The organism is Stenotrophomonas sp. G106K1 (assembly GCF_037969685.1).
GTDB classification, from domain to species: Bacteria; Pseudomonadota; Gammaproteobacteria; order Xanthomonadales; family Xanthomonadaceae; genus Stenotrophomonas; species Stenotrophomonas lactitubi.
In genome coordinates, this window is the sequence record NZ_JBBPFR010000014.1 from 57672 (window position 1) to 115302 (window position 57631).

Here is a 57631-nt window from a genome sequence, read left to right on the forward strand (position 1 = left end):
CCCTGCTGCACGGCCTGCGTCGTCGCCAGCAGAAGTACGGCATGGTGACGATGTGCATCGGCACCGGCATGGGCGCAGCGGGTATTTTCGAGGCGCTGTAAGGTTCAAAGCGCTGCCGGCTGATTGCTGGCTGTGGGGCCCGGGTGGGTGAGGCTGCCCGGGACACGCCGTACAACCCATCCATGGGGGCTTGGCAGCGGCATCCATGCCGCTGACAGTCCCGGTCAGCCTCACCCACCCGGACCACCCAACATTCCGCGCGGCGGAGGGGTGAGCAAAGGCAGTAGTTCCACGCCATGCGTGGATGCTCCGGAAACGAAAAAGGCAGCCATCGGCTGCCTTTTTCGTTTCTGCCCTGCTCTTGATTCCGCCCTTCCCGTCCGCGCCACCAGCCAACTGTCGAGAGGCGGGGGCGGGCCGCTGCAGGACCGCAGGCGCCATGGATGGGTTCACGGCGTGTCCTGCAGCGGCCCGCCCCCGCCTCCCCACCTATGCCGGGAGGCGCTGCACGGAGCGCTTGATAAAACCCTTATTCCGCCAGCATCGCCGCCAGCTTCTCCCGCGCCGGGCCGGCCAGCTTCGGGTTGTCCAGCGCAAAACGAATCGTCGCCTCGACCAGCCCCAGATGGGTGCCGCAGTCGAACCGGGTACCCTCGAAACGATAGGCATCGACCTCGTCGGTCTTCAGCAGCTCGGCGATCGCATCGGTCAGCTGGATCTCACCGCCGGCACCGGTCCGGGTCTGCTCAAGCAGCTCGAAAATTTTCGGGCTCAGCACGTAGCGCCCCACCACCGCCAGATCACTCGGCGCATCTTCCGGCTTCGGCTTCTCCACGATCTGCGAGATACGTCCCTTGCGGCCATCGAACGCCTCGGTGGCGACGATGCCGTAACTGGCCGTCTTGTCGTGTGGCACGTCTTCCACGGCGATGACGCTGGCGCCACTGGCCTCGTTGAGGTCGGCCATCTGCTTCAGTGCACCCGCGCCGCGGTTCCAGATCAGATCATCTGGCAACAGCACAGCGAACGGCTCGTCACCGATGACCGCCTTGGCGCACAGCACCGCATGGCCCAGGCCCAGCGCCTCGGCCTGGGTAACGAAGATCGCGCGCACGCCTTCCGGCAGCACATGGCGGATCAATTCGAGCTGCTCGTGCTTGCCCGCGCGCTCGAGCTTCTGCTCCAGCTCGTAGGCCTTGTCGAAATAGTCGGCGACAGCGTGCTTGTAGCGATTGGTGATGAACACCAGGGTGTCACAGCCCGCTTCGATCGCCTCATCCACGGCGTACTGGATCAGCGGCCGATCGATGATCGGCAGCATCTCCTTCGGCACCGTCTTGGTCGCCGGAAGAAAACGCGTGCCCAGACCTGCTACTGGAAATACCGCCTTACGAATGCGCTTGCTCATTGGTGCCTGCTGGCCTCACGTGCCGGAAAGGGCACAACCTTAGCGGAAGAAATGTAAGCATCCTGTTCGATTGGCGAGAATTCCGGCATGGTCGCGAACAGGATTTCCTGGATCGTATCGATGTCGTACCTGGTAATCGCCTCGCGCAGCTTCGGCACGTTGCCCAGCACGATGTCACGCGAGAACGCACGTACGCCGGCTTCCAGGATCTTCGGATGCGCGGTCGGCCGGTAGTCCTCGTCGGAATAGAACAGCGTCTCGTGCAGCTTCTCGCCCGGGCGCATGCCGGTGTAGATGATCGGGATGTCCTTGTAGGGTTGCTTGCCGGCCAGACGGATCATCTGTTCGGCCAGCACCCGGATCGGCACGGGCTCGCCCATGTCCAACGTATAGATCGCCCCGTGCGACGCCGACGCGGCCGCCTGCAGGATCAGCTGGCACGCCTCGGGAATGGTCATGAAATAGCGGCTGACCTCCGGGTCGGTCACCGTGACCGGTCCGCCCTTGAGGATCTGCTCGCGGAACAACGGCACCACGCTGCCGGCCGACGCCAGCACGTTGCCGAAGCGCACGGTCACGAAACGGGTGTGCGTGGACTTCTGATCCAGGCTCTGGCAGATCATCTCCGCATAGCGCTTGCTGGCGCCCAGCGCATTGACCGGATCCACCGCCTTGTCGGTCGAAATGAACACAAAGTGTTCGACGCGGGCTTCCAGGCAGGCGCGGGCCACATTCTCGGTGGCCAAGATGTTGTTGCGCACGGCTTCGCGCAGCTGACGCTCCAGCACCGGCACATGCTTGTAGGCGGCCGCATGGAAGGCGGTGTCAACCGGGTGCAGCGACAGCGCATGACGGATCACAGCAGGATCGCCACAGTCACCGAGCACCGCTTCGATCTCGACATCGGGGAAGCTGCGGCGCAGCTCGCCCTCGATGGTCAACAGCAGCAGTTCACTGATCTCCAGCAGCACGATACGACCGGCCCCATGGCGCGCACACTGGCGGCACAACTCGGACCCGATCGAGCCACCGGCACCGGTCACCATCACCGTGCGCCCGCCCAACCAGCCACGGATGAGGTTCCAGTCCGGCATGATCGGCTTGCGGCCGAGCAGATCTTCGATCGCCACTTCCTTCAACTGGCCCGGCAGCGACTGCCCCTGCAGGATGTCGCTGAGCTTGGGCACCGTGCGGAACGGAATGCCGGTGCTCTCGCAGATGGCCACCACCCGTTGCATGCCCACCGCATCCAGCGAGGGCATGGCGATCACCAGCAGCTTGGCTGCGGTCTCGCGGGCCACCGCCGGCGCGTCGTCCAGCGTCCCCAGGATCGGCAGGCTCTGCAGCTTGGCGCCACGCAGGTGCGGTGCATCATCGAGCAGGCCGACCGGCTCGAAGTTGCCGGACCGGCGCAGGTCGCGCACCAGGGTCTCGGCGGCCTGGCCGGCGCCGAGAATCAGCACGCGGCGCGCGGTCGAGTCGGACTGCAGCGACTGATAGTCTTTCCACGCCCGGTACAGCAGGCGCGGCGCGCCCAGCAGTGCCGACAGCGCGAACGGATAGATCACCAGCACCGACATCGGCACGCCGTCGAAGCGCTTCCAGGCCAGCACCAGAACAATGGCGATCAGGCCGATGAAGCTGGCCTTGAAGATGTTCAGCAGGTCGCTGACGCTGGCAAAGCGCCACAGCCCGCGATAGAGGCCGATACGCCAGAACACCAGCCCCTGCAGCGCCAGCACCAGCGTGGTGTCCACGTTCCACAGCGGCAATGCGGGAGCGTCGGTAAGGATCGAGTAACGACCTGCATGCAGCAGCTGCCAACAGGCCCATACCATGAACAAGTCGTGGCAGACGATGGCCGTACGCGGCATCAGGCCGAGGATTCTGTCCCGCCAGGGTGAAGACATAGATCGAGTAATTCCTTATCGGTGGCGCAATCCATTGCGCAGGAGGAGCCACAGCAGGGTCAGCGCGGCAAACCACGCGACCGCTACGGCAGCCTCCCACCTCGGCTGCAAATTGGTGCAGATATTGAACACTGTAATACTGAACAGGCCCAAAACAAAGTACATCCCTGTCACCAGAGCATGACTGGCTCCTGCCTGCACCGCGCGCTGGTAGACATGCTGGGTGTGGGGTTCCATCCAGCGTTGGCCTGAAAGCATGCGCGCCAACAGCGTGAAGCCCGCGTCCACAAGAAATGCAGACAACGGCAGCAACAGCAGGATCCAGTTGATGTCGGTGTGCAGTGCGGCGACGGCCAGCACGACGGCCACGGCATAACCCAGCGCGCCACTGCCGACATCACCCATGAAGATCCGCGCCTGCGGGAAATTGAATGGCAGAAAACCCACGCACGCCAAGCCAAGAACAACCGCTACCAACGAATAGGGCCAGGGCAGCACGGTCGCAAAGCCGAGCGCAACGATGATGGCCTGGCTGCTGGCAATCCCGTTGATGCCATCCATGAAGTTCCAGATGTTGATCAGCGAGGCGGTTAAGAACAGCACCAGCAGGGTCAGCAGCCAGCTGCCCCCGTGCATCTTCACCAGTCCCGCCAGCAAGGCGGCGGCGAGGAAGTGCACCAGCAACCGGCGCATGGCCGGCAGCGGCCGATGGTCATCCCACCAGCCAATGCCAGCCACCAGCAGCAGGCCAAGGCTGGCGACGGCCAGCTTGGGCGCGGCGTCCGGCCAGAAAAAAGCGGCCACGGCCGCAGCAACCAGCAGACTGATCACGATGGCGATGCCACCACCGCGAGGGGTTGCGACACTATGGCTGCGGCGCTCGCCGGGCTGGTCCAGCAGCTGCCTGCGCAGCGCATACACGCGCGCCGCCCAGGTCAACGCTGCGCTGAGCAGGGCCAGGCCCAGCAGCGCGGCCATCACAAGCCACGGCATGGTTCAGAGCACCGCGTAATTCAACAGCGGCTTGACCGTGCCCCACTCCTTGCAGCTGGGGCATTGCCAGTGGTGGGTACGCGCGCCGAATCCGCAGCGGGTGCAGCGGTAGGCGGGATTGCGCACCAGCAACTGGTCGGTGATGTGCTTGAGGTCGTGCAGGGTCGCGGTGGAATCTGCGCCCTCGGCCAGGGTGAGGTCGATCAGTGCCGATTCGCCACGCACCGACGGGCGATCCTTGAGCTGGCGGCCAAGATAGGCGCGGGCGGGTGCGACACCCTCCTGCTCTTCCATCAGGCGGGTCAGTGCCAGCACCGGGGCGATGCCGCGGTAATGCTCGGTCATCTCGGACAGGAAGGCGCGCGCGCCGCCCAGGTCACCGACCTTGCGGTAGTTTTCCATCAGCGCCGGCAGCACTTCCGGCAGGTACTCCGGATCGTTGCGGGCAGCACGCTCGAAGGCGCGCACGGCGGCCTCGGCGTTGCCTGCATCGGTTTCCAGGCGGCCCTCGATGATGCCGGCACGGACCGACATGGCATCGGCCTGGTAGGCGCGGGCGATGGCCGCCCTCGCCTCTTCCAGCTTGCCAGCGCCACGGAAGCGCTCAGCAAGCTCGCATTCGAACTGCCCGATCAGCTTGCCCATCGGCTCGCCGGTGACATCTTCGAAGCGGGTAGCGTTGTCGATCGCCTTTTCCCAGTCGCGCTCGGCCTGGTAGATGCCGATCAGGTGCTTGAGCGCCTGCGGTGCGCGCTGGTCCAACTGCGCCAGTTCGGTGAACACCGTTTCGGCACGGTCCAGCAGACCAGACTTCATGTAGTCCTCGCCCAATGCCAGCAGGGCCTGCACGCGCTGCGCGTCGCTCAGGTCCTGGCGGTTGACCAGGCCCTGGTGCAGGCGGATGGCGCGGTCCACTTCACCACGGCGGCGGAACAGATGACCCAACGCGACCTGGGTCTCGAAGGTTTCCTTGTCCAGCTCGGCGATGTGCAGGAACAGCTCGATGGCCTTGTCCGGCTGCTCGTTGAGCAGGTAGTTCAGGCCACGGAAATAGGTGCTGGACAGGTGGCTGACCTGGTTGTCACCGTGGCGTTGACCGCCGCGGCGTCCGATCACCCAGCCGGCCAGGGCTGCCAACGGAAGACAGAGGAAGAACCAGAACCACTCGGAAACGAATTCCATCTTCGATCAACGTCCATCAAACGATTGGGAGGGGGCGACCGGCGCCGACGGTGCAGCCGCCAACTTGTTGGCACGGCGCAGCTGGCTGTAGAGCGGAATGACCACGCTTACCAGCACCAGGCCGGCACCGACTACGACACCGATCAGCAGGGCGGCAATCAGCGCCACGCCGACGGACGTGTTCAATTGGGTAAACAGCAGGTTGATCGACATGGCCGTCATGTTGACCGCACCGATGATCAGACCAACGATCAGAACCGCCAGCAGGACCAGCAGACGAAAAACTTTCATGCGACAGCTCCATTGGCAGGAGGCCGTAGCTTATCCGACTCGTGGTGGGATTCGCACGAAGTCGCGCGACGGACGGCTCAGGCCGGATCTGCGTCCAGCGGCAGCACACTGCTGACCCGCTCGCGCAATTCCTTGCCTGGCTTGAAATGAGGGACATGCTTGCCCGGCAGGGCAACCGATTCGCCGGTCTTCGGGTTGCGACCCAGGCGCGGCGGACGGTAGTGCAGCGAAAAGCTGCCAAAGCCGCGGATCTCGATGCGATCGCCGGCCGACAGTGAGCCCCCCATCATTTCCAGCAATGACTTGACCGCCAGATCGACATCATCGGCCTTCAGGTGCGCCTGCCGGCGCGCGAGGATTTCGATCAGTTCGGATTTGGTCATTACCGGCTCACATCAGGGGCATCTCAGCCTGAAACGGCCCGGGCAGTGCCCGGGCCGTCCAGGAAACAACGAACAGCGTAAGGCCGATATTACTCGGACTTGTTACCGTTCAGCTGTGCACGCAGCAGCGCGCCCAGCTGGGTGGTGCCGCTGGAAGCCGAAGAGGACTGGTATTCCTCCAGCACTTCGCGCATTTCCGCGTCGTCCTTGGCCTTGATCGACAGCTGCAGGGTACGACCCTTGCGATCCATGCCCACGAACTTGGCTTCAACCTTGTCGCCGACCTTCAGGTGCTGGGTCGCGTCGTCGACACGCTCGTTGGCGATGTCGCGAGCTGCAACATAGCCTTCGATGCCGTCGGACAGCTCGATGATCGCGCCCTTGGCGTCGACTTCCTTCACCACGCCTTCGACCTTGGAGCCCTTGGGATTGGTCGCCATGTACTGGCCGAACGGATCCTGCTCCAGCTGCTTGACGCCCAGCGAGATGCGCTCGCGCTCCGGATCGACGGCCAGGACGACTGCGTCCAGGTTGTCGCCCTTCTTGAAGTTGCGAACGATGTCTTCGCCAGTGGTCGCCCAGCTGATGTCGGACAGGTGAACCAGGCCGTCGATGCCGCCGTCCAGGCCGATGAAGATGCCGAAGTCGGTGATCGACTTGATCTGGCCCGACACCTTGTCACCCTTCTTGTGGGTGGCAGCGAAGGTTTCCCACGGATTGGCGGCAACCTGCTTCATGCCCAGCGAGATGCGGCGACGCTCCTCGTCGACGTCCAGGACCATGACTTCAACTTCGTCACCGACCTGCACAACCTTGGACGGGTTGACGTTCTTGTTGGTCCAATCCATCTCGGAAACGTGCACCAGACCTTCGACGCCCGGCTCGATTTCGACGAATGCGCCGTAATCGGTGACGTTGGAGACCTTGCCGAACACGCGGCTGTTGGCCGGGTAACGACGGGCGATGTTATCCCACGGATCTTCGCCCAGCTGCTTCAGGCCCAGCGAAACGCGGTTGCGCTCGCGGTCGAACTTCAGCACGCGGACGTCCAGCTCGTCGCCGACGTTCACGACTTCGGACGGATGGCGCACGCGCTTCCATGCCATGTCGGTGATGTGCAGCAGGCCGTCGATACCGCCCAGGTCCACGAATGCGCCGTAATCGGTCAGGTTCTTGACGACACCCTTCAGGATCGCGCCTTCCTGCAGCTTGTCCATCAGCTGCTCGCGCTCTTCCGAGTGCTCGCTTTCGACGACAGCGCGGCGCGAGACCACGACGTTGTTGCGCTTGCGGTCAAGCTTGATGAGCTTGAATTCCAGCTCCTTGCCTTCCAGGTAGGCCGGATCGCGCACGGGGCGCACATCGACCAGGGAACCCGGCAGGAAGGCGCGGACATCCTTGATGTCCACGGTGAAACCACCCTTGACCTTGCCGCTGATGCGGCCGGTGATGGTTTCGTTCTTTTCCAACGCTTCTTCCAGCTCGTCCCACACCATCGCGCGCTTGGCCTTCTCGCGCGACAGGACGGTTTCACCGAAGCCGTTCTCGATCGAGTCGAGGGCGACCTTGACGATGTCGCCTTCGGCAACATCGATTTCGCCAGCGTCGTTACGGAACTGTTCGATCGGCACGATGCCTTCCGACTTCAGCCCGGCGTTGATCACCACGACGTCGCCGCGGACTTCAACAACGGTGCCGCTGACGATGGCGCCCGGCTTCAGCTTGGCCAGGTTGGCCTGGCTGGCTTCAAACAGTTCGGCAAATGATTCGGTCATTAGATTTACTCTGTTGGACACATGGGTCGGTTGGCTCCCCTTCAGGGAATGGCTACCGCCCGCCTGTTGGTCGACCCCGGAAATGCAGGTCGTGTGTGGAAGTAGGAAAACCGCCACGCATCATTGCGCGACGGAGCTTTTACAGCACTGCAGATGCGCGACCTCCACCGATGATGCTGGCAGAGCTCCCGCGCGAACGGATCAGGCAGCCGGAACCGGAAGCAGATCCATCACTCTGGCAACGACATCTTCGATGCCGATGCCTGTGGTGTCGATGAGGACAGCATCGTCTGCCGGCTTCAGGGGCGCCACGGTACGCTGAGCATCACGGGCGTCGCGGGCCATGATCTCGCGCAGGAGGTCTTCAAAGTTAACAGAAACCCCCTTGTCTTTCAACTGCTTATGCCGGCGCTCGGCGCGCTCCTCGGCACTGGCGGTCAGGAAGACCTTGTAGGGGGCGTCCGGGAAGATGACGGTGCCCATGTCGCGGCCGTCGGCGACCAGCCCCGGCTCCATCCTGAATGCGCGCTGGCGCTCCTTCAGGGCGGCCCGGACCTCGGGAATGGCGGCAATCGCCGACGCCAGCGCTCCGGTGGTCTCCAGCCGCAGTTCGTCGGTGGCGTCGGTGCCATTGACCAGGACCCGCATGGCATCGCCCTGCTCGACGAACTGGACATGGGTATCAAAGGTGCAGCGCACCAGCGCGGAGGCATCGGAGGTGTCGATGTCGGCCCAGCTGGCCGCCACGCCGACGGCGCGGTACAGAGCGCCCGAATCCAGATAGTGCCAGCCCAACCGGCGCGCCACGATACGGCTGATGGTACCCTTGCCGGCCCCTGACGGGCCGTCGATGGTCAGGACGGGAACGAGTGGATTCATGGGGGTCCTTGCGCGTGTGAAGGGGGCATTCTAGCCCCTGCCAGACACCCCGCAACGGGCCATTTGTGCAACCACTTGAAACCATGGGGAAAAGCCCGGTAGAATGGCGGGCTTGAACGAGCGTCAACTGCCGATTGTCTTTCGCATATCGCGGCCACGCTCCACCCGAACAACTACTGTTTACGCCGAGGTATGCCATGAAAGTTCTGTCCTCCCTGAAGTCGGCGAAGGCCCGTCACCGTGACTGCAAGGTCGTGCGTCGTCGTGGCAAGATCTTCGTCATCTGCAAGTCGAACCCGCGTTTCAAGGCGCGTCAGCGCTAAGCCCAACGGTCCATGTGACCGCGGCTGGCCCCACGCGGGGCCGACCCGATGCAAAAAGCCGCCTTCGGGCGGTTTTTTGTTTATGCGGTTTTTTCCTGCCGTTTTTGCTGTAATCGCTGTTCTTGACCACTGGGGAGTAGATCGAGATGACGCGTTACCTGTGCACCCTGGCCGTACTGGCCACCCTGGCTGCCGCCACTCCGGCGCTGGCCGATACCCTGCTTGTCGACCGCGCCCGCGAAAAGCCGGCCGGCGCCCTGCCCGTCCGTGGCCAGAGCATGCAGCAGGTGCAGTCCCAGTTCGGCGCGCCGGCAGAGCAGTTGCAGCCGCGCGGCGGGCAGAAACGGCAATGGCCGACCATCCACCGCTGGGTGTACCCGCAGTTCACCGTCTACTTCGAGAAGCAGAAGGTGATCGACGTGGTGGCAAACCAGGCGGATCCGAACGAAATCGGCCCCAAGCCGCCGATCCGTTGACCCCCATGCCCGCCACCGGCGGGCGCGTGTAGCGAGACCATGAACCAGACCCTTCGTTTTCCTGCCGAGTGGGAAGCCCAGAGCGGCGTCCTGATTGCCTGGCCCACCGCCGACACCGACTGGGCCGACCGCCTGGGCCAGGTGGAAGAGACCTACATCGCCCTGGTTGCGGCGATCACCCGCTTCCAGCCGGTGCTGATCTGCGTGGCCGACGATGACGTGGAGACCTATGCCGAGATGCGGCTGCGCTCCAACCGCATCGACATGGACAAGGTCCACTTCACCACCGCCGCCTACGACGATACCTGGCTGCGTGATTCGGGCCCGATTACCCTGCGCCGCGCCGACGGCAGCTTCCAGCTGCTGGACTTCCGCTTCACCGGCTGGGGCGGCAAGTTCGATGCCACCCTCGATGACCAGCTGGTCGGCGTGCTCGACCAGGCCGGCGTGTTCAACGACGCGTCGGTGCGCAGCATTCCGTTCGCGCTGGAAGGCGGTGGCATCGAGACCGATGGCCAAGGCACCCTGCTGACCACCTGGAAGTGCCTGCACGAGCGCCATCCCGACCGTGACCGCGACAGCCTGAGCGCCGACCTGGCGAACTGGCTGCAGCAGGAGCGCGTGCTGTGGCTGGATCATGGCTATCTGGAAGGCGACGACACCGACGCCCATATCGACACCCTCGCCCGCTTCGCCTCGGCCGACAGCATCGTCTACCAGGCCTGCGACGACGCCAGCGATTCGCACTACGCCGAACTGCAGGCGATGGGTGCCGAGCTGGCCGCACTGCGCACGCGTGACGGCCAGCCGTACCGCCTGTTCCCGTTGCCGTGGGCAAAGCCGGTGATCGACGAAGGCCGCCGCCTGGCTGCGTCGTACGCCAATTACCTGATCGTCAACGGCGCGGTGCTGATGCCGGCCTATGGCGACCCGGCCGACGACCTGGCCCGCGATGTGCTGGCACAGGCCCACCCCGGCCGCGAGATCGTGCAGGTGCCCTGCCGCTCGCTGATCTGGCAGAACGGCAGCCTGCACTGCATCACCATGCAGCTGCCGGCAGGGCTGTTGAAGGCGTAATCCACGCGGTAGCGCCGGGCCATGCCCGGCGAGCGCAGCGGCATCTGCAGAATCCGCCGGGCATGGCCCGGCGCTACCGGTTGCGTACACCATTCAGCAGCCAACACGCTGTCGTGCCGCATCCGCGTTAACATGCCGGTTTTCCCCCGCAGGATCGCCCCGCATGAACTCGCGCAGCCCTCTTACCGTCGCCCTGATCCAGGAGCGCAACCACGGTGATGCCGCCGCCAACCTGGCGGTGATCGAAGCGCGTGTTGCCGACGCCGCGGCACAGGGCGCGAAGCTGGTGCTGCTGCAGGAACTGCACAACGGCCCCTACTTCTGCCAGCACGAATCGGTCGATGAATTCGACCTGGCCGAGCCGATTCCGGGCCCGAGCACCGAGCGCCTGGGCGCGCTGGCGAAGAAGCATGGCGTGGTGCTGGTCGGCTCGCTGTTCGAGCGCCGCGCTGCCGGCCTGTACCACAACACCGCCGTGGTCTTCGAGAAGGACGGCACGCTGCTGGGCAAGTACCGCAAGATGCACATTCCCGATGACCCGGGCTTCTACGAAAAGTTCTACTTCACCCCAGGCGACATCGGCTTCAAGCCGATCGACACCTCGGTCGGCCGCCTTGGCGTGCTGGTGTGCTGGGACCAGTGGTACCCGGAAGCGGCGCGCCTGATGGCGCTGGCCGGCGCTGAGCTGCTGCTCTACCCCACCGCGATCGGCTGGGACCCGGATGATGTGCAGGACGAGAAGACCCGCCAGCGCGACGCCTGGGTGCTGAGCCACCGCGGCCATGCCGTGGCCAACGGCGTGCCGGTGCTCAGCTGCAACCGCGTGGGCCATGAAGCGTCGCCGCTGGGCGCCTCGGGCATCCAGTTCTGGGGCAACAGCCACGTGCTGGGCCCGCAGGGCGAATTCCTGGCCGAGGCCGGCACAGACGCGACGATCCTGATGTGCGAGGTCGACCTGCAGCGCAGCGAACACGTGCGCCGCATCTGGCCGTTCCTGCGTGATCGTCGCATCGACGCCTACGGCGACCTGCTCAAGCGCTACATCGACTGACCCGGAGCCCGCGCATGGCCGTACTCATCCGTGATGCCGGCCCTGCCGACATCGCTGCGATCACCGCGATCTACGCGGTGGAAGTGACCGACTTCGTCAACACCTACGAGTACGAGATTCCCGACCAGGCCGAGATGCTGCGCCGCATGCGCGACATCATCGACCGCGGCTTCCCCTACCTGGTGGCCGAGGTCGACGGCCAGGTTGCCGGCTACGCGTATGCCAACACCTACCGCACGCGCATCGCCTACCAGTGGACCGTTGAGAACTCGGTCTATGTCGATGCACGCTTCCAGGGCCGGGGCGTCGGCACCAGCCTGCTGCAGGCACTGATCGATGCCTGCACCGCGCGCGGCCATCGACAGATGGTGGCGGTGATCGGCGAGCCGACCAACACGGCCTCCATCAAGCTGCACGAACGCTTCGGTTTCCAACTGGTAGGCGTGTTCCGTGGCCTCGGCCGCAAGCATGGCCGCTGGCTGGACACCGTGCAGATGCAGCGCGCGCTCGGCGATGGCGCCGATTCCGCTCCTTCCAATGAATGATTCCATGACCGAAACCCTTCCCGAAACCGGCGACGATCTGTTCGCCGGCCAGCCCGTACGCGTGGTCGAACGCGATGGCGTGCGCTACACCCTGCTGGGCACCGCCCACGTCTCCCATGCCAGCGTCGAAGCGGTGGAAAAAGCCATCGACAGCGGCCGTTTCGATGCAGTGGCGGTCGAGCTGGACCCGCAGCGCCTGCAGGCACTGAGCGACCCGGACACGCTGGCCAAGCTGGACCTGGTGGAAGTGATCCGCAAGGGCCGCGTCGCGTTGTTCGCGGCCAACCTTGCGCTGTCTGCCTACCAGCGCCGACTGGCCGAACAGCTCGGCATCGAACCGGGCGCGGAACTGAAGCGCGCAGTGGAACTGGCGCGCGCGCGCAACCTGCCGGTGCACCTGATCGACCGCGAAGTCGGCCTGACGTTCCGCCGTGCTTCGCAGCGGCTGGGCTTCTTCGGCAAGCTGAAGCTGGTGGCCGGGCTCGGCGCCGGCCTGTTCTCGTCCGAGGATGTCGGCGAAGACGAGATCGAGAAGCTGAAGCAGGGTGACATGCTGGAATCGAGCTTCGGCGAGTTCGCCAGCGAGAACCCGGCCCTGTACGAAACGATCATCGGCGAGCGCGACCGCTACATGGCGACGCGTCTGCGCGAAGCGCATGATCCGCAGCAGCGCGAAGTGCTGGCGGTGGTCGGTGCCGGTCACCTGGCCGGCCTGGCGCGTTACCTGGAAACCGATACCGAGGCGCCCGCGCCGTTGCGCGAGCAGCTGGAAGCGGTGCCGAAGAAGCGCAACATCCCGTGGTTCACCCTGGCGATCCTCGCCATCGTGGCCACCGGCATCGGTGTCGGCTTCTATCGGGGTGGACTGGGCGTGGGCACCGAACTGCTGGCGACCTGGGCGATGTATACCGGCGGTCTGGCCGGCCTGGGTTGCCTGGTGGCCGGCAGCCATCCGCTGAGCATCCTCACCGCGATCGTGGTGGCGCCGTTCAAGCCGTTCCGCCTGAGCATCCCCACCGGCGCATTCGCGGCACTGGTGGAGGCGCGCCTGCGCAAGCCGACCTACGAGGATTTCCTCAAGCTGCGTGATGACGCGCAGTCGTTGAAGGGCTGGTACCGCAACCGCGTCACCCGCGTGGTGCTGACCTTCATGCTGACCAACCTGGGCAGCATGCTGGGCCTGTGGCTGACTGCCGGCAAGGTGTGGAGCAAGGTGGCGAGCTGATTGCGCTGCCCCGCCGGGCATGGCCCGGCGCTACCGGCAGGTACCAACCTCGGTTGGCACGACATTTACACGATACGGCAATGAGAAAAAGGGGGAGACCGCCCCACTACGACCGGTCTCCCCCCACCACAAACACGTTGTGTTGTGCGTTACAGCCGGGCAGCGCCCGGCTCTACCCTCTCCAGCCCGCGAGCGCGCTGGATCAGGCGCACCACCGCATTGCGCAGGTCATCGAGCACCGCGTAGATCGTCGGCAGGAACAGCAGGCTGACCACGGTCGAGAACGCCAGGCCACCGGCAATCGCACGCGCCATCGGCGAGTACTCCGGCCCGTTGCCGAACATCTGCGTATCGGTCAGCGAGATCGGCACCATCGCCAGGATCGCCGTGCCCATGGTCATCATGATCGGGCGCAGACGCTCGCGCGAGCCTTCGACCAGCGCCTGGGTACGGCCCATCCCGCCCCGGCGTAGATTGTTGATGTGCTCGATCATCACGATGCCGTTGTTCACCACCACGCCCATCAGCACCAGGATGCCGATGAAGGACATGATCCCGAACGAGGTGCCGGTGATCCAGAACAGCCAGAACACGCCGAAGATCGAGAACAGCACGCCACTCATGATCGCGGCCGGGAACAGCAGCGATTCGAACACCGCGGCCATCACCACGTAGATCATCACCAGCGCGATCAGCAGATTGAACACCATCTGCTGCATTGCCTCGTTGTCATCGCCGTAGTCGCCGCCGTCGAAGGTGAAGCCGTAGCCGGCCGGGAAGTTCATCGGCTTGAGCACTGCTTCCATGGCCTTGCGGCCGTCCGGCGCGGTGATCTTCTCGGCCAGGTTGGCCTTGATGGTCAACGTGGTCTGGCGGTTGGTGCGGCCGATCTGGGTCGCCGAGGAACCTACGTCGACGCTGACCAGGCTCAGCAGCGGTACGCTGCGGCCATCGCCGGTGCGCACGCTGAAACCGGCCAGGTCTTCAGGGCTGCTCTGTTCGGCACCGGCGAAGCGCACCCACACCGGCACTTCGTTGTCACCACGGCGGAACTCGCGCATCGGCGCACCACGCAGCGCCAGGCCAACGAAACTGGCAACCTGTTCGGCATTGAATCCGAACGCCGCTGCACGCTCGCGGTCGACGTGCACTTTCAGCTCGCCGCCCTTCTCGCCGTTGTCGATGCGCACATCACGCAGCTCCGCGCGCTGTGCCAGCAACGGCAGCACTTCCTGGCCGATCTCCTGCAGCATCGCGCTGGAGTCGCCGACCAGCTGCACCTGCACGCCCTGGTTACCGCCACCGCCACCATCTCCGCCCTGGTTGCCGACGAAGTAGTCGGTACGCGCAGACTTCGGCAGGCCCTTGCGCAGCTCCTCCTGCAGCGCCTTGATGTCCTTGGCGTACTTCTCGTCCAGGGTGACCACGGTCGAACTGCCTTCCTGTTCGCTATACCAGGAATAGACCTGCTGCACGTGCAGGCGCTCGCGGTTCTGCTCGATCCAGCCTTCGACACGGGCCACTTCCTCGGACATCTGCCGGTAGGTGTAGGCGCCCTTCCACATGTAGCCGATGAAGATGTCCTTGCCACCATCGCCACCGAACATGTCGATCTTGGTCAGCTTCATCGGCACCAGGCTGACCAGCACCACCAGCAGGATGCCCAGCAGGCTCCAGCCGCGATGGCGCAGTGACCAGTCCAGCAGCTGCGCGTAGCGGCGCTGCAGGCGCGCGATCACGCCGGTCTGCGAATGCACCAGCTTCGGCGTGGCCATGCGTGCGGACAGCATCGGGATCAGGCTGACCGCCACCAGCCACGAGGCCAGCAGCGAGACCGAGATGGTGATCGCGATCTGCGCCATGAAGATGCTGATGTTGTTGGTTTCGCCGAACAGATTGGGCACGAACACAATGCAGTGGCACAAGGTGCCGGCGCTGAGCGCGATGGCCACGTTGCGGGTGCCGATGATCGAGGCCAGGCGTGGCTGGTCCGGCAGCCGCTCACGTTCCTGGTAGATGCTCTCGACCACCACCACGGCATTGTCGACCAGCATGCCCACGGCCAGCAGCAGGCCCATCATGGTCAGGATGTTGAGCGTGACGCCGGCGAAGTACATGAAGCCCAGGGTGATGGTGAAGCAGATCGGAATGGCCAGGGTCACCATCAGCGTGGACGGCCAGTGGCGCAGGAAGAAGAACAGCACCGTCACCGACAGGATCAGGCCGACACCGCCTGCCTCGGCCAGTTCCAGCAGGGACGAGGTCACCGCCTTGCCCTGGTTGTCGATCACCTTGATCTGCACATCGCGCATCGAGTCCTGCGCGCGGATCGCTTCAACCTCGGCAAGCGCGCCGCGTGAGACGTCCACCAGATTGGCGCTGCGTTCCTTGTAGATGTCCAGGCCGACGGCAGGATTGCCATCCAGGCGGCGGCCGTAGCTCATCCGCGCCGGCTTCAGCCGCACATCGGCAATATCACCCAGGCGAAGGCCCTTGGCATTGATGACCAGGTCGCGCATTTCCTGCAGGTCGGTGATCTCGCCCACCGGCTGCACGCGCACGCGCTGGCCGTTGTCATCGATCTGCCCGGCCGAGATCGAGAAATTCAGCGTACGCAGGCGATCGCTCAGCTCATTGATGCTCAGGCCGTGGGCGTTCAGGCGGTTCGGATCGATCGCGATCTCCACCTCGTTCGGCGGCGCGCCGGTGATCTCGACCCGGGCCACGCCCGGAATCCGCTCGATACGCCGCTTGAATTCGCGGTCGAGCATGTCATAGGCAGTGGTCAGGTCGGTGGTGCTGGCCAGCCGCACCTTCAGCACCGGCTGGTCGCTGCTGGACCACTTGAACACGTTGTAGCGCTGCATGTCGTCAGGCAGGTCGCTGCGGATCGCGTCGATGCGCTCGCGCGCATCTGAAGCGGCGATGGCGATGTCACGGTCCCAGTCGCTGAACTCGATGAAGATCGACGCGGCTTCGGAGGTCGCCGACGACCGCATGCGCTTGATGCCGGTCATCGTCGCCAGCGACTCCTCCACCGGCCGGATGATGGTCCGCTCGACTTCTTCCGGCGTGGACCCGGTGTACGGAATCTGCACGAACAGGAACGGTGCGGAGATATCCGGCAGCGCTTCCAGTGGCAGCCGGAACGAGGCAATCAGTCCGACCACCACCAGCGACACGAAACACATGATGGTGGTGACCGGCCGACGGATGGAGAACTCGGCAATGCTCATGCCGGTTCCTCCCCACCCGCGCTGCTGCCCTGAGCGGCATGCAAGCCTTCACCGGCGTGCTTGCGACCACGTTCGCGGTAATAGGCATCACCGCGGCGGTCCATCAGGTCGTACACCACCGGAATCACCAGCAGGGTCAACAGCGTCGACACCAGCAGGCCACCGATCACGGTGATCGCCATCGGTGCGCGCACCTCGGCGCCCTCGCCCATCGCCACCGCCAGCGGCAGGAAGCCGAACAGCGTGCACAGCGTGGTCATGATGATCGGCCGCAGGCGCGAGCGGGCGCCTTCCACCAGCGCCTCGTGCTTGGCCACGCCGGCCTCGCGCAGCTGGTTGACCTTGTCGATCAGGATGATCGCGTTCTTGGTGACCAGACCGACCAGCAGGATCAGGCCGATGAACACCACCACCGAGATCGGCTTGCCGGTCAGCATCAGTGCCAGGATCGCGCCCACCAGCGCCAGCGGGATGGTGAACAGGATAACGAACGGATGCAGCAGCGATTCGAACTGCGAGGCCATCACCAGGTAGACGAGGAAGATCGCCAGGCCGAAGGCGAAGATCAGCGACTTCGCTGCCTGTGCCAGTTCCTCACCCTGGCCACCGATGTGCAGGCCCACGCCGGCGCCCAACGGCTGTTCGGACACCATCTGCTGCACTTCGCGCATGGCCGCGCCAAGGTCGATGTCGCGCAGGTTGGCCGAGACCACGGCAACCCGGGTCTGGTCGGCGCGATGGATCTCGCTCGGGCCGGTGGTGGCGACCACATCAGCCACTGCGTCCAGGGTGACCGGACGGGTGCTGCCCGGATTGACGATCAACCGGCGGATGCTCTCCACACTGGCACGGTCGGTTTCCTGTGCGCGTACCAGCACGTCGATCTTGCGGTCACGGAAGCTGTAGCGGGTGGCCACATCGCCGCGCACCTTCTTCACCACCACGTCGGCGATCTGCCGCGTGGTCAGGCCCAGCGCACCGGCACGCTCCTGGTCGAAGCGGATCTGGATTTCCGGGAAGCCCTCTTCCACGGTCGACTTGACGTCAGCGTAGTGCGCGTTGCCACGCAGCAGCGCCGCCAGGCGCTGGCCCGCCACTTCCAGGGTGGCCATGTCCTGGCCGCGCAGTTCGATCTCCAGCGGCGTGGAGAAGCTGAACAATGCCGGCCGCGCGAAGTCCACCTGCGCACCCGGGTGCTGACCCATGGTGTCGCGCAGGCGCTCGGTGATCTCCGCTTCGGTCTGCGGATTGCCGCCGCCTTCCATCACTATGGTCAGCTTGCCGATGTTCTCTCCACTTTCGGTCGGGCTGGCATCCAGGCGGGTACCGCTGCCGCTGACGCCGTACAGCGATGCCACGCCTTCACCCTTGCCGTGTGCCAACTGAAGCTCGCGCACCAGCGCATCGGTCTGCTTCAGCGGCGTGCCCGCCGGCAGCTTCACCGTCATTTCGAAACGGTCCTGCGCCAGCTGCGGGATCAGGTCGGCACCGAGTATCGGCACCAGCGCCATCGTGCCGACAAACGCCAGCGCAGCCAGGCCCAGCACCTTGCCGGGGTGGGCCAACGCACCCGGCAGCAACCGCAGGTAGCCGCGCTCGGCACCGGCGTATGGCCTCATGGCGATGTCGCTGGCCTTGCGCATCACCGGGCCGACCACAGCAGCCACGCCACGGCAGAGGCGCACCACCAGCCATGCCAGCGCGTAGAAGCTCCAGCGCATCGTCGCCACCACACCACGACGACCGAGTGCGACCGGCTTCTGCCAGCGGCTCTGCGGCTGCCACGGCTCGGCCGCGGCTTCCTCCGGGAAGGCCAGCGGCGGCCGGCCCTTCAGCGAGCTCAGCATCGGGATCAGGGTCATCGACACCAGCAGCGAGATCGCGATGGCGATCGCCACGGTCAGCGCCTGGTCGCGGAACAGCTGGCCGGCGATGCCGTCGACGAACACCAACGGCAGGAACACCGCGATGGTGGTCAGGGTCGAAGCGACCACTGCCATGCTCACTTCGCGGGTACCGGCGATGGCGGCCTGCAGGATGCCCAAGCCGCGTTCGCGCGCCTTGGCGATGCTCTCCAGCACCACGATCGAGTCATCCACCACCAGGCCCGTGGCCAGTGCCAGGCCGCCCAGCGACATCACGTTCAAGCTCAGGCCGAGCTGGCCCATGAAGAAGAACGTGGCGATGATCGAGACCGGCAACGACAGGCTGATCACGAACGTGCTCCAGCCATCGCGCAGGAACAGGAAGATGATCAGGATCGCCAGCAGGCCGCCGATCACCGCGTCCTTCTTGACGTCGGCGATGGCGTGCTCGATGAAGCGCGACTGGTCTTCGATGGTGGTCAGTTCGGCATCGGCCGGGAACGTTGCCTTGATCTGCTCCAGACGCTTGCGCAGCGCTTCGGCGGTGGCCACGGTATTGGCGTCGCCTTCCTTGTAGATAGCCAGTTCGACCGATTCCTTGCCGCCCAGGCGGATGACCGCTTCGCGTTCCTTGTAGCCCTGGCGCACGGTGGCCACGTCCTTCAGGCGCACCGGCACACCGTTGGCGACCACGCTGGAGGCGCCGCCAGAGGAAGCGCTCTGCGCGGCGGAAGCCGCGGCGACGGCCGCAGCCGAACCCGTCGAGGCGGCAATGTTGAACATCTGCTGCAACGCCGAGTCGGCCGCGCTGCCGTTGGCGGACTGGGTGGTGACCAGCAGGTTGCGGATCTCTTCCAGGTCGGCGAACTGGTTGACGGTACGTACCAGGAAGCGCTGTGAGCCCTCCTCCAGGCGGCCGCCGGAAATGTTGATGTTCTCTTCCTTCAACCGCTTGATGACGGTGTCGATCGGCAGGTTGAGCTGGGCCAGTTTCTGCTGGTCGATGTCAACCTGGATCTCGTCTTCCAGGCCACCGCCGACCTTGACCGCCGCCACGCCGGTGACCGGCTCCAGCTTCTTCTTCAGGTCTTCATCGGCATAGCGACGCAGGCCGGTCAGTTCACGGATTGCTTCTTCGTCGGTCGCAGGCGCGGCCTTGGTCGACAGCACCAGGCGCATGATCGGCTCGGTGGAGGGATTGAAGCGCAGCAGCACCGGCGCCTTGGCTTCCAGTGGCAGGTTCAGCGCTTCCATCTTGTCGCGCACTTCCAGGCTGGCCTGGTCCATGTTGGTGCCCCAGGCGAACTCGAGCACCACATCACTCTGGCCGGTGCGCGAGACCGACTTCAGCTTGCGCAGGTTCTTGACCACGCCCACGGCTTCTTCGACCGGCTGGGTGATCAGGGTTTCGATTTCAGTCGGCGCCGCACCGGTGTATTCGGTGCGCACGGTCAGCGTCGGATAGCTCAGGTCGGGCAGCAGGTTGACCTTGAGGTTGCCCAGCGCGATCAGGCCGAACAGCAGCAGGGTGACCGTGCACATGGCGATGGTGACGCGACGGCGGGTGGCGAACTCCACCAGGCCGCCACGCATGCCTGCGGCGGCGCCGTCGCTCCCTGGCGAGGCACCGGGGTCGTGGCCGGGCGCGGTCATTGCGTGCTCCCGGCCTTCTCTGCCGGCTTGGCCGAGGTGGCTACCGTCTTCGCCTTGGCCTTCGGATCGGCGATCACCTGCACCGCCGTGCCATCGCGCAGGGCGACCTTGCCGGCGGTGACGATCTGGTCGCCAGCGGCCAGGCCCTCACGGATTTCCACCCACGGTCCTTCGGCATAGCCGAGCTTGACCGGCACCCGCGCGACCTTGCCCTCACGCACCCGGAACACCGCCGGCTCACCATCGTCCAGCAGTGCCAGGCGCGGCACCACCAGCGCATCGGCACGCTGGTCGTAGTCGATGCGGATGCGGCCGAACATGCCCGGCTGCAGCGACTGCGCGGCGCCATCGAAGGCACTGACCACACGGAAGGTGCCACTGCCCGAATCCACCACCGGCGCGATTCGGTCGACGACACCGGTGAAGGTCTGGCCCGGCAGCGCATCGGCCGACAACGTGACCGGCTGGCCTGCGCGCAACGTCGCCAGCTCGCGCTCGGGCACGTTGAGGGTGGCTTCCAGCCGCGAGTTGTCGACGATGCGGAAGATCGGCGTGTTGATCTGCACGAAGTTGCCGGTCTTGATCGAACGCGAGGCGATCACGCCGGAAATCGGTGCGACCACGGTGGTGTACGACAGTTCCAGCGTGGCAAGGCGGTACTGGGCGCGCACGTTTTCCAGGTCGTAGCGCAACTGGTCGACGCTGGCCGCACTGACCAGCTGCTGGGCGACCAGCTTCTGCGCACGCTGATAGTCGTTTTCCAATTTGCGCATCTGCGCTTCGCTCTGCGCTACGGCCAGGCGCGCGCGGTCCGGATCCAGGCGAACCAGGGGCTGCCCGGCGCTGACCCGCTGGCCTTCCTCGACCAGCACCGCCAACGCGACGCCCGACGTCTTGGCAACCACCTGCGATTCGGCGCGCGGCTCCAGTGCTGCAGTTCCGGTGTAGCTGGCGGCCACCGTGCGATGGCTGGCCACCGCCACTTCCACCGGCACCGCCTCGACCTTCTTCTCGTCCTTGGTCTCGGCCGCCTTGGCCTCGTTGTTGGGCCCAGCGGCGCAACCGCTCAGCAGCAGGGAGGTGGAGAGCAGCAGCGCGGCAGCGCAGAGTCCGCTGCGGGGGCCGGGCAGGAAGGTTTGGTGCGACATCGTCAGATCCCTGGAGGATGCGTGGGCAGGTGTGGTAGCAAAGTAATGCACCACTTCACGGCAACACCATATCCCAAAGGTCATGGTGTCTTCACGCCGCCGGTCGGACCGACCCCATTTCAGCTAGATGAAACCTGAGGCTATACTCGGGTCGTTCCGTACCCCACGCCGGAACGACCAGACCCGAATCCCCGGAAAAGACACCATGCGCCCGCAGCCGCTCGCCGCTTGTCTCGCTCTGGCCGTCCTCCTGCCCCTCGGGGCCGCTGCACAGCCCGCTCCTGCTTCTGCTCCTGCAGCACCCGCCCCGGCACCGGCTACGGCCCCTGTGCCGGCGGCCGCCACGCCCACCGGCAGTTTCGACAATGGCCGTGTGCTGGCCTATACCTGCCAGGGGTGCCATGGCATCACCGGTTACAAGAATGCGTACCCCAGTTACCGGGTACCGAAGATCGGTGGCCAGACCCAGCAGTACCTGACCCAGGCTCTGACCGAGTACCGCCAGGGCAAGCGCCGGCATCCCACGATGCAGGCACAGTCGATGAGTTTCAGCGAACAGGAGATCGCCGATCTCGCTGTTTACCTGTCCACCGTCAAGTAAGGCCCGCCCATGTCGAAAGCCGCGCATCCACTGCGTCACGCCATCGCCCTGTCCGTCGCCCTGCTGCTGGCGGCCTGCTCGCAGTCACAGGTGGAGAACAGCGAGAAATCCGCCGGCGATCCCGGCCATGCCAGCGGCGAGCACGGATCATCTTCATCCGCTGGCCTGCCTGCCGGACGTGAAGCCGCCGGTGAGGCCCGCGCCAAGGTCAAGAGCAAGGCCACCAGCCAGAGCTGCATCGATTGCCACGGCGCCGACGGCAATGCACCGATCGATCCGACCTATCCGAAGCTGGGTGGGCAATATGGCGACTACCTGGCGCATGCGCTGCAGGCCTACCGTGCCGGTGACCGCCAGCATGCGCTGATGACGCCGCAAGCGAAGGACCTGAGCGATCAGGACATCGCCGATCTGGCGGCGTACTTCGGCAGCCGCACGAGCCAGCTGCGGGATCTGCACGGGGTCAAATGATCGCCGCCCCCCCGGTGGGTGCGGACCTTGGTCCGCGCTGATCCGGACATCCACGCATGGCGTGGATCTACTGCAGCCTGATGGGTTCATGGCCGCGGGACGCATCCCGGTGGGTGCGGACCTTGCTCCGCACCGAGGGTGATATCCACGCATGGCGTGGATCTACTGAGCCGGGCATGACCCGGCTCCCACTCAGCCTTCCAGCTCTTCCCAGCGCGCGTACGCTGCATCCAGTTCGGCCTGCACCTTGGCCAGCTGCTGGGTGTGCGCGGTCACTTCGGCACTGCTGCGCGTGTAGAACGACGGATCGTTCATCGCTGCGGTCAGGCCTTCGACATCGCCTTCGAGCTTTTCGATCGTCTTAGGCAACTGCTCCAGCTCGCGCGCTTCCTTGTAGGCAAGCTTGCGCTTTGGCGCAGCCGGTTCCACAGCAGCAGTCTGGGCAGCCACCGCCGGCTTGGCGGCAGCAACCGCCGCAGGCGCGGCGACCACGCTGGCCGCGTAACGCTGCCAGTCGCTGTACCCACCCACGTATTCGCCAATCACGCCATCGCCTTCCATCACCAGCGTGGACGTCACCACGTTGTCGATGAAGTCACGATCATGGCTGACCAGCAGCAACGTGCCGTTGTATTCGCCAAGCAGCTCTTCCAGCAGCTCCAGGGTTTCCACGTCCAGGTCGTTGGTCGGTTCGTCCATCACCAGCAGGTTGGACGGCTGCGCGAACAGCTTGGCCAGCAGCAGGCGGTTACGCTCGCCACCGGACAGGCGGGTGATCGGCGCACGCGCGCGCTCCGGGGTGAACATGAAGTCCTGCAGGTAGGCGTGCACGTGCTTGCGCTTGCCGTTGAACTCGAGGAAATCGCGGCCTTCGGCCACGTTCTCGATCGCGCTCCAGTCTTCGCGCAGCACTGCACGGTACTGGTCGAAGTACGCAACCTGCAGGTTGGTGCCGGCGTTGACCTCACCCTTCTGCGGCTGCAGTTCGCCCAGCAGCAGCTTCAGCAGCGTGGTCTTGCCACTGCCGTTGGGGCCGATCAGGCCGATGCGGTCGCCGCGCAGGATGGTGGTGGAGAAATCACGGACCATCGTGCGATCGCCGAAGGCGAACGAAATGTCCTTGATGTCGATGACCTTCTTGCCCGAGCTCACGCCCTGGGCGGCTTCCATCTTGACGTTGCCACTGAGGTCTCGGCGTGCGGAACGCTCGTTGCGCATCGCCTTCAGGCGGCGCACGCGGCCTTCGTCACGGGTGCGGCGAGCCTTGATGCCCTGGCGGATCCACACTTCTTCCTGCGCCAGCAGCTTGTCGAACCGCGCGTTTTCCTGGGCCTGCGCATTGAGGCGTTCTTCGCGACGGCGCTCGTAGTTGGCCCAGTCGCCCGGCCAGCTGGTGACCTGGCCGCGATCGATCTCGACGATGCGGGTGGCCAGCGCGCGCAGGAAGCGGCGGTCATGGGTAACGAACACCACGCTGCCGTTCCAGTTCTTGAGGAACATTTCGAGCCAGTCGATGGCTTCGATGTCCAGGTGGTTGGTCGGTTCGTCCAGCAGCAGCAGGTCGGGGCTGGAGACCAGCGCGCGACCGAGCAGCACGCGGCGCTTCATGCCGCCGGACAGGCGCGCGAACTCCGCTTCGCCATCGAGGTCGAGCTTGGTCAGGGTCTCGCTGACGCGCTGATCCAGGCCCCAGCCGTTGGCGGCATCGATCTTCGCCTGCACGTTGCCCAGCGCTTCGCCATCGAACACGTCGGCGTGGCTGAGGTGATGGAATTCGGCGAGCCATTGACCCAGTTCGCCCAGGCCGTCGGCGACGACGTCGAACACGCTGCCGGCGGCGCCATGCGGGACTTCCTGCTCAAGGCGGGTCACGCGCACGCCCTGCTGTACGCGCACTTCGCCGTCATCGGGCTTGTGGTCGCCGGACAGCAGCTTGAGCAGGGTCGATTTGCCGGCGCCGTTGCGGCCGATCAGGGCGATACGCTCGCCCGGCTCGATCGACAGTTCGGCTTTTTCCAGCAACAGCGGGCCGCCGACGCTGAAGTCGACGTTTTGCAGAGTAATCAGAGGCATCCGGCCATTGTAGCGGGTTGCGGGGCTTGGCCGGGCGGCGCCCGGCACCCGCGGGGGCAACCGCCGCTGCAACAGCAACAGCCTGAAGCGGGCTTGCCGTGGGATGGCGGGGTGCCTCAGACAGTTTCCCGCTGCTGTTGGTAGGTGTCGACCTTGGTCGGCACGTAGATCCACGCCATGCGTGGATGATCGCTGCAGGATCCATCGATGGATGCAATCGACTGGATACCGGCGGATTACCCCACTTCGCCCAACAACGCCTGCAAACCCGGCAACCATCGCTTGCCGGGGTGGCGTACCAGCCACAGCGTGCGCTGCAGGGCGGGCAGCGGGGTTTCCAGAATACGCAGGCGGCCCAGGGCCAGGGGCTCTTCCAGCGCGTGGCGGGACAGGCAGGCCAGGCCGAGGCCGGCGATGGCGGCTTGCTTGATGGCTTCGGTATTGCCCAGCTGCAGCGTCTGCGCGAAGCCTCGCAGGTGCGGCAGCAAGGCCTGTTCGACGGCCTCGCGGGTGCCTGAGCCGGGTTCGCGCAGCAGCCAACGGGCACTGCGCAGTTCTTCCAGCGACCAGCGTGGGCGAGCATCGGCCGCTGCCACGATCACCAGCGGGTCCTGCTGCCAGGCAGTCACCTGCAGTCCGCGTTCGTGGCATGGGCCTTCGATCAACCCTGCATCCACGTCCAACCGTTGAACGGCCGCCACCACGCCTGCGCTGTTGTCGATGCGCAGGTCGACCTCGGCCTGCGGTGCCTGCCGCAGCAGTTCGGCGATGCGCGGCGGTAGCAGGTAGTTGCCGATGGTGGTGCTGGCCGCCAGTACCAGCCGCAGCGGTGCGCCTTGGGCCGGGTCACCGCCCGCCGCCAACTGCCGCTCCAGATCGGCGGCATTGACCAGCAGCGCGCGCGCCGGTTCCAGCAACGCCCGGCCGTGGCCGTTCAACGCCAGGCGACGGCCGATGCGGTCGAACAGTGGCGTGCCGAAATGCGCCTCCAGTTCCTGCAGCGCGGCGCTGCTGGCCGATTGCGAGAGGGCGATGGCCTGACCGGCGGCCGTGGTGCTGCCGTGATCGGCGATGGCGACGAAGACCTGCAGCTGGCGGAGGGTCAGGCGCACATTCAACCTGCTATATGGGTACTTTTCACCAATATTATTCGTTTTACAGGTCAATGTGGCGAGCGCACGCTGGCATGGCCTCTCCAGACCCTTCCACTGCCATGAACGCCCCCGCCCTCTCCTCCTGGTCCCTGCCCGCCCTGCGCCAGCGCTGGCAACCTCGGCTGCCCGGCCTGCTGCTGGTCGGCCTGGTCGCGGCCGCCTCGCTGTATCTGGCCGAGCTGCCGTGGCTGCAGGCTCACGGCCTGAGCGCGCTGACCGTGGCGATCGTCGCTGGCATCGTGGTCGGCAACACGCTCTATCCACGGCTGGCCCCCGCCAGCGCGGCGGGCGTCGGCTTCTCCAAGCATTGGCTGCTGCGCGCCGGCATCGTGCTGTACGGCCTGCGGCTGACCTTCCAGGACATCGGCCACGTCGGCATCGCCGGCGTGCTGATGGACGTGCTGGTGGTGGCAAGCACCTTCGGCCTGGCCTGCTGGTTGGGCGTGCGGGTATTCAGGATGGAGCGCGAGGCCGCCATGTTGATCGGTGCCGGCAGCGCCATCTGCGGTGCGGCCGCCGTCATGGCCGCCGAACCTGTGGTACGCGGGCGTGCTGCGCAGGTGACGGTGGCGGTATCGACGGTGGTGGTGTTCGGAACCGTGGCCATGTTCCTGTATCCGGCGCTGTACACGCTGATGCAGTCACATGGCTGGCTGGCGATGGACGCGCAGCAGTACGGCCTGTTCACCGGCGCGACCGTCCACGAGGTCGCGCAGGTGGTCGCCGCCGGACGCGCGGTGAGCGGGCCGGCCGCCGATACCGCTGTCATCACCAAGATGGTGCGGGTGATGCTGCTGGCACCGTTCCTGATCGCGCTGTCGTTGTGGCTGGCGCGTGGCGGCAAGGCGGCGGCGGGCGGCGGCAAGGCCCGAATCGTGGTGCCGTGGTTCGCGTTCGGTTTCGTGGCGGTTGCCGGCCTCAATTCGCTGCACCTGCTGCCGGCCGGGCTGCAGGCAGGTCTGGTGCAGCTGGATACGGTGCTGCTGGCGATGGCAATGGCCGCACTGGGCCTGACCACCCACGTGTCGGCGCTGCGCCAGGCCGGCCTGAAGCCGCTGCTGCTGGCGCTGATCCTGTTCTTCTGGCTGCTGTTCGGCGGCCTGGCGATCCACCAGGGTGTGCTGGCGGTGCTGGGCTGAGCGGCCGGCCAGAGCATCCACGCATGGCGTGGATCTACTGAATCCCCAAGGCACTGGCCTCCCGGTAGATCCACGCCATGCGTGCCCGGTAGATCCACGCCATGCGTGGATGAAAGCCCCAAGGCACTGGCCTCCCCGGTAGATCCACGCCATGCGTGGATGAAGGCTCCGAGGCGGGAGCGGGCGCGCGCGCAGGTACAATGCGCCATGACTGATTTCTCGACCCTGCCGCTGAGCCCGGCCCTGCAGCCCGGCCTGGATGCCCTCGGCTACACCACCCTCACGCCGATCCAGGCGCAGAGCCTGCCCGCCATCCTTGATGGCCGCGATGTCATTGCCCAAGCCCCGACCGGCAGCGGCAAGACCGCTGCCTTCGGCCTGGGCCTGCTGCAGTCCATCGACCCCAGCCTGATCCGCGTGCAGGGGCTGGTGCTGTGCCCCACCCGCGAGCTGGCCGACCAGGTGGCCAAGCAGATCCGCAAGCTGGCCACCGGCATCCCCAACCTGAAGCTGCTGCTGCTGACCGGCGGCACGCCGCTCGGCCCGCAGCTGGCCTCGCTGGAAAGCCACGATCCGCATGTGGTGGTCGGCACGCCCGGCCGCGTGCAGGAACTGGCGCGCAAGCGTGCGCTGAATCTGGGCGCCGTGCGCACGCTGGTGCTGGACGAAGCCGATCGCATGCTCGACATGGGTTTTGAGGAACCGATCCGTGAGATCGCCGGCCGTACCCACCGCGATCGCCAGAGCCTGCTGTTCTCGGCCACTTTCCCCGACACCATCCGCGCCATGGCCCGTGACCTGCTGCGCGATGCCGTGGAAGTGACCGTGGAAGGCGCCGATCAGACGCCGGCCATCCGACACCTGTTCTGCGAAGTCGAACCGGCACACCGGCAGAAGGCGCTGGCTGGCCTGCTGCTGAAGTACACGCCCGAATCGGCCGTGGTGTTCTGCAACACCCGCAAGGACGTGGACGAAGTGGCCAACTCGCTGCAGCAGTTCGGCTTCTCCGCGCTCGCCCTGCATGGCGACATGGAGCAGCGCGACCGTGAGGAAGTGCTGCTGCGCCTGGCCAACCGCAGCTGCAACGTGCTGGTTGCCAGCGACGTCGCCGCACGCGGGCTGGATGTGGAAGAGCTGGCTGCGGTGATCAACTACGAGCTGCCAACCGACGTCGAGAGCTACCAGCACCGTGTCGGCCGCACCGGCCGTGCCGGCGCCAGTGGCCTGGCGATCAGCCTGGTGGCAGGCCGCGAAAAGAACCGCGCCGACGCCATCGAAGCGCAGCGCGGCGAGCCGCTGGATTGGCAGAAAACGCCGCTGGCGACGTCGCGCCCGGCCGAGCTGCCGCAGGCGGCGATGCGCACCCTGCGTATCGATGGCGGCAAGACCGACAAGCTGCGCGCGGGCGACATCCTCGGCGCACTCACCGGCGACGCCGGCCTGTCGGCCAAGTTCATCGGCAAGATCGCGATCTTCCCGACCCGCTCCTACGTGGCGATCGCCCGCGAGCAGGTCAACAAGGCGGTGGCGAAGCTGGAAGCCGGCAAGATCAAGGGCCGACGGTTCCGCGTGCGGATGATGTGATTGAAGGAGCGCTGCCAATCACGGTTGGCAGCGACGTGACCGGTAGTGGCCAACCTTGGTTGGCCCATCCATCCGGTGCCAACCAAGGTTGACACCCACCATTTGGGCTTGGTTGGCAACGTCCGATGGGCCTGCGGCCCGATCAGAACACCAGTTCGGTATGCAGCGGCAGATCCGCTTCCCAGCGGCCACGACCACCCAGGCCGTCCAGCTCGACCAGCACGCCGGCGCCGACTACTTCTACGCCCAGGCGGCGCACCAGCGACAACGCAGCAACAAGCGTACCGCCGGTTGCCAGCACGTCGTCGATGATCGCTACGCGCGCACCTGCGGGCAGCGCGTCGGCATGCACTTCAATGCAGTCGCTGCGGTATTCCAGGGTGTATTCCTCGCGCAGCACCTTGCCCGGCAGCTTGCCCGGCTTGCGCACCGGCACGAAGCCGACGCCCAGTTCCAGTGCCATGGCCGCGCCCAGAATGAAGCCACGCGATTCGATGCCGATCACTGCATCCAGCTTCTGCTCGCGCCAGCGATCGGCCATCGCTGCGATCGCGCCACGGAAGTCCTCGCTGTGCGCGAGCAACGGCATGATGTCCTTGAACAGAATGCCCGGCTTGGGGAAGTCGGCGATGTCGCGCAGGCGCGAGGCCCACTGCGGAGCGACGATGGCGTCGGTCATGGCGATTCGGTTGTCTGATGGCGGCATAGGGTACCTGTTCCGGGCGCCGGCTGCCTGTTGAGGGGTTCGGCCGGGCTGCGCCCGGCACCTGCAGAGGCCAGATCAAGAGCCAAGGCAGAAGCTGAATCACGTGGTTTGGCGGGACGGTGTCGGATTTCGGGGTGTCCGCGGCATGGATGCCGCGGCAAAGCCCCCATGGACGGGTGCAGGGCGCAGCCCTGCAGAAGAACACCTTTCAGGAACTGCAGGACAGCATCGAGCAGCCTGCGCGATTGTCAGCCCACGCCGGGCGCTTGCCGGCGTAGTGCTCGAGCCCCGGGCGTTCGGTGTATGGATCACGCAACACCTCCTGCAGGGCATGCACACCGCCCAGGTCGCCCTGCTCGGCGCGGTCGATCGCTTCCTGTGCCAGCCAGTTGCGCAGCACATACAGCGGATTGGCCTCCCCCATCTTCGCGAGACGCTCGGCTGCCGACAGCGGGTCGGCACGCAGCCGTGCCGCGTAATCCTGCAACCACTGCTGCAGAGATTCCTGCACCGCGTGCTGGCGCTCAACGTCGTAGAAGACGTCGGCCAGTACCCCCGCGTCGGACGCGTCGGCATCGATGCGCATCAACGCTCGCCATGCCAGGGTCATGTCCATGCCGCCGTCCTGCATCAGCTGCTGCCAGCGCTGGTAGAGCTGCAGATCGGCATCGTCGGCCGCCGCCAGCCCCAGCTTGGCCGCCACATCGCGGCGGGTGCAGGCGACAAAGGTCGCCTGGTACGCGGCCAGCCCTGCCTGCAGCGGCTGCACGTCGGCGAACAACGGCGACAGCGCCTGTGCCAGACGGCTGAGGTTCCAGTACGCCACCTGCGGCTGGGTGCCGAAACGATAGCGACGCCCCTGCGCATCGGTGGTGTTCGGGGTCCAGTCCGGATCGAAGTCCTCGACCCAGCCATACGGGCCATAGTCGAGGGTCACGCCGAGCACCGAGAGGTTGTCGGTGTTCATCACCCCATGCACGAAGCCCACGCGCATCCAGTGGGCGATCATTTCGGCGGTCCGCACGGCGATCTGTGCGAACCAGTCGCCATACAGCACCTCGCCCTGCCCCTTCAGTTCCGGGAAATCTCGGGCGATGCAGGCGTCGACCATCTGCTTCAACAGTGCAGTCTCGCCACGTGAAGCAGGCAGTTCAAATGAACCAAAACGCAGGAACGAGGGCGACACCCGGCAGACGATCGCGCCGGGCTCCGCGCGCGGATGACCGTCATAGAACATGTCACGCACCACGTCTTCGCCGGTCCCGACCAGCGACAGGGCACGCGTGGTCGGCACGCCGAGGTGATGCATCGCCTCGCTGCACAGGAATTCCCGGATCGACGAGCGCAGCACTGCACGGCCGTCGGCGCCGCGCGAATACGGCGTCGGCCCGGCACCCTTCAGCTGAAGCTCCCAGTGCCTGCCATCGACGCCGATCAACTCGCCCAGCGATATGGCGCGACCATCACCCAGCTGCCCGGCCCAATGCCCGAACTGATGGCCACCATAGTTGGCCGCCCATGGCTGCATGCCCGCATACAACGCGTTGCCACCGAACACCTGGGCGAAGCCCTCATCCTCGACCTGCGCAGGATCGAACCCCAGCATCCCGGCCACCTCCGGCGACCACGCCAGCAGCACCGGCGCTGCAACAGGCGTCGGCATCACCGGCGACCAGGCTGCACCCAGCACTTCGCGCCGGCGCGGGCCGGACTCGGGATCGCCCGGCAGCAGATTCAGCAGGCGGTTGTCGAACTGGGGGGCAGTGGTATCCATGGGCACAGCATGGGGGCGGCGACGGCCGTCCTCAATCGCCGCGCAGGGCCTGCAGTGCGCCACCGTGCGCCTCGGCACGCTGGTAGGCCGGACGCTCGCCGATGCGCTTGAGGAAGCCTCGCAACGCCGGCTTGTCGTCCAGCCCGCCGCCGCGTGCTGCCGCTGCCTGGATCGGGAAGCTCATCTGGATGTCCGCGGCGGTGAAGCGCTCGCCGGCAAACCACGGGCTTTCGGCCAGACGCCGTTCCATCCAGTCCAGATGCAGGCGTCGCTGCGGGCCGACGAAACCGCGCTCGGCCTTGTCGGCGATGCTGCGGGCGATCGGCCGCGCGAAGAACGGCATCGGCGCGCTGCGGATGCGACTGATCACCAGCGTCAGCAGCATCGGCGGCATCGCCGAGCCTTCGGCATAGTGCAGCCAGTAGCGGTAGTCGATGCGCTCTTTGCCATCGGCCGGCACCGGCGACGGCGACAGCTGCCGATGCACGTCGTAGCGGTCAGCCAGGTAATCGAGGATGGCGCCGGATTCGGCGAGGATCAGTTCACCATCCTGCAGCACCGGGGCCTTGCCCAGCGGGTGCACCTGACGCAGTTCCGGCGGCGCCAGCATCGTCTTCGGGTCGCGCGGGTAGCGGCGCAGCTCGTAGTCCAGCCCCAGCTCCTCCAGCATCCACAGCACGCGCAGCGAACGGGAGTTTTCCAGATGATGGACGATGCGCATGGGGACGATCCTTGAGGAGGCCTGCATCGTATCGTGCCGGGTGCATGCCCCTTGTAGAGCCAGGCCTGGCTCGACGCTACCAGAAGCCCATAACGAAAAACGCCGGGAGCTTTCGCTCCCGGCGTTCTGGCTACCAAACGGTAGCAGACGGATTAGACCGCCTGCACCTGGTCAGCCTGCATACCCTTCTGGCCCTGGACGGCGACGAAGGTAACCTTCTGGCCTTCCTGCAGGGTCTTGAAGCCGGTGCCCTGGATCGCGCGGAAATGCACGAACAGGTCCGGGCCGCTTTCCGGGGTGATGAAGCCGAAGCCCTTGGCGTCGTTGAACCACTTGACAGTGCCGGTCTGACGATCAGACATATTTACTAACTCCTGAAACACATGTTGAAAAAAATCGCAGCCACCGGGTATCGGGGCCGAGACTGAGTTGCAGGCGTTGGTAAAGCGGATCGATGAGCGGATCGTGAGATCAACTGCACCAGGCCACGATTCACGGTGACCCTAGCAAACACAGTGGGCCAGACGATACGCGTGTTTTGAGTAAAAAGCGATAGCTTTGATATTCAGCGACAAACGGCCGGCCCCTAGGCAGGGCAAGGGGTTGCACCAGATCGAGGCTAAACCCGGGGGCCCATTCAGGTTTTTCCTACCCTACACTGGGTAAATGACTGAAGCTGAAACCCGAGCTGAACCCCTGCTCCCCCGCATCTGGGTGGACGCAGACGCCTGCCCTGTCGTCATTCGCGACATCCTGTTCCGCGCCGCTGAACGGGTGGGGGTCGAGCTGACCCTGGTCGCCAACCAATGGATCCGCACCCCGCCGTCGCGCTGGCTGCGCTCGATCCAGGTGCCGCAGGGGCTGGACGTGGCTGACAGCGCCATTGTCGAGCGGGTGGCCGCCGGCGATCTGGTGGTCACCCAGGACATCCCCCTGGCCGCGCTGGTGCTGGAGAAGAAGGGTGTGCCGCTGAACCCGCGTGGCCAGCTGTACACCCCCAACAACATGGCCGAGCGGCTGTCGATGCGCAATTTCATGGAAGAACTGCGCGGCGCGGGCGTGCAGACCGGTGGGCCGCCCCCTCTGGGTGCGCGCGACCGCCAGCTGTTCGCTGCCGAGCTGGACCGCTGGCTGGCGCGCCGCCCGAACAGGTGAATCCAGCTGCACCTCAGCCGGAAACGCTCAAGGTGCGCGCACTGCGGAAGCTGCGTCGCTGGCCCGTAAGCGGATCATCGAAGGCCAGTGCCTGCGCCAGCAGCTGCAACGGCGGCTCGCCCTCACCCTGCGGCCGGTCCTGCAGCTGCGGGTAGAACCCGTCGCCCAGGATCGGCGCACCGAGCGCAGCCATATGGACGCGCAGCTGATGCTTGCGTCCGGATTCCGGCACAAGCCGGTAGCGCCAGACCGGGCCATGCGCATCGATGACCTCGATACGGGTCCGCGCATTCGGTTCGCCGGGACCTTCAACCATCCGGAAGAACGGCTCCCCTGGCTGCAACCGGCTGTGCCGCTCCAGCGGAAACCGCAGATCGGGCAAGGCCAGTGCCAGCGCCTCGTAGGTCTTCTGGATGCGGCGCTCACGGAACAGGCGCTGGTAGGCATCGCGCGTTTCTGGCCGGGTGGAGAACAACACCAGACCGGCCGTCAGCCGGTCCAGCCGATGCAACGGCACCAGATCGGCGTTGCCGGTGCGTTCGACCAGACGCGCCAACAGGGTTTCGCGCACGAAGGCACCGGCAGGCGCGGTCGGCAGGAAGTGCGGCTTGTCAGCCACCAGCAGGTGCGCGTCGTGATGGAGGATGGTCTCCACGAAGGGAATCACCGGCTCGTCGACTACTTCACGGAAGTAGCGGATCTCCAGCCCCACCTGCCACGGCATGTCGGCCGCCAGCGCCCTGCCCTGCGCGTCCTGCACCCGCCCCCGCGCGAAGCGGCTCTCCCACTGCAACCGGTCGATGCGCGGGAAGCGCGCGCACAGCCCCTCCAGCAGGGAAACCCAGTTACCGGGCGGCAGCTGCAGTCGGCTGGGCGTGGTCATGGCGCGGTCGTGGCGCCGTCGATCTGCAGGGGGCGCGGACGTGAACGGGACATACGGCAGGGCAAGCCGGAAGAAGCAGGGTAGCCAGCGTGCCACCGATCGCGCCCTGCCGACACCCCCATACCGGACACCCCCGGGGCAAACCTCTATCATTGACGGTCTTTACCCCTCTGGATCTTCATGGCCCTCACCGCCACCATCCGCAAGGCCGAACTGCAGATCAGCGACATGGATCGCGGCTACTACGCGACCCACAACCTGACCCTGGCCCAGCATCCGTCTGAAACCGACGAACGCCTGATGGTGCGCCTGCTCGCCTTCGCGCTGAACGCTGGCGACCGCCTGGAATTCGGCCGCGGCCTGAGCACCGACGACGAGCCGGACCTGTGGGAACACGACTACACCGGCGACATCCTGCAGTGGATCGACCTCGGCCATCCGGACGAGTCCCGCATCCGCAAGGCCAGCAACCGCAGCCGACAGGTGCAGGTGGTCAACTACGGCGGCAATGCGTCGGACATCTGGTGGCAGAAGCAGGGCAAGGGCCTGGCCCGCTTCGACAACCTGTCGGTGGTCGACCTGGACGGCGGATTCGTCGACCTGTGGGGCCAGCAGATCCAGCGTGCGATGCGCTGGAGCGTGCTGATCCAGGACGCCGAAGTGCAGCTGCTCAACGATCAGATGCAGCTGGACGTGATCCCCAACTGGCGAAAGCGCGCCAAGGCATGAGCACGATCCGCTGCGACGTGCTGGTGATCGGTGCCGGCGCAGCCGGGCTGATGACCGCGATCACGGCGGGCCAGCGAGGCCGGCATGTGCACGTCATCGACCACGCCAACAAGGTCGGCAAGAAGATCCTGATGTCCGGTGGCGGCCGCTGCAACTTCACCAACACCGGCACCACCCCGGCCAACTTTCTCTCGGCCAATCCGCATTTCTGCAAATCGGCACTGGCGCGTTACTCGCCCTACCACTTCATCGAGATGGTCGAACGCCACGGCATCGCCTATCACGAAAAAGAGCTGGGCCAGCTGTTCTGCGATGTCTCGTCCAAGCAGATCGTGAAGATGCTGGTGGACGAATGCCAGCAGGCGGGCGTGCAGATCCGCACGCAGTGCAGCGTGGAGCGCATCGAGCACGGCACTGACGGCTTCCGCGTGCACACCACGCACGGCCTGTTCCATTGCGCCTCGCTGGTGGTGGCCACCGGCGGCCTGTCCATTCCCAGTCTTGGTGCAACCGGGTTCGGCTACGAGATCGCGCGCCAGTTCGGCCACCAACTGCTGCCCACCCGCGCCGGCCTGGTGCCATTGACGCTCAGCGGTACCCACCAGGAGCGCTTGGCCGAGCTCAGCGGCGTCGCTCTGCCGGTCGAGGCCAACTGCAACGGCACCAGCTTCCGCAACTTCATGCTGCTGACCCATCGCGGCGTCAGTGGCCCGGCCATCCTGCAGATTTCCTCGTTCTGGCAGCCCGGTGACGCGCTGTCACTGGATCTGCTGCCCGGCCAGGATGCCGCCGATTGGCTACGCCAGATGAAGCGCGAACGCCCCGCCGCAGAACTGCGTACGGTGCTGGGCGATGTGCTGCCCAAGCGGCTGGCGCAGCGCCTGTGCGAGCACTGGCTGCCTGACCGCCCGGTACGTCAGCTGGACGAGCCGGACCTGCGCAAGGCAGCACAGGTGCTTTCAGCCTTCCCGCTGGTGGCCAGCGGCACAGAGGGCTACCGCACCGCCGAAGTCACCCTTGGCGGTGTCGATACCAATGAGGTCTCGTCGTCGACGCTGGAATCCAAGCGCTTGCCTGGCCTGCATTTCGTCGGCGAGGTGCTGGACGTGACCGGCTGGCTGGGCGGCTACAACTTCCAGTGGGCCTGGGCCAGCGGGCACGCGGCCGGCTGCGTGGTGTGAACCGCATCGCCGTTCCGGGCACGCAAGCGTTGCGCGCATGGACGCGCCGCCACGCATCGTGTATCTAGATTTGCAGATTGGGGAACAGTGCATGCAGAACGCGAACGACATCACCATCCGCCTGCTGATCGTCGATGACAGCGGCGAGAACGCCGAAGCCATCGTCAGCACCCTGCGCAACAGCGGCATCGCCGTGCGCCCATGGCGCCCGCAGGATTCGGCCGAGCTGTCGCAGGTACTGGCCAGCCAGGCGATCGACCTGGTGCTGGCTGCGCCCTCGCAGAGCATCCCGCTGCCACTGGTGGCCCAGCACATCGCCGCCAGCGGCAAGGACATCCCGCTGGTGCTGCTGGCCGAGCGCATCGACGAGGACGAACTGGTACAGGCCAGCAGCAACGGGGTTCGCGCCCTCGCTCTGCGCCAGCGCGCCGAACACCTGCTGGCGGTGGTCCGCGACCAGTGGGTCGACCTGCAGGCGCGCCGCGGCCTGCGCCGGATCGAAGCGCAGATGCGCGAGACCGAGCGTCGCTGTGACGCGCTGATCGCCTCTTCGCGCGAGCCGATTGCCTATGTCCACGAAGGCATGCACATCCGCGCCAACGATGCCTACCTGGAAATGTTCGGTTACGAGGATTTCGAGGAGGTCGAAGGCATCTCGCTGCTGGACATGGTCGCCGCCCAGCACGTGGATGATTTCAAGCAGCTGCTGAAGTCACTCAGCCGCGGCGAAGCGCCACCACCGCAGTACCAGCTCGATGCCCGCCACCAGGATGGCAGTGCCTTCCCAGCGACGATGGAGTTCACCGCGGCCACCTACGAGGGCGAATCGTGCCTGCAGGTGGTGTTCCGCCGGCGCATGGAGTTCGACCCGGAGCTGGCGCGCGAGGTTGAAGACCTGCGCCAGCGCGACCAGGTCACCGGCCTGCTCAACCGCCCGACCTTCATGCTGCAGGTGGAGGACGCGGTTGCCCAGGCCGGGCGCAGCGAGGGTCAGTTCGGCCTGCTGATGGTCGAACCGGACCATTACGCACGCCTGCTCCCCGACATTGGACTGGCCTCGGCCGACGCCCTGATCGGCGCCCTCGCCGCCCTGCTGGCCGACGTGGTTGGCGAGGACGCGCAGCTGGCCCGTTTCGGCGAACACAGTTTCGCCGTACTGCAGTCCGGTCCCTATGCGCAGACCGTGGCCCTGGCCGAGCGCATCCGCGAAGCCTACGCCGCGCACGTCTTCAGCATCGGTGCACGTTCGGCTACGGTAACCGTCAGTATTGGCGGGGTGCAGGTGGGCGAGAAGATCGCCAGCATCGGCCAGGTGCTGGCGCGCGCCAGTGAATGTACGCAGGCCGCTGCCGCGCTCGGCAATACCTGCCGCATCTTCGACCCGGCCGCTGTCGATCGCGTGGAGGAAGAGCGCGTGCAGCGCTGGGTCGCGCGTATCCGCGAAGCATTGGCAGGCGATGGCTTCCAGCTGCATTACCAGCCGGTGCTGAACCTGCAGGGCGAGTCGCTGGAGCTGTATGAAGCCTACCTGCGGCTGGAACACAACGGAGAGCTGCTGAGCCCGACCGCGTTCCTCGGCATCGCCGAAGAACACGGCCTGCTGGCGGACATCAACCGCTGGGTCGTCTCGCAGGCGATCACGGTACTGGGCGCGCGTGCGCGCGGGGGTCATCCCACGCAGATGCTGGTGAAGGTCACGCCGGAATCGTTCGATGATCCGAAGATGATCGCCACCCTGCGCCAGCAGTTGCAGGCACACGGCGTGCCGGGCGAACGCCTGTGGCTGCATGCGCCGGAGTCGAAGGTGTTCACCCACCTGCGCAGCGCCCAGCAGTTCCTGGCCGAAGTGGCGCCGCTCGGTTGCCGGATCGGTCTGGAGCAGTTCGGCTCGGGCCTGGATTCGTTCCAGCTGCTGGCTCACTTCCAGCCGCAGTTCCTCAAGCTCGATCGCGGCTTCACCAGCGACCTGGCCGCCACCCGCGAGAACATCGACCGGGTCAGCCAGATCACCGCACGCGCGCAGGAAGCCGGCATCCGCACCATCGCCGAGTTCGTCAGCGACGCCAACTCGATGACCCTGCTGTTCAGTGCCGGCGTGGACTACGTGCAGGGCGATTTCGTCGGCCCGGCGGCGCCGGCGATGAACTTCGAATTCGGTTGATACCTCGACGGTAGCGCCGGGCCATGCCCGGCGGATGGCCTGCAGACCGCTACGCTCGCCGGGCATGGCCCGGCGCTACCAATAGAGAAGGCCGGCTTGCGCCGGCCTTTTCAATCAGGTCAGATCGACCAGATTGTCGATCTTCACGTCCGGGTTGACGTCGGCTTCGTAATCGACGCCTTCGACACCGAAACCGAACAGGCGCAGGAAATCGGCCTTGTAGCCGGCCAGGTCGCTGATCTCGTACAGGTTCTCGTTGGTCACCTGCGGCCACAGCGCCAGCACCTCACCCTGCACGTCAGCCGCCATTTCCTTGTAGTCGGCGCGCAGGCGACCTTCTTCATCGATCAGCGCGATGGTGTGGCCATCGCCGTCGACCAGATCATGGCGCAGGCGATCGACCGCCACGCCATCGGCCTTGGCGCCGTACAGGATGTCGTACAGCACATCGAGCTGCTCGATGCAGCCTTCGTGGGTGCCCTTCTCTTTCATCACCTTGAACAGCAGCGACAGGTACAGCGGCATGGTCGGAATGGCCGAGCTGGCCTGGGTCACCACCGCCTTCAGCACCGACACGCGCGCATCGCCGCCGATCCTGGCCAGCTTCTCGCGCAGGCCGAGCACCTTGTCGTCCAGATCCTTCTTGGCGGCACCAATGGAACCATTCCAGTAGATCGCCTGGGTGATCTCTTCGCCCACGTAGGTGAAGGCCGTGGTGGTGCAACCATTGGCCAGCACACCGGCATCGGCCAGCGCGTCGATCCACATCTGCCAGTCCTCACCGCCCATCACCGCGACGGTGCCGGCGATTTCTTCCGGGGTCGCCGGCTGCAGGTGGGTTTCGGTCAGCACTTCCTTGTCCGTATCCAGACCACGCAGGGTGATCGGCTCGCCGATCGGCTTCAGCGTGGAGCTGATGATCTCGCCGGTCTTGGGATGCTTGCGGCGCGGCGCAGCCAGGCTGTAGACCACCTGATCGACCTGGCCGAGATCGGCCTTGATCATCTCGATGGTCTTCGCCTTCACCTCGTCGGAGAACGCATCGCCGTTGATGCTCTTGGCATACAGGCCGGCTTCGTCGGCGTACTTGTGGAACGCCGCCGAGTTGTACCAGCCCGCCGTGCCCGGCTTGGTTTCACTGCCCGGGCGCTCGAAGAAGATACCCAGGGTTGCAGCGCCACTGCCGAAGGCGGCGGTGATGCGCGCGGCGAGGCCGTAACCGGTCGAGGCGCCGATCACCAGCACGCGCTTGGGGCCGTTCTGGATCGGCGGACGCGCACGGATGTAGTCGATCTGCTGCTTGACGGCGGCGTCGCAGCCGGTCGGATGGGTGGTGACGCAGATGAAGCCGCGGACGCGCGGTTTGATGACCATGAAGACCTCGGGTTGGCAGATGCGGCGCACGGGGCGCTCAGCAGGAATACGGGCACGCGTGTGCGCGCGAACCGCAGGATCGTAGTGCGCAGGGGTCGATTGCACAACCGACGCTGCCGTAGGGTGGTGGTGTTTTGCAGGGTTGCACCCTGCACCTGCGGAGGCAACGTCAACGTCAAAAGCCAGCTATCCGTGGGGTGGCGGGGTGGGTCCGGTCGTGGGGGACGCCGTAAACCCATCCATGAAGTGCCCCCCGCAAACGCCCCCCCACCGCCTTCGACAGTTTCCTGCGAGCTGTTGGAACGGCTCGTGGAGTCAGATTTGTTTCGATATCTGACAGATTTCATCCACGCATGGCGTGGATCTACTGGCCGCCGGCCAACTGTCGAAGGTGGGGCGGTGTCGGAGTGCGGGGTGTCAGCCGCATGGATGCGGCTGCCAAGCCTACAGGGACGTACTTGCGGCGTCCCCGCAATCCGACACCGTCCCGCCAATCCACGGAATGCCCGCTGTTGCTGTTGCCTCGGCAGGTGCAGGGCGCAGCCCTGCCAACAAAAAACCCCGCTTGCGCGGGGTCCTCTGTGTACTGCGTGCAGCAGAGGCTTACGGACGGCGGGCCAGGGCCTCGACGTCCTTGGCCTTGGGCAGCAGGTCCTGCTTGGTTACGCGCAGGGCACCCACGGTCAGCATCGGCACGGCGACCAGGATCGAGGACAGCACCACGATCACCGCACCGATCATGTGCGTCTCGGCCAGGCCTTCCATCGAGCTGCCGCCGTACAGGTACAGGGCCAGCGCAGACAGGAAGAACATCACCGCCGTGATCACCGTACGCGACAGCGTCTGGTTGATCGAACGGTTCAGCACTTCCATCGGCTCCACGCGCAGGCTGCGGAAGTTCTCACGGACACGGTCGAACACCACGATGATGTCGTTGATCGCAAAACCCATCACCGACAGCAGGCCGGCCAGCACGGTCAGGTCGAACTCACGGCCGAGCAGCGACACGTAAGCCACCGTCACGATCAAGTCGAACATGGCCACGATGCTGGCGGTGACCGCGAACTTCCATTCGAAGCGCACCGCGATGTAGATCAGGAAGCCGGCCAGCATGAAGATGGTGGCGTACAGGCCATTCATCGCCAGGTCCTTGCCGATCTGCGGGCCAACGAACTCGTTGCGCAGCACCGTGGCCTGGTTGTCGGCCGAAGAGACCGCCTTGACCACGGCCGCAGCAGTGGCCTTGTCCTCGGCAGAGGCGCCGCCGGTACCCGGAGCATGCTCACCGTGCGGGGCCAGGCGGATCAGCAGGTCGGTGTTGCCACCGACGCTCTGCACCTGGGCGCCGTCGAAGCCGTTCTGCTCAAGCTTGCTGCGGACGTCCTCGACGTCCACCGCGTGTTCGAAGCGGGCTTCGATCAGGGTGCCGCCGGTGAAGTCCAGAGCGTAGTTGAAGCCCTTGAAGCCGATGATGCCGATCGATGCCAGGAACACGATGATCGTGACGACCATCGCGACATGGCGCCAGCGCATGAAGTCGATCTTGGTATCGTTCGGGAGGATGTGCAGCGGAAACAGTTTCATGTGCGTGTCGTCCCGTCAGATGGCCACGTTCTGGAGCTTCTTGCGACGGCCGTAGATCAGCGTCGCCAGTGCACGCGATACGGTGATCGCGGTGAACATGGAAGCGAAAATACCGATGATCATGGTCAGCGCGAAGCCCTTCAGCGGACCGGTACCGAATGCGAACAGCGCCACACCGACGATCAGGCCGGTCAGGTTGGCGTCGAGGATGGTGCCCGACGCACGCTCGTAACCGGTCACGATCGCGGTCTTGCCCGGCACGCCGGCACGCAGCTCCTCACGGATACGTTCGTTGATCAGCACGTTGGCGTCGACCGACAGACCGACCGACAACGCCAGGCCGGCGAAGCCCGGCAAGGTCATGGTCGCGCCGAACAGCGACATCACCGCCACCACGATCAGCAGGTTGAACAGCATCGCGACCGAGGTGATCAGGCCGAACATGCGGTAGTAGATGGTGAAGAACACCAGGGTGAACATGAACGCGTAGACCACCGCGGTGATGCCGTTCTTGACGTTCTCAGCACCCAGACTCGGGCCGACCACGCGCTCTTCGACGAAATCCATCGGCGCAGCCAGCGAGCCCGACTTCAGCAGCTTGGCCAGGTCCTCGGCTTCCTTCTTCTGCAGACCGGTGGTCTGGAAGTTCTTGCCGAACACGCCGTTGATGTTGGCCACCGAGATGACTTCCTCGTTGACCTTGAAGCCACGCACTTCCTCACCGTCGACGACGGTCACCGTCGGCACGCGCTCGGTGTAGACCACAGCCATCGGCTTGTTCACGTTGGCGCTGGTGAAGTCGAACATGCGCTGGCCACCGACATTGTTCAGCGTCACGCTGACTGCCGGGGTGCCACTGGTGGAATCGGTCACCGCCTGCGCGGCCACCATCTGGTCACCGGTGACGATCACGCGCTTGTTCAGCAGCACCGGACCGCCGTTGTCACGACGCTGGTAGACCTTGGCTTCCGGCGGGATACGACCCGAGGCTATGGCATCCTGCGCGTTGCCGTCCACAACCGCCCGGTATTCCAGGGTGGCAGTGGCACCGATCATGCGCTTGGCTTCTGCCGTGTCCTGCACACCCGGCAGCTGCACCACCACGCGGTCAGCGCCCTGGCGCTGGATGATCGGCTCGGACACGCCGAGCTGGTTCACGCGGTTGCGCAGGGTGTTGATGTTCTGCTCGATGGCGCCGTTGGCGATCTGCGCGATCTCGGCTTCCGGAATGGAGACCGTGATGCGGTTGCCACTGACGTCATAGCCGAGGGTCGGCTGCGCCTTGGCCAGCGCGGCACGGGCACGGGTACCGGCGTCTTCGCCGGCCGACGGGCTCAGGTTGGCGACGATGGTGTTGTCGGCACGACGCTCGACTGACTGGTAGGCGATGCGCGCATCACGCAGGGTGCTGCGCACGTCCTCGGTGTAGGCATCCAGGCGCTTGTCCAGCGCGGCTTTCTGGTCGACCTGCAGCACGAAGTGCACGCCGCCCTGCAGGTCCAGGCCCAGCACCATCGGGCGGCCGCCGAGCTTGGCCAGCCAGTCCGGCACGGTCGAGGCCAGGTTCAGGGCAACCGTGTAGTTCTCGCCCACGCTGTCACGCAGCGCATCGCTGGCGGCAGACTGCGACTTCAGGTCCGACAGGCGGACGATCAGGCTGTCCCCTTCCTTCTCTGCGCCGATCGTGGTGACACCGGCCTTCTTCAGGTCGGCCAGCACACGGTCGCGCAGCGCATCGTCGATCTGCCCGCCACGGTTGGCGGTGATCTGGATGGCCGGGTCCTTCTGGTAGATGTTGGGCAGTGCGTACAGCGTGCTGAGCGCCAGTACGATCACGATGACGACGTACTTCCAGCGTGGAAATTCGAGCATTGCTTGGGTCCCGCGCGGCGCCATCCCCGGCGCCGCGGTTGTGCTTCAGAAAGGGAGTGGCTTACTTGGCCGAATCCAGGGTACCGGTCGGCAGCACGCTGCCGACAGCACCCTTCTGCACGCGGATGCGCACGTTCTCGGCCACTTCGACGGTGACGAAGTTGTCGCCGATATCGGTGACCTTGCCGGCGATGCCGCCGTTGGTCAGCACTTCGTCGCCGCGCTTGATCTTCTCCAGCATGGCCTTGTGCTCCTTCTGCCGCTTCATCTGCGGGCGGATCATCAGGAAGTACATGATGGCGATCAGGATGATCGGGAACAGCAGCGTGGTCAGGCCCATGCCCTGCGGTTGGCCGCCAGCGGCCTGGGCGTGGGCGGCGGGAATCAGGAAGGCAAGCAGGTTCATCGTTGGTCCTTTGGTTGGGCGGCGCTTCGGCCGTTTCACGGGCACGAGGTGTCGACCGCGGATCTGGGTCAGCCTTGAAGTATGCCACGGCCCCGGGCGTTCGTCCTTGGGCCGTTTGGCAGGGGGTGCTGCGGGTTTACAGGGGCGGCGCTACCGCCCCGCGTGCTGCGTAGAAGGACTCGCGGAAGGCCAGGAAGGTTCCCGCCTCGATGGCTGCGCGGATGTCGGCCATCAGTTTTTCGTAATAGAAGAGGTTGTGCTGGGTGCCCAGCATCGGCGCCAGCATCTCGTTGCAGCGGTCCAGATGGCGCAGGTACGAGCGGGTATAACCGCCGGCGCAGGCCACGCAGCCACAGCCCGGCTCGATCGGGTCCATGTCCCGCGCGTACTGCGAATTGCGGATGCGGACGGTACCGAACGAGGTGAAATAGTGGCCGTTGCGCGCATTCCGGGTCGGCATCACGCAATCGAACATGTCCACGCCACGTGCGACACCCTCGACCAGGTCTTCAGGACGGCCCACGCCCATCAGGTAGCGCGGACGGTCGGCGGGCAGCTCGGGGTCCAGATGGTCGAGCATGGCGTTGCGCTCGTCTTCCGGCTCACCCACGGCCAGGCCGCCGATGGCATAGCCGTCGAAGCCGATCCCCTGCAGGGCCTCGGCCGAACGGCTGCGCAGGTCGGTATGCACCCCGCCCTGGACGATGCCGAACAGGGCCGCGTCGTTGCCGAGTTCATCATGCGCGTTGCGGCTGCGCTGGGCCCAGCGCAGGCTCAGCTCCATCGAGCGGCGGGCGACGTCTTCGGTGGCCGGGTACGGCGTGCACTCGTCGAAGATCATCACCACGTCCGAATCGAGCACCTTCTGGATCTTCATGCTCTCTTCCGGCCCCAGGAACACGCGGGCACCGTCAGTCGGCGAGGCGAAGGTCACGCCCTGCTCGGTGATCTTGCGGCGGTGGGCCAGCGAGAACACCTGGAAGCCGCCGGAGTCGGTCAGGATCGGCCCATCCCAGCGGCAGAAGCCGTGCAGGCCGCCATGGTCGGCGATGATGTCCAGGCCCGGGCGCAGGTACAGGTGGAAGGTGTTGCCGAGGATGATCTCGGCGCCCAGTGCCCGCACCTGGTCCGGCAGGATGCCCTTGACCGAGCCATAGGTCCCCACCGGCATGAAGGCCGGCGTTTCCACCGTGCCACGCGGGAAGGTCAGGCGGCCACGGCGGGCGCGGCCATCACGGGTCTGGAGCTGGAACTGCAATCGGGACATGGAGCGGTCGTTCGGGCAAATAGTCGCCCATTGTCTCCCAAGAAGGCGTGCGCACCAAGGTGCGCCCCCACAAGGGTGCCCCGCCCTCTCAGCCCGGCTGCGGGAACAGCAGCATCGCGTCGCCGTAGCTGAAGAACCGGTAGCGCTGCTCGATGGCGTGCTGATAGGCCTCGAACACCCGCTCCTTGCCGGCAAAGGCCGAGATCATCATCAGCAGCGTGCTTTCGGGCAGATGGAAGTTGGTCACCATCGCGTCGACACTGCGGATCCGGTAGCCCGGGGTGATGAAGATCTGTGTTTCGCCAGCGAACGGCAGCAATTCGCCATCGCGCATCGCGCTTTCCAGCGCGCGCACCACGGTGGTGCCGACCCCGATCACCCGGCCACCCGCCGCGCGCGCGCGTCGCACCTGCTGCACCAGCTCTGCACCCACGTTCAGCCACTCGCGGTGCATCACGTGGTCCTTCAGGTCGTCGGCGCGCACCGGCTGGAACGTGCCTGCGCCCACGTGCAGGGTGACGTGGCCGAAATCCACGCCCTTGTCCTTCAGCGCCGCCAGCAGCGCTTCATCGAAATGCAGGCCGGCGGTCGGCGCCGCCACCGCGCCCACTTCGCGGGCGAACACGGTCTGGTAGCGCTCGCGGTCATCCACGCCCGGCTCGCGCTGGATGTAAGGCGGCAACGGCAGCCGGCCAGCGTGCAGCAGCCACTGTTCCAGCGACTCCGGCACATGGAACTGCAGCAGGTAGAACTCGCCATCGCGGCCGAGCACTTCGGCTTCGCCGCCGGCATCCAGGGCGATGCGGCTGCCAGCCTTCGGCGACTTGCTGGCCCCCACCTGGGCCCTCGCCTGCTGGCCGCCAAGCAGGCGCTCGATCAGGATCTCCACGCGGCCACCGCTGGCCTTCTGCCCGAACAGGCGCGCCGGGATCACGCGGGTGTCGTTGAACACCAGCAGGTCGCCCGGTTGCAGCAGCGACGGCAGGTCGCGTACCTGCAGGTCGGTGAAGGCAGCCGGCGCCGGCGGCACCAGCAGCAGGCGGCTCGCCGAGCGTTCGGCCAAGGGGGCCTGGGCGATCAGTTCGGCCGGCAGTTCGTAATGGAAATCGGACTTCTTCAAGGCAGTGGACGGCAACAGGTCGACAATGGCGCGCATTGTACGTCCAGCGTCTGCGAGCCTGCGCAGCGGACTTCGAACGTCGGGCAAAATGCTGCTATGCAGCAGTCTTTTGCGGGGTTATCGCGCAAAAAAACAAGTGCTAGCATCGACGAGGAAGTCCGCTGCACGAGCCCGCCCCAAGCGCGCGTGAAGACGCGCGTTTTGCTTTTGAAGGCCCGTGCGACCCAACGTTTCAGGAGATCTGCAATGAGCTTCATCGAACGCCTCGCCCCCCTCCGCGCCCAGCCCGGCACCCGCCTCACCAACGGCCTGGATGACGCAACCCTGACCGCCCTCGCCGCCAACCATCCGCAACTGGTTGCCGCAGTCGATGCCGCTGCTGCCGAATTCGCGCGCGTGCAGGCCGAGCTGGGGCCGCTGCTGGCACAGGATGAGCAGGCGCAGATCGATGCCATGCAGGACGGCTTCGTCAATTTCTACGCCGATGATGCGGTGACCCCGTATGTGGCGCTGGCCGCACGCGGCCCGTGGGTGGTCACCCTGAAGGGCGCGGTGCTGTACGACGCCGGTGGCTACGGCATGCTCGGCTTCGGTCATACCCCCGATGCAGTCATGGAGGCGATGTCACGGCCGCAGGTGATGGCCAACATCATGACCCCCAGCCTGTCCCAGCAGCGCTTCATCACCGCGCTGCGGGCCGAGATCGGCCACCGTCGTGGCGGCTGCCCCTTTACGCGCTTCATGTGCCTGAATTCCGGTTCGGAAGCGGTTGGCTTGGCTGCGCGCATCGCCGACGTCAACGCCAAGCTGCAGACCGACCCGGGCGCCCGCCATGCCGGTGCGGCAATCAAGCGCGTGGTCATCAAGGGCAGCTTCCACGGCCGTACCGACCGCCCGGCGCTGTATTCCGATTCCAGCCGCAAGACCTACATGCAGCACCTGGCAAGCTACCGTGGCGAGGAGTCGGTGATCACCGTCGCGCCGTACGACGAAGCCGGCCTGCGCAAGGTGTTCGAGGATGCCGCGCACAACAACTGGTTCATCGAAGCGGTGTTCCTGGAGCCGGTGATGGGTGAAGGTGACCCGGGCCGCTCCGTGCCGCCGGCCTTCTATGCGCTGGCCCGCGAACTGACCCGTGCCCACGGCAGCCTGCTGCTGCTGGACTCGATCCAGGCCGGCCTGCGCGCCCATGGCGTGCTGTCGGTGGTCGACTATCCGGGCTTCGAAGGCCTGGATGCGCCGGACATGGAGACCTATTCCAAGGCGCTGAACGCTGCACAGTATCCGTTGTCGGTGCTGGCAGTGACCGAGCACGCCGCGCAGCTGTACCGCAAGGGCATCTACGGCAACACCATGACCAGCAACCCGCGTGCGCTGGACGTGGCCTGCGCCACCCTGGCCCAGCTGACCCCGCAGGTCCGCGCGGCGATTTCCGAGCGTGGCGCCGAGGCGGTGCGCAAACTGGAGCAGCTGAAGAACGAGCTGGGCGGCCTGATCACCAAGGTGCAGGGCACCGGCCTGCTGTTCTCCTGCGAGCTGGCGCCGCAGTTCAAGTGCTATGGCGCCAATTCCACCGAGGAATGGCTGCGCCAGCACGGCATCAACGTGATCCACGGCGGCGAGAACTCACTGCGATTCACCCCGCACTTCGGCATGGACAGCAGCGAGCTGGACCTGCTGGTGGGCATGGTGGGCCGCGCGCTGCGTGAAGGGCCCCGCCGCGAACAGGCTGCCGCTGCGTAACCGCAGACCTTCGTAGAGCCGGGCGCTGCCCTGCTGAAAGGCTGACGGACTGGCCGTGATCTGAACGAAATACCGCCGGGCATGGCCCGGCGCTACAGAGAACAACGGCAAGGCCTCATAATTGCCCGGACACCCCGCCCTGCGACCGGCTCCACTGGTCGACGGCGGGGCGTTTTCGTTTCCGGCCAAGACAGGAAGATCCATGAAGTCGATCTGTGTGTACTGCGGTTCCAACGCTGGCAGCAAGCCGGTCTACACCGAACGCGCCATTGCGCTGGGCGATCGCATCGCCCGCGACGGCATGCGTCTGGTGTACGGCGGCGGCAATGTCGGCCTGATGGGCACCGTGGCCAATGCCGTGCTCGCCGCCGGCGGTGAGGTCACCGGCGTGATTCCGCGCCAGCTGGCCGACTGGGAAGTGGCCCATCGCGGCCTGACCGAACTGGAGATCGTCGGTTCGATGCATGAGCGCAAGTCGCGCATGTTCGATCTGTCCGACGGCTTCGTCGCCCTGCCCGGCGGCTTCGGCACCATGGAAGAGATCTTCGAGATGCTGACCTGGCGCCAGCTCGGCATCGGCAACAAGCCCTGCGCCTTCCTCGACGTGGACGGCTTCTACGCACCGCTGATCGGCATGATCGATCGCATGGTGGAAGAGCGCTTCCTGCACCCCGAGCAGCGCCAGGACCTGTGGTACGGGTCGGACATCGAGGAGATGCTGGCCTGGATGAAGAACTACCAGCCGGCCCAGGCCTCGAAGTGGATCGACGAGAAGCGCCGCGCGGCGCTGCGTTGAAGGTTGCGTGCGCGGTGGCTCAGGCCGCCGCGCGCGTCCACGGTGCCGGCCGGCCCAGCAGGTAACCCTGGCCGTAGTCGCAGCCGAGCTCAAACAGCGTGTCACGCTGCGCCTCGGTCTCGATGCCTTCGCCGATCGTCTCGATGCCCAGCGTGCGTGCCAGTGACAGCACGCCTTCGACCAGCGCGCGCGTGCTCTGCGCCTCCGGGCCGTGCAGGCCGGCAATGAAGCTCTGGTCGATCTTCAATGTGCTGATCGGGAAACGGTGCAGGTAGGACAGCGCCGAGAAGCCCGTACCAAAATCATCCAGCTGCACCTGGATGCCACTTTCACGCAGGCCCTTCAGGATGCGCAGCGTGTGCGGACTGTCGTCGAGCAGCGCGACCTCGGTGATCTCCAGCCGCAGCCGCCGCGGGTCCGCATTGCACGCCTCCAGCAAGCCATACAGCCGCGCGCTGAACTCGGCGGAGCGGAAATGCCGTGGCGACACGTTGACCGAAACATAGCCACGCCCGCCGTCGGCAAGGCCGGCAATGACCTGCTCATAGATCAGCCAATCGACCTGCTCGATCAGGCCACTTTCCTCGCCCAGTTCCAGGAACGCGCCCGGCAGCAGCAGGCCACGGCGCTCGTGCTTCCAGCGCAGCAGGGCCTCGTGGCCGACCACCTCGCCGTCGGACAGGCGCACGATCGGCTGGTAGAACGGCACGAAATCACGGTTGTTGATCGCCCGCCGCAGGTCGGCCTCAAGATCCAGGCTGCGCAGCGCCTGCTCGCGCATCTCCTCATCGAAGATCGAGCAGCGGTCGTGGCCCTGCGCCTTGGCCCGGTACATCGCCGCATCGGCGTCACGCAGCAGTTCTTCACCGGTGCGATAACGCGGGTTCCACAAGGCGATGCCCAGGCTGCCGGAGGGAAACAGCTCCCGACCGGCGATCCACATCGACTCCTGCAGTGCCAACAACAACCGCTGGCCGAAATCCAGGGCCTGCGCCAGTCCATCCGGGCATTGCAGCAGCACGGCGAACTCATCGCCACCCAGGCGCGCCACCACGTCGTTGTCGCCCGCCATCGATACGATGCGCTTGGCCACTTCCACCAGCATGCGATCACCGGCGGCGTGGCCGATGCTGTCGTTGACCAGCTTGAAGCGGTCAAGGTCCAGGAACAGCACTGCGAACACCGGGCCGCCTTCGCGCCGGGCCAGCGCCAGCGCATCCTGCAGCCTGTCCAGCAGGTGCAGGCGGTTGGGCAGCCCGGTCAACGCGTCGTGCATGGCCTGATGGGTGAGGCGCTGCTCGGCGCGCAGGCGTTCGCCGATCTGGCCCAGCAGCTTTTCGTTGACCTCGCCCAGTTCGCGGGTGCGCTCTTCCACCCGTTTTTCCAGCTCGGCATGCGCCGAACGCAGGCGCTGCTGGTCGCGCTGGCGCGCAAGACCGGTGCCGATGTTCTGCGCGACGAAAATCAGCAGGCGCTGGTCATGCACGCTGAACGCGATCTGCTCGGTGTAGCTCTGCACCACAATCGCACCGACCACTTCGTCGTCGCGCAGCAGCGGCACGCCGAGCCAGCACTGCGAACGTGCGCCGGATTCGCGCACCTCGCCGGTTTCCAGCAGCGCATCGATCTGTGCACGCGAGGCCAGCAGGGGGCGCCGATGGCGGACCACATATTCGGTCAGGCCGCGACTGAACGCACGCGGTGCACGACTCGCGTTGTGCTCATCTACCGAATAGACGAAATCCAGCCCATCGCCCTCGGCATTGACCAGCGCGATATAGAAGTTGCGCGCGTCCAGCAAGCGCCCGACCACGCCGTGCACCTGCCCGTAGAACTGCGCCAGGCTGTCGGCCGACATCGCCATTTCGGCGATGTTGTACAGCGCGGTCTGCAGCTGCTCGGCGCGGCGGCGCTCGGCCACTTCATCCTGCAGGCTTAGATTGGCGCGCTGCAGTTCCTGCGTGCGCCGCTCGACCTGCTGCTCAAGCCGCACCTGCGCCTGGCGGCGGTCCATGGCGGTCTGCACGTGCTGGGCGACAAAACCCAACAGCGCGCGTTCGGCTTCGCCGTAGCGGTCGGCATGCTCGTAACTCTGCACCACGATCGCACCACACACGCGGCCATCGCGCAGCATCGGCACGCCCAGCCAGTCCAGGCTTTCCGGGCCGCGCTGCGGGTCGTGCTCCTGGTCTACCCGCGCCAGCAGTTCGCGCGAAGGCCCGCTCAGCGGCCGGCCATGCCGCAGCAACGCCACTGTCAGGCTGCGCGGCATCTGGTCGATGTCGTAACTCTGTGCAGGATCGGCAATGAAGTCATCGACCTGGTCGGCGAAGTACAGGAAGCGGATCTGCCGGCGGGCATCGTCATACTCGACGATGTAGCAGTTCTGCGCATACATCAATGTGCCCAGCACGCCATGCACGTGGCGCAGCATCTCGCCCATTTCCAGGTCGGCACCGGCCAGGTCGGCAATCTGGAACAAGGCCTGCTGCAACCGCTCGGCCTGTTCCAGCGCCTTGATCTGACCCGCCTGGCGGTCGCGCTGCAAGGCCAGCTCCATCGCCTGCCGTGCCAGCCCCCACCAGGCCGGAGAGGGTGTCGCCCCGCGCACCGACAGCAACAGGCGGGCACCGTCGTACTCCCAGTCATGACGGCCTTCGGCATGGTCGGCCAAGGGCTGCCAGACGTCCTGGCCGCCGCCACCGATCGGCCAACCGCCCTGCCCGCTGCCGAGCTGCGGATCGTCCCAACCGACGCGCACGACCGCCGTTTCCGGCAGCAGCGCATGCAGCGCGCGCACCAGCGCCGCGCTCAGCACAGGCTCGTTGTTTGACGCTTCCAGCGCGCGGTCGGCTTCGGTGGACAAATGACGTTCTCTTGGCGCCGCCTGAGCGCCGCCTCCCCTGAATTACCGAGCATAGCGCGCCACCCGGGGGGCAATGGAAGCCCGCTAACCCCGAAACGTGCCGTCGGGCGTTTTTCCTGTCGATCCTCTCCCGATTCCCGCCGTGACTGTCGCCCTGTCCCACGCCATCGCCGGCTATGCGCCACCGCCCGCAGGGCTTACCCTGTACGGCGTGGATGCCAGCGCCCTGCCAACCGATGAAGCCTTGATGCTGGCCTGGGCCGCCGGTGACGTGCACGCGTTCGAAAGCCTGTATGCACGTCATCGCAAGCGCCTGTTCGGCTTCCTGCTGCGGCAGCTGCGCGACAACGCGCTGGCCGAGGAGATGTTCCAGGACGTCTGGCAACGGGTGATCAGCGCACGGGCCGGCTGGCAGGCCGACGCGGCCTTCAGCACCTGGCTGTTCCGCATTGCCCACAACCGCCTGAATGACCACTGGCGCGCCGCCCGCCATCGCCCCCCTTCACCGGCCGATGCCGATCTGCGCCTGGCCGCGCTGGAGGATGCGCAGACCCCGGAAGCGGAACTGTCCGAATTCGAACAACGTCGCCGCATCCAACTGGCGATGGAAGAGCTGCCCGCAGAACAGCGTGAAGTGCTGCAGCTGCGGCTGGAACAGGAACTGAGCCTGGAGGAGATCGGCCAGATCACCGGCGTTGGCCGGGAAACCGTGAAATCGCGGCTGCGCTATGCGATGGACAAGCTGCGTGCGGGACTGAACGCATGAACCGAGACGATGCACTGACGCCGGAAGAACGCGAGCTGGCACGCCTGCTTGGGCGCCGCACCGAACAGAGCCCGCCGCCGGCGCTGGACGCGGCGATCCTGGCCGCCGCGCGTGCGGCCGTGGAGGCGCCGGCCCCTGAGGCGATTCCGCTGCCGGCGGCACCGCGCACGCTGCGCCCGCGCCACCGCTGGCCGGCCGTATTCGGCGTAGCCGCATCGACGGTGTTCGCCGTAGGCATTGCCTGGCAGATGCGTCCAGAGCCGCCGTCGGCCCCTGCGGAGGCGGTTGCCACCGCGCCGGCCGCACAGGAAATGGCGGCCGATGCGAGCGCCGAAGGCATGGCCTACGACAGCGCGGCCGCCGATGTCGCGGCCATCGAACCGGCACCTGCACCGACAGCAGCACCGGCACCTGCGGCGGCTGAGGCAGCACCGGCTCCGGCAGTGGCCATCGCAGACGTGCCGAAACCTGCGCCCGTAGCACCGCGGCAGTTGCCTGCCCCGATGATGGCGCCGGCACCACCACCTGCGCCTGCCGCCGACACGGCCTTTGCCGAGCCTGCCATGCCTGCGGCAGCGCCACCCGCACCCGAAGCCTATTCGGCGCCTGCATCTGCAGCGGCACCTGCAGTTCCTGCGGTTCCTGCTGCGGCTCCTGCTGCGACTCCTGCTGCGGCGATGAGGGCGCGCAAGGCCACCGCAGCAACGGCAGAAGCAGCGCCCTCCGCACAGGCCACGGCCGAAGACCGCATCGAACTCACCGCAGCCAAGCAGGACGCGGCTGGCAGAACCGCACCTGGCGTCATGCGCCGCGCCAGCGATACCGGCCTCAGCGCGGAGGCCGTGCAGGCTGAAGTGCAGGCCGACGCCGGGCTGCCCCGCCGGCAATGGCTGCAGAAGATCCGCGAGCGTCGCGATGCCGGCCAGCGTGACTTGGCCCGGGCGAGCCTGGAGCGTTACCTGCAGACCTATCCAGAGGCGCGCCTGCCAAAGGATGTGCGGCCATTGCTGGACGACTGAAGCACGTCGGCGGCAAGCCCGTAGAATGAAGGGAATGCCCGATACCCTCGCCCAACCGGTCAGCCACACCCTGGACGTCAAGCACAGCCGCTTCATCGCGCATGCCGCGCCGATCAAGGGTGCGTCTGCTGCGCTGGCATTTCTACAGGACGTGGCCGTGGCCGATGCGACCCACAACTGCTGGGCCTACCGGCACGGCCAGGACTATCGCTCCAGCGACGATGGCGAGCCGGCCGGCACCGCTGGCCGGCCGATCCTGGCAGCCATTGATGGCCAGGGATTCGACCGGGTGATGGTGGTGGTCACCCGCTGGTTCGGAGGCATCAAGCTGGGCGCCGGCGGCCTGGTCCGCGCCTACGGCGGCGCCGCTGCCGAATGCCTGCGCGCCGCGCCGCGCCTGCCATTGGTGGCGATGGCGCGGCTGCAACTGCTGGCTGGATTCGAGGACCTGGGCGCGCTGCACGCTGCCCTGCCCGCCCACGCCGCCGAAAAGCGCGATGAACAGTTCGATGCCAATGGCGTGAGATTGCGGGTGGAATTGCCCGCAGACCAGGTCGACGCATTGAAAATCCGCCTGCGCGACGCCACCCGTGATCGTATCCGTATCCAAGATGACCCCCTCGATGACTGACAAGGACGCACCGGCCTCCGACCCGGCCACCCCGCCGCTGCGCCGCCTCGGCAGCCTGCGCACGCTGTGGCCGTTCGTGCGCCGCCACAGCGGCTTGTTCAGCGCCTGGCTGCTGGCCTTGGCCGTTTCTTCGGCGGCGACCCTGAGCCTGCCGCCGGCCGTGAAGCAGATGATCGACCACGGCTTCAGCAGCGGTGGCCAGATCAACCGTGCCTTTGCGCTGCTGATGCTGGTCGCGGTAGTGCTGGCGTTGGCGACGGCCGCGCGTTTCTACTTTGTTTCGTTGCTCGGAGAGAAGGTCGTGGCGGATCTGCGCAGCCGCCTCTATGCGCACTTGATCCAGCTCGGCGCCGGCTTCCACGACCGCAGCCGCAGCGGCGAACTGGTTTCGCGCCTGACCGCCGACAGCGAACTGCTGCGCAGCGTGGTCGGCTCGACCATGTCCGTGGCGCTGCGCAGCAGCGTCACCGTGGTCGGCAGCCTGGCGATGCTGTTCGTCACCAGCCCGCGGCTGGCCGCCTGGTCGCTGCTCGGCATCCCGCTGGCGGTGCTGCCGATCATCATCGGCGCGCGCAAGCTGCGCACCATCGCGCGCAGCAGCCAGGACCGCATCGCCGATGCCAACAGCCTGGCCAGCGAAACGCTGGGCGCGGTGCGCACGGTGCAGGCGCATGCGCGCGAGCCCTATGAACGCGGCCGTTTCGACCATGCGCTGGGCGATGCGATCCGTGCCGCCCGTCGGCGCATCGGCGCGCAGTCGCTGGTCACCGCCAGCGCCATCCTGCTGGTGTTCGGCGCGATTGTCGGTGTGTTGTGGCTGGGCGCGCACGACGTCATCGACGGGCGACTCAGCGCCGGTACGCTGGGCCAGTTCGTGCTGTACGCGCTGATTGGCGGCGGTTCAGTCGGCGCACTGGCCGAAGTATGGAATGAACTGCAGCGCGCGTCCGGCGGCATGGGCCGCATCGGCGAGCTGCTGCAGGAAGATATCGAGATCCGTGCGCCGGCCACGCCGCGTGCGCTGCCGCAGCCGCTGCGTGGCGAAATCCACTTCGACGACGTGGTGTTCAACTACCCGCAGCGACCGGACCAGGCCGCACTGGACCATTTCAACCTGCACGTGCGACCGGGTGAAACCGTCGCTCTGGTCGGTCCGTCAGGTGCCGGCAAGAGCACGGTGCTGTCGATGCTGCTGCGCTTCCACGATCCGGCATCCGGCCGCATCTGCGTGGACGGCATCGATGTGCGCGACGTCGATCCGGCCGAGCTTCGCGCACAGCTCGCGCTGGTGCCGCAGCAACCGACACTGTTTGCCTCCAGTGCACGCGACAACATCCGCTATGGCCGGCTGGAGGCCAGCGACGCCGAGGTGGAAGATGCAGCCCGCGCCGCTGAGGCCGACGCCTTCCTGCGTGCGCTGCCGGAGGGCTACGACAGCGAACTGGGCGAGCGCGGTGCCCGGCTGTCCGGTGGCCAGCAGCAGCGCGTGGCGATCGCCCGTGCCTTGCTGAAGGACGCACCGATCCTGCTGCTTGACGAAGCCACCAGTGCGCTGGACGCGCAGAGCGAGCACGGCGTGCAGCAGGCACTGGAACGATTGATGGCCGGGCGCACCACGGTGGTCATCGCCCACCGGCTGGCGACCGTGCTGAAGGCCGACCGCATCGTGGTGATGGATCATGGCCGCATCGTGGCCGAGGGCACGCATGCCGAGCTGCTGGCTGAAGGCGGCCTGTATGCCGAACTTGCACGCCTGCAGTTCATCGATTGATGACGGCCGGCTAACAGCGGTCGGATCATTCTGACAGCGTTGCAAAGAACCACTGAAGGAGGTCAATCATGTCGTTCCGTCAGTTTCCCGCTGTCGACAGCAATGGTGAAAGCCACATCATCATCGAGTTCAAGCCCGAGGCCAGCGGCAGCGGGCATGGCTCCGAGACAACGCCGCGTTATGAACTCGACGACGGACGCCAGCTGGTGCGCAATGGCCGCGAGTTCACCACCAGCGGCGGTGAAGTCAGGTTGTCGATCTAGCGGTCCGCTGTAGCGCCGAGCCCAGATCGCCTCAGCCGTTGGCTCCGTCAAAGAATAGGTTGGTCATTTCTTGACCAACCATCTTGACAGCCTTGCCCGCCAAGGCCTGCAGCTGGTTATCCACATGTTTGCGCAGAAGCCATCCACACCACCTGTGGATGAATGCTTCTACGCGAGCACCCGGCCGATCCCGCTGGCATCCACCTCGGCGGCGGCGGCGGCGATAGCCCTTCGCTCGCTGCCCGCCACGAAGCCGATACGGAAATGCACCTCACCGGTGGGCGTTCGCGAGGAATGGATCGAGGCCAGGCTGATGCCATGCTGCTCGAACACGTTGAGCAGTTCGCGCAACGAACCCGCGCGGTCTTCAGGCAGATGCACTGACAGGGCGTTGCGCTCGGTCAGGTCGGCCAGCAGATAGCCGACGCGCTCGAAGGTGTAATTTCCCGCAGCCAGCGCCTGATCACCGAAGGCACTCTTGTTGGCCCCCAGCAGGTGTTCGCGGAATGCGCCGCGCGCGGCATCGTCGCCCTGCCCGACCTGTGCCTGCAGCGTCTGCAGCTGGCCGATCAAGCGTTGCAGCATAGGCGCCACATAGGGATTGCCGAACTGGATGTCTTCGTAGATCGCCGGATTCAACGACAGGATGCGCGAGATGATCGCCGTATCCAGTTCGAACGAAGCCGATCGATACGGCAGCATCGCCGCCAGCGTACCCAACTGCGGCTGGTACTCGCGCAGCACGCCCGCCTGGGCCAGATGGGTCGCATGCACCATCGCCTGCACCAGCGCCATCATCTGGTCATGGTGCTGCGGCGTGGCCCGCACGCACTCTGCCTGCAGTGCCAGGCACAGCGCGTCCACCCAAGGCCGCCAGTGCTGCAGTCGCGCCTCGCAGACCACCATCACCCGGCCTTTCAGAGTCGGCGCCTTGGGTGGCGCCGTCATCGGATGCAGGCCCACCACCTCGGCGCGCGAGGCCAGCATCGCCTGCACCGGCGCTTCCTTCACCGAGGTCACATCCAGCCACAAGCGTTCCTGCTCGCGGCCAGCCGACAGGCGCGTGTATTCGGCAATCAATGCGGACGTGTGCCGGATGGGTGCGGAGAACACCAGCACATCGGCCTGTTCCAGCAGCTGCTCCGGCGCATGCGAGCCCGGATCAGCCGGATCGTGGCCGATCACCTGCACCTGCATGTGCTGTTCGAAGAAGCGGGTCAGCCAGCGCCCATAGGCGCCGGCACTTCCGACGATGCCGACCGTGCGCGGCGTGCGTTCGTGCAGCTCGCTCATGCCAGCCGTTCGGCGCGGAAGCGCATCCCGTCAGCCAAGGCCGCCGGTGCGGCCGCGATCACGTCGAATTCTTCGAAACCATGGGCCAGGGTCGCCTCCAACGCCGCATGGGTGCCGGCGATGGCACGCGAGATGGCCATCTGCATCGGCTCACCGCGCAGCAGGAAGGACACCATCAGCGACATCAGCACATCGCCGGTACCCGCCACGTCGACCGGCAGCAGCGGCGAGGTCCAGCGCCAGGTTTCCTCGCGACCCACAGCCAGCGTCACCAGCTCGCCCGGATTGCCGCCGACGCTGTGTGCCAGCACCCATTGCGGACCGCGCGCCAGCAGCGCACGCGAGGCGGCGATGGCATCGGCTTCGGCCAGCGCCGGCATGCCGGTCAGGCGACCGAGTTCGAAGGCATTCGGGGTAACCAGCCAGGCATGCGGCAGCAGGCGTTCAGCGAAGATCGCCTCCAGGCCTGGCTCCACGTAGGGACCGGTGTGGGTATCGCCGATCACCGGGTCCAGGCAGTAGCGCAGCTGCGGGCATGCCGGCAGGATCTCGTCCAGCCAATCGGCAAACGCGGCCCCATTGGCGGCGCTGCCGAAATAGCCGGACACCAGCATCTTCGCCCGCTGCGGAAGGCCACGTTCGTGCGTGCCGAGCAACAGGTCGGCAAACCAGTCGCTGGGCAGCACACGGCCACGGGTGGTCTCGTAGAACGGCGCATTGCTCAGCAGCGTGGTCGGGATCGAGGCCACGCGCACGCCGAGCGCGCGCATCGGCGGCAGCGCGGCGCTGTTGCCGGCATGGCCGTAGACCAGTTGTGATTGGACCGAAATGACATCGATCGGCGAAGGGCCGTCGGGCCGCTGGCGGCGGCCGTGGACCAGGTGGTTGTCGAGGGATTCGCTCATGCCCGCATTCTACGCCCAAGGGGGTTTTCGGCAGGGCTGCGCCCTGCACCTGCAGAGGCAACAGCCACAGCCAAAGCCGAGGCAACAGCAACAGCGGCACTCCGAGGAATGGCGGGGCACTGTGGGTTTGCGGGGACGCCGTGAATCCGTCCATGGAGGCTTGGTCGCCGCATCCATGCGGCTCACACCCCGCAAACCCACAG

The 57631-nt window shown here is 66.0% G+C and carries 48 protein-coding genes and 1 pseudogene (1 of these 49 running past the window's edge); 22 read left to right on the forward strand and 27 right to left on the reverse strand.

All coding sequences use genetic code 11. The features are described 5' to 3' along the window. Window positions 1–101, forward strand: the end of a protein-coding gene (locus WKB25_RS13475) for an acetyl-CoA C-acyltransferase (protein ID WP_025875015.1). Its footprint begins 1108 nt before the window's first position; the window shows 101 of its 1209 coding nt (coding positions 1109–1209); the start codon falls outside the window, past its left edge; the stop codon is at window positions 99–101. Between the two features lie 428 nt (window positions 102–529). Here the strand turns inward: WKB25_RS13475 and galU are convergent, their stop codons facing one another. From galU to cmk, 8 genes are all read right to left on the reverse strand, one after another. Beyond that, entirely contained in the window at window positions 530–1408 is an 879-nt protein-coding gene (gene galU / locus WKB25_RS13480; RefSeq protein ID WP_025875017.1) for a UTP--glucose-1-phosphate uridylyltransferase GalU, read from the reverse strand. Continuing rightward, window positions 1405–3318, reverse strand: coding sequence for a nucleoside-diphosphate sugar epimerase/dehydratase (locus tag WKB25_RS13485; protein ID WP_340571187.1), 1914 nt, complete (start codon window positions 3316–3318; stop codon window positions 1405–1407). Before WKB25_RS13485 ends, galU begins: the two co-directional genes overlap by 4 nt. 15 nt (window positions 3319–3333) lie before the next feature. Beyond that, complete coding sequence (locus WKB25_RS13490) at window positions 3334–4311, reverse strand: glycosyltransferase family 4 protein (protein WP_340571188.1); 978 nt, start codon at window positions 4309–4311, stop codon at window positions 3334–3336. A gap of 3 nt (window positions 4312–4314) precedes the next feature. Continuing rightward, a complete protein-coding gene (gene lapB / locus WKB25_RS13495; RefSeq protein ID WP_032977571.1) occupies window positions 4315–5493 on the reverse strand; it encodes a lipopolysaccharide assembly protein LapB in 1179 nt (392 codons plus the stop codon). A gap of 6 nt (window positions 5494–5499) precedes the next feature. Next, entirely contained in the window at window positions 5500–5784 is a 285-nt protein-coding gene (locus WKB25_RS13500) for a hypothetical protein (RefSeq protein WP_340571189.1), read from the reverse strand. Between the two features lie 77 nt (window positions 5785–5861). Beyond that, a complete protein-coding gene (locus WKB25_RS13505; RefSeq protein WP_005409286.1) occupies window positions 5862–6167 on the reverse strand; it encodes an integration host factor subunit beta in 306 nt (101 codons plus the stop codon). An 89-nt stretch (window positions 6168–6256) separates the two neighbouring features. After that, a complete protein-coding gene (gene rpsA / locus WKB25_RS13510; RefSeq protein ID WP_025875032.1) occupies window positions 6257–7942 on the reverse strand; it encodes a 30S ribosomal protein S1 in 1686 nt (561 codons plus the stop codon). A gap of 201 nt (window positions 7943–8143) precedes the next feature. Continuing rightward, entirely contained in the window at window positions 8144–8821 is a 678-nt protein-coding gene (cmk, locus tag WKB25_RS13515; RefSeq protein WP_032977572.1) for a (d)CMP kinase, read from the reverse strand. Window positions 8822–9018: 197 nt separating this feature from the next. On the opposite strand from cmk, the gene ykgO reads away from it, so the two are divergent. The 6 genes from ykgO (at window position 9019) to WKB25_RS13545 (ending at window position 13518) form a co-directional block, all read left to right on the forward strand. Further along, on the forward strand, window positions 9019–9144 hold the full coding sequence (gene ykgO, locus WKB25_RS13520) for a type B 50S ribosomal protein L36 (protein ID WP_005409283.1): 126 nt from the start codon (window positions 9019–9021) through the stop codon (window positions 9142–9144). Between the two features lie 146 nt (window positions 9145–9290). Next, window positions 9291–9620, forward strand: a complete 330-nt coding sequence (locus WKB25_RS13525) for a hypothetical protein (RefSeq protein ID WP_089240526.1) — start codon at window positions 9291–9293, stop codon at window positions 9618–9620. Window positions 9621–9659: 39 nt separating this feature from the next. After that, entirely contained in the window at window positions 9660–10697 is a 1038-nt protein-coding gene (locus WKB25_RS13530) for an agmatine deiminase family protein (protein ID WP_340571191.1), read from the forward strand. Window positions 10698–10860: 163 nt separating this feature from the next. Continuing rightward, a complete protein-coding gene (locus WKB25_RS13535; protein ID WP_025875046.1) occupies window positions 10861–11748 on the forward strand; it encodes a carbon-nitrogen hydrolase in 888 nt (295 codons plus the stop codon). A 14-nt stretch (window positions 11749–11762) separates the two neighbouring features. Next, window positions 11763–12293 (forward strand): GNAT family N-acetyltransferase, encoded by a 531-nt coding sequence (locus WKB25_RS13540; RefSeq protein ID WP_025875048.1) that lies wholly within the window; start codon window positions 11763–11765, stop codon window positions 12291–12293. Further along, the gene (locus tag WKB25_RS13545) at window positions 12286–13518 is read left to right on the forward strand and encodes a TraB/GumN family protein (RefSeq protein ID WP_340571192.1); all 1233 of its coding nucleotides are present in this window, start codon (window positions 12286–12288) and stop codon (window positions 13516–13518) included. The genes WKB25_RS13540 and WKB25_RS13545 overlap by 8 nt, the downstream gene beginning before the upstream one ends. 149 nt (window positions 13519–13667) lie before the next feature. On the opposite strand, the gene WKB25_RS13550 is transcribed toward WKB25_RS13545, so the two are convergent. The 3 genes and pseudogenes from WKB25_RS13550 to WKB25_RS13560 all read right to left on the reverse strand — a co-directional run bounded on the left by WKB25_RS13550 (window position 13668) and on the right by WKB25_RS13560 (window position 21420). Then, complete coding sequence (locus WKB25_RS13550) at window positions 13668–16754, reverse strand: efflux RND transporter permease subunit (RefSeq protein ID WP_340571193.1); 3087 nt, start codon at window positions 16752–16754, stop codon at window positions 13668–13670. After that, window positions 16751–20206 (reverse strand): annotated as a pseudogene (locus tag WKB25_RS13555) (efflux RND transporter permease subunit); the annotation flags it as partial. The gene WKB25_RS13550 and the pseudogene WKB25_RS13555, both read right to left, overlap by 4 nt. A 62-nt stretch (window positions 20207–20268) precedes the next feature. Continuing rightward, window positions 20269–21420 carry an efflux RND transporter periplasmic adaptor subunit gene (locus WKB25_RS13560; RefSeq protein ID WP_340571194.1) on the reverse strand — a complete coding sequence of 384 codons (1152 nt, stop codon included), beginning with the start codon at window positions 21418–21420 and terminating at the stop codon, window positions 20269–20271. Between the two features lie 205 nt (window positions 21421–21625). Here WKB25_RS13560 and WKB25_RS13565 point away from each other — a divergent pair, with 205 nt between their 5' ends. Together WKB25_RS13565 and WKB25_RS13570 are read left to right on the forward strand one after the other, a co-directional pair. After that, window positions 21626–22021 (forward strand): c-type cytochrome, encoded by a 396-nt coding sequence (locus WKB25_RS13565; protein WP_089240512.1) that lies wholly within the window; start codon window positions 21626–21628, stop codon window positions 22019–22021. A gap of 9 nt (window positions 22022–22030) precedes the next feature. After that, on the forward strand, window positions 22031–22492 hold the full coding sequence (locus WKB25_RS13570; RefSeq protein WP_099821251.1) for a cytochrome c: 462 nt from the start codon (window positions 22031–22033) through the stop codon (window positions 22490–22492). Window positions 22493–22684: 192 nt separating this feature from the next. On the opposite strand, the gene WKB25_RS13575 is transcribed toward WKB25_RS13570, so the two are convergent. Together WKB25_RS13575 and WKB25_RS13580 are read right to left on the reverse strand one after the other, a co-directional pair. Further along, window positions 22685–24565 (reverse strand): ATP-binding cassette domain-containing protein, encoded by a 1881-nt coding sequence (locus tag WKB25_RS13575; RefSeq protein ID WP_340571195.1) that lies wholly within the window; start codon window positions 24563–24565, stop codon window positions 22685–22687. A gap of 236 nt (window positions 24566–24801) precedes the next feature. After that, complete coding sequence (locus WKB25_RS13580; RefSeq protein WP_340571196.1) at window positions 24802–25677, reverse strand: LysR family transcriptional regulator; 876 nt, start codon at window positions 25675–25677, stop codon at window positions 24802–24804. Window positions 25678–25778: 101 nt separating this feature from the next. Here WKB25_RS13580 and WKB25_RS13585 point away from each other — a divergent pair, with 101 nt between their 5' ends. Together WKB25_RS13585 and dbpA are read left to right on the forward strand one after the other, a co-directional pair. Next, on the forward strand, window positions 25779–26858 hold the full coding sequence (locus tag WKB25_RS13585) for a YeiH family protein (protein WP_340571197.1): 1080 nt from the start codon (window positions 25779–25781) through the stop codon (window positions 26856–26858). Window positions 26859–27065: 207 nt separating this feature from the next. Continuing rightward, window positions 27066–28442, forward strand: coding sequence for an ATP-dependent RNA helicase DbpA (gene dbpA, locus WKB25_RS13590; protein ID WP_340571198.1), 1377 nt, complete (start codon window positions 27066–27068; stop codon window positions 28440–28442). 142 nt (window positions 28443–28584) lie between these two features. Here the strand turns inward: dbpA and WKB25_RS13595 are convergent, their stop codons facing one another. From WKB25_RS13595 to WKB25_RS13610, 4 genes are all read right to left on the reverse strand, one after another. Continuing rightward, window positions 28585–29121 (reverse strand): adenine phosphoribosyltransferase, encoded by a 537-nt coding sequence (locus WKB25_RS13595; RefSeq protein WP_340571199.1) that lies wholly within the window; start codon window positions 29119–29121, stop codon window positions 28585–28587. A 235-nt stretch (window positions 29122–29356) separates the two neighbouring features. Further along, window positions 29357–30922 carry a YdiU family protein gene (locus WKB25_RS13600; protein ID WP_340571200.1) on the reverse strand — a complete coding sequence of 522 codons (1566 nt, stop codon included), beginning with the start codon at window positions 30920–30922 and terminating at the stop codon, window positions 29357–29359. Window positions 30923–30953: 31 nt separating this feature from the next. Beyond that, window positions 30954–31643, reverse strand: a complete 690-nt coding sequence (locus WKB25_RS13605) for a glutathione S-transferase (protein WP_340571201.1) — start codon at window positions 31641–31643, stop codon at window positions 30954–30956. A 152-nt stretch (window positions 31644–31795) separates the two neighbouring features. Next, entirely contained in the window at window positions 31796–32005 is a 210-nt protein-coding gene (locus tag WKB25_RS13610; protein WP_025875108.1) for a cold-shock protein, read from the reverse strand. 304 nt (window positions 32006–32309) lie between these two features. On the opposite strand from WKB25_RS13610, the gene WKB25_RS13615 reads away from it, so the two are divergent. Further along, a complete protein-coding gene (locus WKB25_RS13615) occupies window positions 32310–32798 on the forward strand; it encodes a YaiI/YqxD family protein (RefSeq protein WP_340571203.1) in 489 nt (162 codons plus the stop codon). A gap of 13 nt (window positions 32799–32811) precedes the next feature. Here WKB25_RS13615 and WKB25_RS13620 read toward each other — a convergent pair whose 3' ends face one another. Continuing rightward, a complete protein-coding gene (locus WKB25_RS13620; protein WP_340571204.1) occupies window positions 32812–33681 on the reverse strand; it encodes a pseudouridine synthase in 870 nt (289 codons plus the stop codon). Between the two features lie 180 nt (window positions 33682–33861). Here WKB25_RS13620 and WKB25_RS13625 point away from each other — a divergent pair, with 180 nt between their 5' ends. From WKB25_RS13625 to WKB25_RS13635, 3 genes are all read left to right on the forward strand, one after another. After that, complete coding sequence (locus WKB25_RS13625) at window positions 33862–34410, forward strand: YaeQ family protein (RefSeq protein ID WP_025875114.1); 549 nt, start codon at window positions 33862–33864, stop codon at window positions 34408–34410. Then, window positions 34407–35591, forward strand: a complete 1185-nt coding sequence (locus WKB25_RS13630; protein ID WP_340571205.1) for an NAD(P)/FAD-dependent oxidoreductase — start codon at window positions 34407–34409, stop codon at window positions 35589–35591. Before WKB25_RS13625 ends, WKB25_RS13630 begins: the two co-directional genes overlap by 4 nt. Window positions 35592–35682: 91 nt before the next feature. Beyond that, window positions 35683–37752, forward strand: coding sequence for an EAL domain-containing protein (locus WKB25_RS13635; RefSeq protein WP_340571206.1), 2070 nt, complete (start codon window positions 35683–35685; stop codon window positions 37750–37752). A 114-nt stretch (window positions 37753–37866) separates the two neighbouring features. On the opposite strand, the gene fabV is transcribed toward WKB25_RS13635, so the two are convergent. The 6 genes from fabV to queA form a co-directional block, all read right to left on the reverse strand. Beyond that, window positions 37867–39126, reverse strand: a complete 1260-nt coding sequence (gene fabV / locus WKB25_RS13640; RefSeq protein ID WP_340571207.1) for an enoyl-ACP reductase FabV — start codon at window positions 39124–39126, stop codon at window positions 37867–37869. Window positions 39127–39729: 603 nt separating this feature from the next. Then, complete coding sequence (gene secF, locus WKB25_RS13645) at window positions 39730–40710, reverse strand: protein translocase subunit SecF (protein ID WP_025875120.1); 981 nt, start codon at window positions 40708–40710, stop codon at window positions 39730–39732. A 15-nt stretch (window positions 40711–40725) separates the two neighbouring features. Continuing rightward, a complete protein-coding gene (gene secD / locus WKB25_RS13650; RefSeq protein WP_340571208.1) occupies window positions 40726–42582 on the reverse strand; it encodes a protein translocase subunit SecD in 1857 nt (618 codons plus the stop codon). A 61-nt stretch (window positions 42583–42643) separates the two neighbouring features. Then, on the reverse strand, window positions 42644–42988 hold the full coding sequence (yajC, locus tag WKB25_RS13655) for a preprotein translocase subunit YajC (protein ID WP_025875124.1): 345 nt from the start codon (window positions 42986–42988) through the stop codon (window positions 42644–42646). Between the two features lie 136 nt (window positions 42989–43124). Then, on the reverse strand, window positions 43125–44255 hold the full coding sequence (tgt, locus tag WKB25_RS13660; protein ID WP_025875126.1) for a tRNA guanosine(34) transglycosylase Tgt: 1131 nt from the start codon (window positions 44253–44255) through the stop codon (window positions 43125–43127). Between the two features lie 88 nt (window positions 44256–44343). Beyond that, window positions 44344–45375 (reverse strand): tRNA preQ1(34) S-adenosylmethionine ribosyltransferase-isomerase QueA, encoded by a 1032-nt coding sequence (gene queA / locus WKB25_RS13665; RefSeq protein ID WP_340571221.1) that lies wholly within the window; start codon window positions 45373–45375, stop codon window positions 44344–44346. 246 nt (window positions 45376–45621) lie between these two features. Between queA and WKB25_RS13670 the strand changes: the two genes are divergently transcribed. Together WKB25_RS13670 and WKB25_RS13675 are read left to right on the forward strand one after the other, a co-directional pair. Further along, window positions 45622–47118 carry an aminotransferase class III-fold pyridoxal phosphate-dependent enzyme gene (locus WKB25_RS13670; protein WP_340571210.1) on the forward strand — a complete coding sequence of 499 codons (1497 nt, stop codon included), beginning with the start codon at window positions 45622–45624 and terminating at the stop codon, window positions 47116–47118. A 202-nt stretch (window positions 47119–47320) separates the two neighbouring features. Next, the gene (locus tag WKB25_RS13675; RefSeq protein WP_025875132.1) at window positions 47321–47914 is read left to right on the forward strand and encodes a TIGR00730 family Rossman fold protein; all 594 of its coding nucleotides are present in this window, start codon (window positions 47321–47323) and stop codon (window positions 47912–47914) included. A gap of 19 nt (window positions 47915–47933) precedes the next feature. Here the strand turns inward: WKB25_RS13675 and WKB25_RS13680 are convergent, their stop codons facing one another. After that, window positions 47934–50780 carry an EAL domain-containing protein gene (locus WKB25_RS13680; protein WP_340571211.1) on the reverse strand — a complete coding sequence of 949 codons (2847 nt, stop codon included), beginning with the start codon at window positions 50778–50780 and terminating at the stop codon, window positions 47934–47936. A 247-nt stretch (window positions 50781–51027) separates the two neighbouring features. Here WKB25_RS13680 and WKB25_RS13685 point away from each other — a divergent pair, with 247 nt between their 5' ends. The 5 genes from WKB25_RS13685 (at window position 51028) to WKB25_RS13705 (ending at window position 55230) form a co-directional block, all read left to right on the forward strand. Next, complete coding sequence (locus WKB25_RS13685) at window positions 51028–51546, forward strand: RNA polymerase sigma factor (protein WP_340571222.1); 519 nt, start codon at window positions 51028–51030, stop codon at window positions 51544–51546. Continuing rightward, entirely contained in the window at window positions 51543–52565 is a 1023-nt protein-coding gene (locus WKB25_RS13690) for a hypothetical protein (RefSeq protein WP_340571213.1), read from the forward strand. Before WKB25_RS13685 ends, WKB25_RS13690 begins: the two co-directional genes overlap by 4 nt. Before the next feature lie 34 nt (window positions 52566–52599). After that, on the forward strand, window positions 52600–53196 hold the full coding sequence (locus tag WKB25_RS13695; RefSeq protein ID WP_340571214.1) for a YigZ family protein: 597 nt from the start codon (window positions 52600–52602) through the stop codon (window positions 53194–53196). Beyond that, window positions 53189–54967: an ABC transporter transmembrane domain-containing protein gene (locus WKB25_RS13700; protein ID WP_340571215.1), complete on the forward strand. Its 1779-nt coding sequence runs from the start codon at window positions 53189–53191 to the stop codon at window positions 54965–54967. Before WKB25_RS13695 ends, WKB25_RS13700 begins: the two co-directional genes overlap by 8 nt. Window positions 54968–55035: 68 nt before the next feature. Next, window positions 55036–55230, forward strand: coding sequence for a hypothetical protein (locus WKB25_RS13705; protein ID WP_088101408.1), 195 nt, complete (start codon window positions 55036–55038; stop codon window positions 55228–55230). 168 nt (window positions 55231–55398) lie between these two features. Here the strand turns inward: WKB25_RS13705 and WKB25_RS13710 are convergent, their stop codons facing one another. Then, window positions 55399–56523, reverse strand: a complete 1125-nt coding sequence (locus WKB25_RS13710; RefSeq protein ID WP_340571217.1) for a prephenate dehydrogenase — start codon at window positions 56521–56523, stop codon at window positions 55399–55401. Further along, on the reverse strand, window positions 56520–57428 hold the full coding sequence (pdxY, locus tag WKB25_RS13715) for a pyridoxal kinase (protein ID WP_059063846.1): 909 nt from the start codon (window positions 57426–57428) through the stop codon (window positions 56520–56522). The genes WKB25_RS13710 and pdxY overlap by 4 nt, the downstream gene beginning before the upstream one ends. Window positions 57429–57631 lie beyond the last annotated feature (203 nt).

Bases quoted from the DNA above. Each gene is read 5' to 3' on its own strand.
- ykgO (WP_005409283.1), top strand. From the start codon at position 9,019: ATGAAAGTTCTGTCCTCCCTGAAGTCGGCGAAGGCCCGTCACCGTGAC.
- WKB25_RS13500 (WP_340571189.1), bottom strand. From the start codon at position 5,784: ATGAAAGTTTTTCGTCTGCTGGTCCTGCTGGCGGTTCTGATCGTTGGT.
- secD (WP_340571208.1), bottom strand. From the start codon at position 42,582: ATGCTCGAATTTCCACGCTGGAAGTACGTCGTCATCGTGATCGTACTG.
- WKB25_RS13585 (WP_340571197.1), top strand. From the start codon at position 25,779: ATGAACGCCCCCGCCCTCTCCTCCTGGTCCCTGCCCGCCCTGCGCCAG.
- WKB25_RS13540 (WP_025875048.1), top strand. From the start codon at position 11,763: ATGGCCGTACTCATCCGTGATGCCGGCCCTGCCGACATCGCTGCGATC.
- secF (WP_025875120.1), bottom strand. From the start codon at position 40,710: ATGAAACTGTTTCCGCTGCACATCCTCCCGAACGATACCAAGATCGAC.
- WKB25_RS13485 (WP_340571187.1), bottom strand. From the start codon at position 3,318: ATGTCTTCACCCTGGCGGGACAGAATCCTCGGCCTGATGCCGCGTACG.
- WKB25_RS13635 (WP_340571206.1), top strand. From the start codon at position 35,683: ATGCAGAACGCGAACGACATCACCATCCGCCTGCTGATCGTCGATGAC.
- cmk (WP_032977572.1), bottom strand. From the start codon at position 8,821: ATGAATCCACTCGTTCCCGTCCTGACCATCGACGGCCCGTCAGGGGCC.
- WKB25_RS13605 (WP_340571201.1), bottom strand. From the start codon at position 31,643: ATGCGCATCGTCCATCATCTGGAAAACTCCCGTTCGCTGCGCGTGCTG.
- WKB25_RS13685 (WP_340571222.1), top strand. From the start codon at position 51,028: ATGCTGGCCTGGGCCGCCGGTGACGTGCACGCGTTCGAAAGCCTGTAT.
- WKB25_RS13695 (WP_340571214.1), top strand. From the start codon at position 52,600: ATGCCCGATACCCTCGCCCAACCGGTCAGCCACACCCTGGACGTCAAG.
- WKB25_RS13545 (WP_340571192.1), top strand. From the start codon at position 12,286: ATGAATGATTCCATGACCGAAACCCTTCCCGAAACCGGCGACGATCTG.
- lapB (WP_032977571.1), bottom strand. From the start codon at position 5,493: ATGGAATTCGTTTCCGAGTGGTTCTGGTTCTTCCTCTGTCTTCCGTTG.
- WKB25_RS13630 (WP_340571205.1), top strand. From the start codon at position 34,407: ATGAGCACGATCCGCTGCGACGTGCTGGTGATCGGTGCCGGCGCAGCC.
- WKB25_RS13530 (WP_340571191.1), top strand. From the start codon at position 9,660: ATGAACCAGACCCTTCGTTTTCCTGCCGAGTGGGAAGCCCAGAGCGGC.
- WKB25_RS13690 (WP_340571213.1), top strand. From the start codon at position 51,543: ATGAACCGAGACGATGCACTGACGCCGGAAGAACGCGAGCTGGCACGC.
- galU (WP_025875017.1), bottom strand. From the start codon at position 1,408: ATGAGCAAGCGCATTCGTAAGGCGGTATTTCCAGTAGCAGGTCTGGGC.
- WKB25_RS13570 (WP_099821251.1), top strand. From the start codon at position 22,031: ATGTCGAAAGCCGCGCATCCACTGCGTCACGCCATCGCCCTGTCCGTC.
- WKB25_RS13490 (WP_340571188.1), bottom strand. From the start codon at position 4,311: ATGCCGTGGCTTGTGATGGCCGCGCTGCTGGGCCTGGCCCTGCTCAGC.
- WKB25_RS13625 (WP_025875114.1), top strand. From the start codon at position 33,862: ATGGCCCTCACCGCCACCATCCGCAAGGCCGAACTGCAGATCAGCGAC.
- WKB25_RS13525 (WP_089240526.1), top strand. From the start codon at position 9,291: ATGACGCGTTACCTGTGCACCCTGGCCGTACTGGCCACCCTGGCTGCC.
- pdxY (WP_059063846.1), bottom strand. From the start codon at position 57,428: ATGAGCGAATCCCTCGACAACCACCTGGTCCACGGCCGCCGCCAGCGG.
- rpsA (WP_025875032.1), bottom strand. From the start codon at position 7,942: ATGACCGAATCATTTGCCGAACTGTTTGAAGCCAGCCAGGCCAACCTG.
- WKB25_RS13610 (WP_025875108.1), bottom strand. From the start codon at position 32,005: ATGTCTGATCGTCAGACCGGCACTGTCAAGTGGTTCAACGACGCCAAG.
- WKB25_RS13560 (WP_340571194.1), bottom strand. From the start codon at position 21,420: ATGTCGCACCAAACCTTCCTGCCCGGCCCCCGCAGCGGACTCTGCGCT.
- WKB25_RS13615 (WP_340571203.1), top strand. From the start codon at position 32,310: ATGACTGAAGCTGAAACCCGAGCTGAACCCCTGCTCCCCCGCATCTGG.
- WKB25_RS13565 (WP_089240512.1), top strand. From the start codon at position 21,626: ATGCGCCCGCAGCCGCTCGCCGCTTGTCTCGCTCTGGCCGTCCTCCTG.
- WKB25_RS13700 (WP_340571215.1), top strand. From the start codon at position 53,189: ATGACTGACAAGGACGCACCGGCCTCCGACCCGGCCACCCCGCCGCTG.
- tgt (WP_025875126.1), bottom strand. From the start codon at position 44,255: ATGTCCCGATTGCAGTTCCAGCTCCAGACCCGTGATGGCCGCGCCCGC.
- WKB25_RS13600 (WP_340571200.1), bottom strand. From the start codon at position 30,922: ATGGATACCACTGCCCCCCAGTTCGACAACCGCCTGCTGAATCTGCTG.
- WKB25_RS13550 (WP_340571193.1), bottom strand. From the start codon at position 16,754: ATGAGCATTGCCGAGTTCTCCATCCGTCGGCCGGTCACCACCATCATG.
- WKB25_RS13620 (WP_340571204.1), bottom strand. From the start codon at position 33,681: ATGACCACGCCCAGCCGACTGCAGCTGCCGCCCGGTAACTGGGTTTCC.
- WKB25_RS13575 (WP_340571195.1), bottom strand. From the start codon at position 24,565: ATGCCTCTGATTACTCTGCAAAACGTCGACTTCAGCGTCGGCGGCCCG.
- dbpA (WP_340571198.1), top strand. From the start codon at position 27,066: ATGACTGATTTCTCGACCCTGCCGCTGAGCCCGGCCCTGCAGCCCGGC.
- WKB25_RS13505 (WP_005409286.1), bottom strand. From the start codon at position 6,167: ATGACCAAATCCGAACTGATCGAAATCCTCGCGCGCCGGCAGGCGCAC.
- fabV (WP_340571207.1), bottom strand. From the start codon at position 39,126: ATGGTCATCAAACCGCGCGTCCGCGGCTTCATCTGCGTCACCACCCAT.
- WKB25_RS13535 (WP_025875046.1), top strand. From the start codon at position 10,861: ATGAACTCGCGCAGCCCTCTTACCGTCGCCCTGATCCAGGAGCGCAAC.
- WKB25_RS13670 (WP_340571210.1), top strand. From the start codon at position 45,622: ATGAGCTTCATCGAACGCCTCGCCCCCCTCCGCGCCCAGCCCGGCACC.
- WKB25_RS13675 (WP_025875132.1), top strand. From the start codon at position 47,321: ATGAAGTCGATCTGTGTGTACTGCGGTTCCAACGCTGGCAGCAAGCCG.
- WKB25_RS13710 (WP_340571217.1), bottom strand. From the start codon at position 56,523: ATGAGCGAGCTGCACGAACGCACGCCGCGCACGGTCGGCATCGTCGGA.
- WKB25_RS13595 (WP_340571199.1), bottom strand. From the start codon at position 29,121: ATGACCGACGCCATCGTCGCTCCGCAGTGGGCCTCGCGCCTGCGCGAC.
- WKB25_RS13705 (WP_088101408.1), top strand. From the start codon at position 55,036: ATGTCGTTCCGTCAGTTTCCCGCTGTCGACAGCAATGGTGAAAGCCAC.
- yajC (WP_025875124.1), bottom strand. From the start codon at position 42,988: ATGAACCTGCTTGCCTTCCTGATTCCCGCCGCCCACGCCCAGGCCGCT.